General features: G+C 58.9%; 55 protein-coding genes. 37 read left to right on the top strand and 18 right to left on the bottom strand.

Annotation, left to right across the window (positions count from 1 at the left end):
- Both DTF_RS27300 and DTF_RS0114295 read right to left on the bottom strand, forming a co-directional pair.
- On the bottom strand, positions 1-335 hold a 335-nt coding region (locus DTF_RS27300; protein WP_226989352.1), incomplete at its 3' end, for an ACT domain-containing protein.
- A 451-nt stretch (positions 336-786) separates the two neighbouring features.
- Positions 787-1302, bottom strand: coding sequence for a hypothetical protein (locus DTF_RS0114295; RefSeq protein ID WP_155890829.1), 516 nt, complete (start codon positions 1300-1302; stop codon positions 787-789).
- Between the two features lie 365 nt (positions 1303-1667).
- Here DTF_RS0114295 and DTF_RS27805 point away from each other — a divergent pair, with 365 nt between their 5' ends.
- The gene (locus DTF_RS27805) at positions 1668-1835 is read left to right on the top strand and encodes a PEP-CTERM sorting domain-containing protein (protein WP_162148648.1); all 168 of its coding nucleotides are present in this window, start codon (positions 1668-1670) and stop codon (positions 1833-1835) included.
- 95 nt (positions 1836-1930) lie between these two features.
- On the opposite strand, the gene DTF_RS25625 is transcribed toward DTF_RS27805, so the two are convergent.
- On the bottom strand, positions 1931-2170 hold the full coding sequence (locus tag DTF_RS25625; protein WP_051361318.1) for a response regulator: 240 nt from the start codon (positions 2168-2170) through the stop codon (positions 1931-1933).
- A gap of 5 nt (positions 2171-2175) precedes the next feature.
- The gene (locus DTF_RS25620; RefSeq protein WP_155890828.1) at positions 2176-3618 is read right to left on the bottom strand and encodes a PAS domain-containing hybrid sensor histidine kinase/response regulator; all 1443 of its coding nucleotides are present in this window, start codon (positions 3616-3618) and stop codon (positions 2176-2178) included.
- Positions 3619-3815: 197 nt separating this feature from the next.
- Here DTF_RS25620 and DTF_RS27800 point away from each other — a divergent pair, with 197 nt between their 5' ends.
- Together DTF_RS27800 and DTF_RS26960 are read left to right on the top strand one after the other, a co-directional pair.
- Positions 3816-3926: a hypothetical protein gene (locus DTF_RS27800; protein ID WP_369798593.1), complete on the top strand. Its 111-nt coding sequence runs from the start codon at positions 3816-3818 to the stop codon at positions 3924-3926.
- A 25-nt stretch (positions 3927-3951) separates the two neighbouring features.
- Complete coding sequence (locus tag DTF_RS26960) at positions 3952-4176, top strand: hypothetical protein (protein ID WP_027715862.1); 225 nt, start codon at positions 3952-3954, stop codon at positions 4174-4176.
- On the opposite strand, the gene DTF_RS0114270 is transcribed toward DTF_RS26960, so the two are convergent.
- The 4 genes from DTF_RS0114270 to DTF_RS0114250 form a co-directional block, all read right to left on the bottom strand.
- A complete protein-coding gene (locus DTF_RS0114270; protein WP_027715861.1) occupies positions 4149-4448 on the bottom strand; it encodes a hypothetical protein in 300 nt (99 codons plus the stop codon). The two genes, DTF_RS26960 and DTF_RS0114270, sit on opposite strands and share 28 nt — an antisense overlap.
- Before the next feature lie 287 nt (positions 4449-4735).
- On the bottom strand, positions 4736-5602 hold the full coding sequence (locus tag DTF_RS0114260; protein ID WP_027715860.1) for a 4Fe-4S ferredoxin: 867 nt from the start codon (positions 5600-5602) through the stop codon (positions 4736-4738).
- 49 nt (positions 5603-5651) lie between these two features.
- Complete coding sequence (locus DTF_RS0114255; protein WP_027715859.1) at positions 5652-6338, bottom strand: YkgJ family cysteine cluster protein; 687 nt, start codon at positions 6336-6338, stop codon at positions 5652-5654.
- Positions 6339-6376: 38 nt separating this feature from the next.
- Positions 6377-7330: a DUF523 and DUF1722 domain-containing protein gene (locus DTF_RS0114250; protein ID WP_027715858.1), complete on the bottom strand. Its 954-nt coding sequence runs from the start codon at positions 7328-7330 to the stop codon at positions 6377-6379.
- Positions 7331-7392: 62 nt separating this feature from the next.
- On the opposite strand from DTF_RS0114250, the gene DTF_RS0114245 reads away from it, so the two are divergent.
- Positions 7393-8913 carry an SDR family oxidoreductase gene (locus tag DTF_RS0114245; RefSeq protein WP_027715857.1) on the top strand — a complete coding sequence of 507 codons (1521 nt, stop codon included), beginning with the start codon at positions 7393-7395 and terminating at the stop codon, positions 8911-8913.
- A gap of 45 nt (positions 8914-8958) precedes the next feature.
- Here DTF_RS0114245 and ilvB read toward each other — a convergent pair whose 3' ends face one another.
- Positions 8959-10644, bottom strand: coding sequence for a biosynthetic-type acetolactate synthase large subunit (ilvB, locus tag DTF_RS23670; protein WP_051361317.1), 1686 nt, complete (start codon positions 10642-10644; stop codon positions 8959-8961).
- Between the two features lie 474 nt (positions 10645-11118).
- On the opposite strand from ilvB, the gene DTF_RS25615 reads away from it, so the two are divergent.
- The 3 genes from DTF_RS25615 to DTF_RS0114220 all read left to right on the top strand — a co-directional run bounded on the left by DTF_RS25615 (position 11119) and on the right by DTF_RS0114220 (position 14113).
- The gene (locus DTF_RS25615; protein ID WP_051361316.1) at positions 11119-12051 is read left to right on the top strand and encodes a response regulator; all 933 of its coding nucleotides are present in this window, start codon (positions 11119-11121) and stop codon (positions 12049-12051) included.
- Between the two features lie 35 nt (positions 12052-12086).
- Positions 12087-12467, top strand: coding sequence for a VOC family protein (locus DTF_RS0114230; RefSeq protein WP_027715856.1), 381 nt, complete (start codon positions 12087-12089; stop codon positions 12465-12467).
- Between the two features lie 338 nt (positions 12468-12805).
- Entirely contained in the window at positions 12806-14113 is a 1308-nt protein-coding gene (locus DTF_RS0114220; RefSeq protein WP_027715855.1) for a DEAD/DEAH box helicase, read from the top strand.
- Positions 14114-14216: 103 nt separating this feature from the next.
- Here the strand turns inward: DTF_RS0114220 and DTF_RS0114215 are convergent, their stop codons facing one another.
- The gene (locus DTF_RS0114215; protein WP_027715854.1) at positions 14217-15401 is read right to left on the bottom strand and encodes an Ig-like domain-containing protein; all 1185 of its coding nucleotides are present in this window, start codon (positions 15399-15401) and stop codon (positions 14217-14219) included.
- 307 nt (positions 15402-15708) lie between these two features.
- Here DTF_RS0114215 and DTF_RS0114210 point away from each other — a divergent pair, with 307 nt between their 5' ends.
- From DTF_RS0114210 to DTF_RS0114195, 4 genes are all read left to right on the top strand, one after another.
- Positions 15709-17097 carry an efflux transporter outer membrane subunit gene (locus DTF_RS0114210; protein WP_226989351.1) on the top strand — a complete coding sequence of 463 codons (1389 nt, stop codon included), beginning with the start codon at positions 15709-15711 and terminating at the stop codon, positions 17095-17097.
- A 169-nt stretch (positions 17098-17266) separates the two neighbouring features.
- Entirely contained in the window at positions 17267-18550 is a 1284-nt protein-coding gene (locus DTF_RS0114205) for an efflux RND transporter periplasmic adaptor subunit (protein ID WP_027715852.1), read from the top strand.
- Positions 18547-21696: an efflux RND transporter permease subunit gene (locus DTF_RS0114200; RefSeq protein WP_027715851.1), complete on the top strand. Its 3150-nt coding sequence runs from the start codon at positions 18547-18549 to the stop codon at positions 21694-21696. Before DTF_RS0114205 ends, DTF_RS0114200 begins: the two co-directional genes overlap by 4 nt.
- Entirely contained in the window at positions 21693-22361 is a 669-nt protein-coding gene (locus tag DTF_RS0114195) for a response regulator (protein ID WP_027715850.1), read from the top strand. The genes DTF_RS0114200 and DTF_RS0114195 overlap by 4 nt, the downstream gene beginning before the upstream one ends.
- 244 nt (positions 22362-22605) lie before the next feature.
- Here the strand turns inward: DTF_RS0114195 and DTF_RS0114190 are convergent, their stop codons facing one another.
- The 7 genes from DTF_RS0114190 to DTF_RS25605 all read right to left on the bottom strand — a co-directional run bounded on the left by DTF_RS0114190 (position 22606) and on the right by DTF_RS25605 (position 28328).
- A complete protein-coding gene (locus DTF_RS0114190; protein WP_027715849.1) occupies positions 22606-24087 on the bottom strand; it encodes a recombinase family protein in 1482 nt (493 codons plus the stop codon).
- 21 nt (positions 24088-24108) lie between these two features.
- Positions 24109-24876 carry a hypothetical protein gene (locus tag DTF_RS25610; protein ID WP_051361315.1) on the bottom strand — a complete coding sequence of 256 codons (768 nt, stop codon included), beginning with the start codon at positions 24874-24876 and terminating at the stop codon, positions 24109-24111.
- A 100-nt stretch (positions 24877-24976) separates the two neighbouring features.
- Positions 24977-25279, bottom strand: coding sequence for a hypothetical protein (locus tag DTF_RS0114180; protein ID WP_027715848.1), 303 nt, complete (start codon positions 25277-25279; stop codon positions 24977-24979).
- 107 nt (positions 25280-25386) lie between these two features.
- Positions 25387-25848, bottom strand: a complete 462-nt coding sequence (locus tag DTF_RS0114175) for a hypothetical protein (protein ID WP_027715847.1) — start codon at positions 25846-25848, stop codon at positions 25387-25389.
- 45 nt (positions 25849-25893) lie between these two features.
- Positions 25894-26442, bottom strand: a complete 549-nt coding sequence (locus DTF_RS0114170; protein WP_027715846.1) for a hypothetical protein — start codon at positions 26440-26442, stop codon at positions 25894-25896.
- Positions 26443-27013: 571 nt separating this feature from the next.
- A complete protein-coding gene (locus DTF_RS0114165) occupies positions 27014-27883 on the bottom strand; it encodes a hypothetical protein (protein ID WP_027715845.1) in 870 nt (289 codons plus the stop codon).
- A gap of 13 nt (positions 27884-27896) precedes the next feature.
- Entirely contained in the window at positions 27897-28328 is a 432-nt protein-coding gene (locus DTF_RS25605) for a helix-turn-helix domain-containing protein (RefSeq protein ID WP_051361314.1), read from the bottom strand.
- 192 nt (positions 28329-28520) lie between these two features.
- Between DTF_RS25605 and DTF_RS0114155 the strand changes: the two genes are divergently transcribed.
- The 13 genes from DTF_RS0114155 (at position 28521) to DTF_RS0114090 (ending at position 39100) form a co-directional block, all read left to right on the top strand.
- Positions 28521-29096: a helix-turn-helix transcriptional regulator gene (locus tag DTF_RS0114155; protein WP_027715844.1), complete on the top strand. Its 576-nt coding sequence runs from the start codon at positions 28521-28523 to the stop codon at positions 29094-29096.
- Between the two features lie 17 nt (positions 29097-29113).
- Entirely contained in the window at positions 29114-29713 is a 600-nt protein-coding gene (locus DTF_RS0114150; RefSeq protein ID WP_155890827.1) for a DUF5906 domain-containing protein, read from the top strand.
- 280 nt (positions 29714-29993) lie between these two features.
- On the top strand, positions 29994-30152 hold the full coding sequence (locus DTF_RS26635; protein WP_155890826.1) for a hypothetical protein: 159 nt from the start codon (positions 29994-29996) through the stop codon (positions 30150-30152).
- Positions 30136-30342 carry a hypothetical protein gene (locus DTF_RS0114135; protein ID WP_027715841.1) on the top strand — a complete coding sequence of 69 codons (207 nt, stop codon included), beginning with the start codon at positions 30136-30138 and terminating at the stop codon, positions 30340-30342. Before DTF_RS26635 ends, DTF_RS0114135 begins: the two co-directional genes overlap by 17 nt.
- Before the next feature lie 254 nt (positions 30343-30596).
- On the top strand, positions 30597-31127 hold the full coding sequence (locus DTF_RS0114130; protein WP_027715840.1) for a hypothetical protein: 531 nt from the start codon (positions 30597-30599) through the stop codon (positions 31125-31127).
- Positions 31120-31548 (top strand): hypothetical protein, encoded by a 429-nt coding sequence (locus DTF_RS0114125; RefSeq protein WP_027715839.1) that lies wholly within the window; start codon positions 31120-31122, stop codon positions 31546-31548. Before DTF_RS0114130 ends, DTF_RS0114125 begins: the two co-directional genes overlap by 8 nt.
- Before the next feature lie 36 nt (positions 31549-31584).
- Positions 31585-34176 carry a phage/plasmid primase, P4 family gene (locus DTF_RS23650; protein WP_051361313.1) on the top strand — a complete coding sequence of 864 codons (2592 nt, stop codon included), beginning with the start codon at positions 31585-31587 and terminating at the stop codon, positions 34174-34176.
- A gap of 321 nt (positions 34177-34497) precedes the next feature.
- The gene (locus DTF_RS0114115; RefSeq protein ID WP_027715838.1) at positions 34498-35118 is read left to right on the top strand and encodes a phage tail protein; all 621 of its coding nucleotides are present in this window, start codon (positions 34498-34500) and stop codon (positions 35116-35118) included.
- A gap of 71 nt (positions 35119-35189) precedes the next feature.
- Positions 35190-35627 carry a hypothetical protein gene (locus DTF_RS0114110; protein ID WP_027715837.1) on the top strand — a complete coding sequence of 146 codons (438 nt, stop codon included), beginning with the start codon at positions 35190-35192 and terminating at the stop codon, positions 35625-35627.
- Complete coding sequence (locus tag DTF_RS0114105; protein WP_027715836.1) at positions 35624-36331, top strand: hypothetical protein; 708 nt, start codon at positions 35624-35626, stop codon at positions 36329-36331. Before DTF_RS0114110 ends, DTF_RS0114105 begins: the two co-directional genes overlap by 4 nt.
- A complete protein-coding gene (locus DTF_RS0114100; RefSeq protein WP_027715835.1) occupies positions 36324-38396 on the top strand; it encodes a phage terminase large subunit family protein in 2073 nt (690 codons plus the stop codon). The genes DTF_RS0114105 and DTF_RS0114100 overlap by 8 nt, the downstream gene beginning before the upstream one ends.
- 12 nt (positions 38397-38408) lie before the next feature.
- The gene (locus DTF_RS0114095; protein ID WP_027715834.1) at positions 38409-38630 is read left to right on the top strand and encodes a helix-turn-helix domain-containing protein; all 222 of its coding nucleotides are present in this window, start codon (positions 38409-38411) and stop codon (positions 38628-38630) included.
- Positions 38627-39100: a hypothetical protein gene (locus tag DTF_RS0114090; protein WP_027715833.1), complete on the top strand. Its 474-nt coding sequence runs from the start codon at positions 38627-38629 to the stop codon at positions 39098-39100. Before DTF_RS0114095 ends, DTF_RS0114090 begins: the two co-directional genes overlap by 4 nt.
- A gap of 16 nt (positions 39101-39116) precedes the next feature.
- On the opposite strand, the gene DTF_RS26630 is transcribed toward DTF_RS0114090, so the two are convergent.
- A complete protein-coding gene (locus DTF_RS26630; RefSeq protein WP_155890825.1) occupies positions 39117-39620 on the bottom strand; it encodes a hypothetical protein in 504 nt (167 codons plus the stop codon).
- A gap of 206 nt (positions 39621-39826) precedes the next feature.
- On the opposite strand from DTF_RS26630, the gene DTF_RS0114080 reads away from it, so the two are divergent.
- The 13 genes from DTF_RS0114080 (at position 39827) to DTF_RS0114015 (ending at position 48787) form a co-directional block, all read left to right on the top strand.
- Positions 39827-40366 (top strand): hypothetical protein, encoded by a 540-nt coding sequence (locus DTF_RS0114080; RefSeq protein WP_027715832.1) that lies wholly within the window; start codon positions 39827-39829, stop codon positions 40364-40366.
- The gene (locus DTF_RS0114075; protein ID WP_027715831.1) at positions 40366-40701 is read left to right on the top strand and encodes a hypothetical protein; all 336 of its coding nucleotides are present in this window, start codon (positions 40366-40368) and stop codon (positions 40699-40701) included. The genes DTF_RS0114080 and DTF_RS0114075 overlap by 1 nt, the downstream gene beginning before the upstream one ends.
- Positions 40701-42176, top strand: coding sequence for a phage portal protein (locus DTF_RS23640; protein WP_051361312.1), 1476 nt, complete (start codon positions 40701-40703; stop codon positions 42174-42176). The genes DTF_RS0114075 and DTF_RS23640 overlap by 1 nt, the downstream gene beginning before the upstream one ends.
- A complete protein-coding gene (locus DTF_RS0114065; protein ID WP_027715830.1) occupies positions 42151-44115 on the top strand; it encodes a phage major capsid protein in 1965 nt (654 codons plus the stop codon). Before DTF_RS23640 ends, DTF_RS0114065 begins: the two co-directional genes overlap by 26 nt.
- 67 nt (positions 44116-44182) lie before the next feature.
- Positions 44183-44566, top strand: coding sequence for a hypothetical protein (locus DTF_RS0114060; RefSeq protein ID WP_027715829.1), 384 nt, complete (start codon positions 44183-44185; stop codon positions 44564-44566).
- Positions 44567-44623: 57 nt separating this feature from the next.
- Entirely contained in the window at positions 44624-44869 is a 246-nt protein-coding gene (locus DTF_RS0114055) for a hypothetical protein (protein ID WP_027715828.1), read from the top strand.
- A complete protein-coding gene (locus DTF_RS25600; RefSeq protein ID WP_051361311.1) occupies positions 44866-45462 on the top strand; it encodes a transglycosylase SLT domain-containing protein in 597 nt (198 codons plus the stop codon). Before DTF_RS0114055 ends, DTF_RS25600 begins: the two co-directional genes overlap by 4 nt.
- A complete protein-coding gene (locus DTF_RS0114045; protein ID WP_027715827.1) occupies positions 45459-45938 on the top strand; it encodes a hypothetical protein in 480 nt (159 codons plus the stop codon). Before DTF_RS25600 ends, DTF_RS0114045 begins: the two co-directional genes overlap by 4 nt.
- A gap of 339 nt (positions 45939-46277) precedes the next feature.
- Positions 46278-46592: a hypothetical protein gene (locus DTF_RS0114035; RefSeq protein ID WP_027715825.1), complete on the top strand. Its 315-nt coding sequence runs from the start codon at positions 46278-46280 to the stop codon at positions 46590-46592.
- A gap of 2 nt (positions 46593-46594) precedes the next feature.
- Positions 46595-47083, top strand: a complete 489-nt coding sequence (locus tag DTF_RS0114030) for a hypothetical protein (protein ID WP_027715824.1) — start codon at positions 46595-46597, stop codon at positions 47081-47083.
- A 2-nt stretch (positions 47084-47085) separates the two neighbouring features.
- Positions 47086-47280 (top strand): hypothetical protein, encoded by a 195-nt coding sequence (locus tag DTF_RS0114025; protein WP_027715823.1) that lies wholly within the window; start codon positions 47086-47088, stop codon positions 47278-47280.
- Between the two features lie 29 nt (positions 47281-47309).
- Complete coding sequence (locus DTF_RS0114020) at positions 47310-48365, top strand: phage tail tube protein (protein WP_027715822.1); 1056 nt, start codon at positions 47310-47312, stop codon at positions 48363-48365.
- Between the two features lie 26 nt (positions 48366-48391).
- The gene (locus DTF_RS0114015; protein ID WP_027715821.1) at positions 48392-48787 is read left to right on the top strand and encodes a hypothetical protein; all 396 of its coding nucleotides are present in this window, start codon (positions 48392-48394) and stop codon (positions 48785-48787) included.
- Positions 48788-48914 lie beyond the last annotated feature (127 nt).

The raw sequence follows: 48914 nt of genomic DNA, 5'->3' as shown, positions 1-48914 counted from the left end.
GCCAGGGCGGCGGCGCTCACCTCCCCTCCCATGATGGTGACTACGTAAGTATTTTGAGCTGTCTTGCGCCGGTACTCGGACTCGTCCAGCACCTGGAAATCGAGGTCGAGTCCGAGTTCCTTGGCCAGGAAGAGAAGATCCTTGATCAGGGGCTTGCGGTCGCTCTCCCCGGTGGGGAAATCGATGAGCACCGAAAGGGAAAGCAGTGTGTGGGTTACGGTCTGCTCGATGTCGCGGATGCGCGCGCCGGCGGCGGCTATCTCCGCAGTGACCGCGGCGATAATGCCTGGAGCGTCCTGACCGGTCATGGTGATGAGAACCATTCGGGTGTCCATGGGGTTACCTCGCAAAAACAGGGGCTTCAACGCAGAGGCGCTGAGGAGCAGAGAGAATCTGAGAATTATCGGCCTCAAAAGCAGGGCATTTTACCCCTAAACCCCTTCCCCTGCAAGTCCGCGCAAGACTCCAGATCGATGACAGGATTGCGGTGTGGCGTGAGCATATAGCTTTTCCGCTGCCTTGCAAGCCGACGACATCATAGCTCAAGCATGTGGTTTGCCCGACAAGTTATCCCAGATTGTTGGGGAGCGAAGAAAACATGGCAATGCACGTTCTCAAAAACCCTGATTTTCCAGACAGGATCTATGCGGTAATCTTCAGATGGGTTCCTATGAAAGAGCCGCCGTGGCAGAATGCCTAACAGGGCTGCTCTATTTTTGGAACGGGAGAGTGGACAGGGATTAAGTATGGCGTCAGCAGAATTCCGGCCCGCTGAACCGACCTTGTTCAGATAAAGTGAACTTCTTCGGTGGCGCCAGTAACAACAAAAATGCGCTCGTTGTTGCTGTCCGGGTCACAGGGGAAAATGAGGAAACCGGGTCGATTGGGGGCGTAGCCCTGGGTGTAGCCGTACTGGACTTCCCCGTCCTTGAAATGAACTCTGATTTTCCTGCCGAAACCGGCACGTTCCACGTCATCTTTCTCGGTGTACCCGGGTTTGCCGTCAAGACTTTTCACAAAATAAACCGCTTTGAGGTCCTGCATGTTGATTTGCCTCATTTCTGCACTGTCTCGCTCCTGAAGGTGAAAGAGATTCTTGTTTGGGAAAAAGTTCCCGGTTTCTCCCTTCAAAAGCATTCCGTCGGAATAGTGGACGACCACCAAATTCATCATTTGAGTGAGACCTCCCTTCGTTTCCCCTTTGGCATCCTCAGCCCGCTTACGAGCCGCAGCCAACTTCTTTTCCCTGCCATCGTCACCATGGACCGAAATACATGCGGCAATCAAAACTGCCGGAACCACTCCCAGGTACACTCTATGTCAAGAGAGCCGAATCCCTCTAGTAGAGCTGACTCAAAAAGTAAAGGATGCCGAGATGAGAGACCTGCCATTTTCATGCCGAATGTAAATTCCATTATCGCGAAAACCCTCCATCGCGCTGTCGTGCCCAAGAATTCATTTTATGCTGCAAGAGATGATGGATTCCTGCCAGGCCTTGTTGGGCACTTCTGGCACCATCTCATTTCCAAGAATGTCTTAGGTTCTGCGTCATAAGGCTGCAACGGGCTTCCCGCAAGAGCCTCTCCGGCTCACTCATTCGGCATCAAAGAAACCCAGGGGCTGCTCGACTTCTGCGGCGAGCACGCCATCACCACCAGACTCTTACGGTGTCGGCGGGCCAGACGCTCGACTTCATCGTGTGGGGAAACAACACTGCAAACAAGACTACCGAGGTATCTGCCACACTAACTCCCGTTCCCGAACCCTCCGCCTTGCTTCTTCTCGGTTCCGGACTTGCAGGTCTTGTGTGGTTTAGAAAGAAAAAGGCTTCTTAGACTTATCAATTTTCGCGCGATCAAGGGGGCAAAGTGGCATTAAGTTCTGCTGAAGGAAGAGGTGACTTCTGAGGGTGTCGGTGGGAGCAATGAATTCAAACCTGACAGCGACGGGTTGGCGCGGACCGGTTTTTTATCAGGGTGTCCAGTTCGTCTGATCGTAATGGTTTTGTCAAAAATCCATCCATTCCCACCTGAAGGCATTCCTCTTTATCTTCGGGGCGAACATGAGCAGTCAAAGCGAAAATGCAGGTTTTTTCTTCTTGGTGATCCTCCAGTTCCCGAATCTGGCGGGTCGCTTCAAGACCGTCCATTATCGGCATCTGAAGATCCATGAGGATCAGGTCCTGATTGCTGGGTCGTCCTCCGCCACCAGAACCCGGATGGGACTGAATTCTCCTTCAATTTTACCAGGGGGCCTAGCTTCTTCCCCTTTTTGCACCGTTTTAAGCGGAAGAGAAAAAGAGAAGGTGCTCCCTAGGCCGAATTCACTTTCCGCCCAGATTTTACCACCCATAAGCTCCACAAGTTCTTTACTGATGGCCAGTCCCAACCCGGTCCCGCTATAGCGGCGTGTGATGGAACCGTCAGCCTGGGTGAAGGGTTCGAAGAGCTTATTCAAATTCGCTGGGACGATGCCGATCCCTGTATCGGCAATAGTAAAGACAATGTCCTTTCCATGTTTTTCAACTGAAACCGTTATCTTCCCCCTCTCAGTAAACTTCACGGCATTTCCCACCAAATTGAGCAGCACTTGTCCGAGTCGATGAGGATCGCCAATGATCCGATCAGGAAGCGCGGAACTGATCGTCGAGTCGATTTCTATTCCTTTCTTCCGCACCGCAGTGCTGAACATCTCCACAGAATTGTTTATGCAGTTTCGGAGGGAAAAAGGTTGCTCTTCTATTTTTAGCCGACAGTTCTCGAGGATCGAGAAATCGAGCAAGTCACTAATGATTCGCAATAATCGATGGGCGGATTCATCGGCAATCTCCAAAAGTCTCTGACGGTCTGAAGATTCAACCTCGGTTTGCATCATTTCCAGCGAACTCATAATCCCTGTTAAGGGGGTGCGAAGTTCGTGGCTCATGTTAGCCAAAAACTGGCTTTTTATGCGGTTAGCCTCTTCGGCGGCTCTGATGGCGGATAAGAGATCGAATTCCAACTGTTTTCGATCAGTAATGTCCTGGACTGTACCGAAGCCTCCGAGAAGATTTCCCTCCCCGTCGAATTCCAGCTCTGCTTTTTCCCGGACCCATTTAATCGAGCCATCCACTATGATTCGATGGTCGATATCGTAGGGTTTCCCTTTGAGGGCGGCTTTCCATTGGTTATCCACGGAAGACCGGTCTTCTGGATGCACAAAGCCAATAAAATCCTCATATGTAAGAGAAGTGCCCACATCTACCTTGAAGATCCTATAGGCCTCGTCAGACCAAAACAGCTCGTTGCGCATGACATTCAGGCGCCAACTCCCGGTATGCGCAACCGCTTGGGCCTGATCAAGATCTATCTGTTTCAAGCGCAAAGATTCAGTGATCTCCCGAAGCTTTTTATCCTCTTTTCGCAGAATCGAGACATAATGGTTAATCAGCAAATAAAGCATTCCAGCTGATGCAGCAACAAAGAGCCAGCCCTTGGCTGTTTGCATGCGGGTCAGCCATGCGGGATTGTGTACCATCCACAACAAAAACTGATCGGAGAACAGAATCCATGCCCCGGCTACTGCCATATATATTGCGGCCACTTTGATAGCGACCTGTTTCGTGTTGAGGTATGCCATCTTTTTAATATACCAATGCTGTGAGCGGTTGCCATAAAGCGGAATTTTAATACTATACCACTTTTGTCCGCTTTCTGAAGATAGAAACCGGAGCAGGCAGCATACTCGCTGGCACCGGCACTCCCAGGCAGCGACTTCCAGGGGATGGCAAAGGATGACAGTCCTTATGTCCAACGATCCATTCTTTGCTGGTGCATATGTGGGCGAAAAATGTCGACCTCATTGTCATGGACCAAGGGATCGATACCACGACCATGTACGGCCGCCTGCAGTTCAACATTCTCGCCGCCATCGATGAGTTAGTTTGAGCGGGAATTGATCAAGGAGCGCTCCATGGAGGGGCGCCTGAAAGCCATTACTCGCGGGGTGGAATTCGGAGCCAAGCCGAAATTGACCAAAAATGGCCTGGACAGTTTCGGATGGCAACGCCAGGTATGCCACCGGGCTTTTCTCCCTAAGATGGGTCCTCAATTCGGGAAAAACGGCGATGAAGGTTGGGGTACGGTGGATTTTTTTGTATTTGCCGGCCATCACCTCTTCTTCTTGGCCGGGAGATGACCGCTTCTGACCATTTCCTCCCCGATCTTTTTATCCTCCTCGATCATTTCGAGCAGATCATCGATCGGCGCGGAAAGACCTGCCCTGATCTCTCGCATCGCCTGTATGGTCATGAGATCGGCTTTTTGTTCGAGGATTTCCTCGTCGATGAGCCGTTGTGCACCGGCCTTGAAAAAGCCTTGCGGCGTCATGCCGTGGACGCGGCAGTATTCGTTGACATTATGCATATCCGTCTCATCGAGGGTGATGTTGACCTGATTGCGCTTTGACATGGCCATCCTCTCTCTAGTTTTGATAGCAATCCTAAAAACACTGCCGGAGTTGCGCAAGTTTAATCGGCAGGATGATCAGCAGACGCTGTTTCTCATCGCAAGGACTATAAAAGGCGGGAAGGGCGTAGCCAGGGTTTCGGCCTTCTACGCGTTTGGCCCTTTCTCCGAGTCCGAAATGTCTCGGCACTTCAGGACCGGTCATATCTGTTCCGGAGGGACTCCCATTTGGAACAGCCAGGATCTGTTCCACTGCCGGGGACTCAGGTGGCTGATTTGGAGAGCGGATTTCATGGTTTTGGGAGCAACGCTGGTGGCACTTGGGACTCGCAGGGGATCTTAACCTGGCACAGGCCGCAGGGTGTGGCGCCGGTGCCGTAGGTCTTGGTAGCGTATGGTGTGGTTGTCTCGCGGATATAGGTGAAACAGGCCTGTTTGTCGTGCCCCTCGCTGGTGGTGATGGCGTCGGCCGGGCAGCGTTTGGCGCAAGCACCGCAAGTCCCCTTGGCATACCAGAGGCACCACGCGTGATGGTCATCGCCGTAAGCTCGCTCTCTAACCGGCAAATCGATGCGCGACACGACCGAGCCGAAGCGAACCGCCTTGCCCCAACGGGTGATCATTCCATCCGAGAGACCGAAGGTGCCGTGTCCGGCGACGAAGGCGGCATGTCGCTCCGACCAGTTGGAGGCTAGACCGAAGCGCTCCGAATGCTGATATCCGAAGCCGGGCAACCGCTCGGGCGCTACCGAGGGATATCCTGCCCTGGTGAGAGTCTCTGCCAGGTGCAGGCGCAGGTCGCAGTTGAACTCTTCGCCATGGAACCGCGAGCGCGCCCAGCGTTCGGCTGGCATTCTATCCTCCAGGCGCTGGTCGGCACGCGTTTTAGGAGTCTGGGGCAACACATAGCTGATGACTCGCAGCTCGCAGGCAGGCACCGGGGAGTCGGGAAATGCAAGGGCATAGGCCTCTTCAGGCGTCCAGAGGAAGGGGCCGATCATCTCTTTGTTGCGGAGAAACAGGGGATCATCGCCCCGCGCTATCGCTACATGCGGCTCTGCCCAAGCCTTCTCTCCGGTTTCGAGATGCAGGCTGTTGCTTGGAGCGGATTCCCAGAATTCGTTGACAATCCTTTCAACCTCACAGATGGTGCCCATCACCCACTTCCCTCCCGAACTCTGTACAATCCCGTTAGAAGTCAAAGTCTCATCCTGGCGCCAGGGTGTCTTGTTGGCAAAGATTTTCAATCTTCCAGTCTATCCCGCCAAAGTCGATGAGCAGCGCGGTGGGGATGAAGGTGTCGAGCTCGTTGACGGGAGCGCCGAGGAGGCGGGCGGCGAAGGTGCGGAAGAGTAGGATTTCCTCCTCGAAGGACCGGCGGAACTCCCAGCGCAGCTCCGGCATGGCCAGAGGGTCGACGCCGGGGAAGTTCTTCGTGCACCATTCGTCGGAGAAGCTCTCTCCCGAGAGGTCGATGTTCGGCAGGCCGTGGAGGCGGCAGGTCATCGGCCGCCAGGGATAGACCAGGCAGGCGCCGTCGGCGCCGAGGAGGGGACAGGGGGTCTCGTCGTCCTCGGGCATCTCGGTCCATTCTTCATCGGGCATGGCGTTGAGAAGGTAGGGGGCGGCAAAGCCCGGCCATCGGCCCCTGAGTTCGTCCAGACGGTGCCGGGACTTTTCAAGGGAAGCTTTCCGGACCTTTTCCGGAAGGGTCCCGAGCCCTTGCTGCAGAAGGAGGGCGTCGAGGAGGGTGATGTCGAACAGCCCGCGGCAGCAGGCGCTGCAGCCACGGGCGCAGGCGATCTGCCCGGGGGCTGCTGCCGCCAGAGAGCGGTCGAACCAGCCGTCGATGCGGGCGAGGAGATTCTTATACTCTACGAGGAGATCGTCCATGGAGAGCATGCTACCCTTTTATCCCTTCCAGAGGCAAGTCAGACGTGATTGCGCAGCTGCAGCTCCAGCGGATGGGGATTCAGGTAGTGCTGCCGCTTGAGGTAGGGCTCGTCGTACTTGCGCACGTAGTGGTTCACCAGGGTGACGGGGACGAGGAGGGGCGCATGCTCCCGCTGGTAATTTCCGATCACCTCCAGCAGCTCCTGCTTCTCGTCCGGACTCAGGTCTTTCTTGAAGTATCCCATGGCGTGCATCAGGACGTTGGCGTTCTTGCTGACCGTGGCCTTGAGCCGCATCGCCTCCATCAGCAGCCGCTGGTATTCCTCAAAGAGTTCTGAGAGGGGCCGTTTTCCGGCCTCCGCCACCAGCTTTCCCATCCGGCGATAGTGTTCGACGCTGTGCGCCATAAGGAGCAGCTTGTGCCGGGTGTGGAAGTCGACCAGGCGGCCCGCATCCAACCCGTCTTTCCGGCAATCGCGCCAGCGCCTGAAAGTGAAGACGGCCTCGATGAAATTTTCGCGCAGCCGGGGATCGTGCAGCCTGCCCTCCTCCTCCACCGGCAGCAGGGGAAAGTGCTCCATGAAGACGCGGGCGAAGATCCCCACCCCTTCCTTCTTCGGCACCCCGTTCCTGTCGTAGAGCTTGACCCGCTCCATGCCGCTGCTCGGCGACTTCGCCTTGAAGATGAACCCGCAGAGCCCCTCCCCCTCCAGGTCCCGCACCCGCCGCCGCGCCCAGTCGGTCATCCTGGCCGTGATGTCCCCGCCGCTTCGGGAAAAGACCAGGCGCGCCTCCCCTGCCTCCCCCCTCACCAGACGCAGGGCTTCCCGGGGAGTGGGAAGGCCGACCTCCACCTCGGGACAGACCGGCACGTAGTCGACGTACTCGCCCAGGGTATACGCCAGAAAGCGGTCGAGCTTGTGCCCGCCGTCGAAGCGGACCTTTTCCCCGAGCAGACAGGCGCTGATTCCGATCCTTATTTTGTCTTCCATACGTTCTCCATTGTCATGATCCCACAATCTGGGATAATAATAATTAAAAAATGGAGACTTTCATGCCCGACGTGCAACTTTCCGAAATCAGCAGACCGGTCCTGGTCGCCGGCGCCACAGGATATATCGGCGGTCGCCTGGTCCCCCGCCTATTGGAAGCCGGGCACCGTGTGCGGGCGGTGGTGCGTACTCCGGCCAAGCTCGACGACCGCCCCTGGTCGCATCACCCGGCCCTGGAGGTGGTCCGGGGCGATCTCCTCGACCGCGAATCGATGATGGAGGCGGCCCGGGGCTGCCGGGCGGCCTATTACCTGGTGCATTCGATGCAGAGCCAGGTCTCCGATTTTGCCGACACGGACCGCCGGGCCGCCCGAAACATGGCCGACGCCGCGGCCGCCGGAGGCGTTGAGCGGATCATCTACCTGAGCGGCCTCGGCGAGGAGGACAATGGGTTGAGCCGCCATCTGCGCTCTCGAACCGAAGTGGCTCGGATCCTGGGCGAGGGCCCGGTTCCCGTCACCGTCTTCCGCGCCGCCATGATCATCGGATCGGGAAGCGCCTCTTTCGAGATCCTGCGCTACCTGATGGACCGCCTGCCGGTCATGATCACTCCGCGCTGGGTCTCCACCCTCTGCCAGCCCATCGGCGTTAGAAACGTGCTGCACTACCTGATTGCCTGTCTCGACGTCCCCGAGACGATCGGACAGACCTTCGACATAGGGCAGGAAGAAGTGATCACCTATCGGCGCCTGATGGAGATCTACGCCGAGGAGGCCGGCCTCCCCCGCCGCCTGATCATACCCGTCCCCTTTCTGACTCCCCGGCTGAGCTCCTACTGGATTCACCTGGTGACCCCGTTGCCGGCGGCCCTCGCCCGCCCCCTGGCCGAAGGGCTGAGCAACCCGGTGGTCTGCCGCGACTTTCGCATCCGCGAGCTCATCCCCCAGCAGCTCCTCGACTGCCGCGAGGCCATACGCCGGGCCATGGACCGCATGCGCCAGCAGCAGGTGGAAACCTCCTGGACCGATTCGGGACTGGTGCCGCAGGCTGAATGGAGCATCTCCGGCGACCCGGGGTGGGCGGGCGGCACCATCTACGACGACTCGCGGCGGGTGGTCCTGAGAGCGTCGCCGGAGGAGATCTGGCCGGCCGTGGCAGGGATCGGCGGCAGCACCGGCTGGTACTACGCTGACTGGCTCTGGGTCCTGCGGGGCAAGATCGACCGGGTGGCGGGGGGAGTGGGCCTGCGCCGGGGACGGCGAAGCAAACTGGAGATCCGTCCCGGCGACGCTCTCGACTTCTGGCGGGTGGTGCAGGTCCAACGGCCAACGCGCCTGCTTCTGGCCGCCGAGATGAAGCTGCCCGGCCAGGCGGTCCTCGCCTTCCATCTGAACCGGACCGATCAGGGGACGGAGCTTCTTCAGATCGCCCGCTTCATGCCCCGCGGCCTCTTCGGCATCCTCTACTGGTATGCCGTCTACCCTTTTCACAACTATGTCTTCAACGGAATGCTGCGGGGAATCGCGGCGTCGGTCGGAGCAACGGTCGTCACAGGCCCCGAACGCCTGCGACCCGCAGATTAGCCTTTCTGGTTATTAACCGCCGTTACCCGTCGCCCTTCCGCCCTCTCACCCTTCCCACTCCTCGGGAGAGAAAATCGCCTCGATCGCCTTCTTCCCCGGGGGCACCATGGGAAAGCTGTAGCAGTCGGGGTGGATATCCACATCGACCACCACGGGTCCGGGCGTCGCTACCGCCTTGGCCAGGGTCGGGACCAGGTCCTCCTTGCGGGTGACCTTGAAGGCCGCGACGCCGAAGCCCCGGGCCACCATGCAGAAGTCGACTCCCCGGCCGAGGCAGGTGGCGGCGAAGCGCTCCTTGAGGAAGACCTTCTGGAACTGGCGCACCATGCCGAGCTTGCCGTTGTTGAGGATGATGGTCTTGACCGGAATCATGTAGTGGGAGCAGGTGGCCAGCTCCTGCACGTTCATCTGGAAGGCGCCGTCGCCGTTGATGGCGAAGACGGGACGGCCGGGATTTCCGATGGCCGCCCCGAGAGCCGCCGGCAGGGCAAACCCCATGGTGCCGAGTCCGCCGCTGGTGATGTACTGGCGCGGAGCCGGGAAACCGAAATAGTTGGCCGTCCACATCTGCGACAGACCGACGTCGGAGGCGACCACCGGGGTCTCGCCGGCCACGGCGGAGATGGCCTCGATGATCTCGTGGGGGACCGGCGTATCGCTCTGCGGACGGGGAAGCGGCGCCTCCTGTTTCCATGCGCGGATCTCGCCCATCCATCCTTCGTGCCTTTTTTCCTCGATCATTTCCACCAGTCCCTCCAGAGCCTGCCGGGCGTCGGCGACGATGGGGACTTCCACCTGAACATTCTTGCGGATGCTCGACGGGTCGATGTCGATGTGGATGATGCGGGCGTTGGGGGCGAAGGAGTCGAGCCGGCCCGTCACCCGGTCGTCGAAGCGGGCGCCGACCGCAATGAGACAGTCGCATTCATCGACGGCCTTGTTGGCGTACCAGGCTCCGTACATCCCGAGCATGCCGATGGACAGTGGGGATGAGGTATCCATGGCCCCGATGGCCATCAGGGTGTGGGTCACCGGAATCCCTCCCTTCTCCGCCAGGTTTCGCAGGTCGGAAACCGCCTCGGCCATGATGACGCCCCCTCCGGCGTAGATCAGCGGGCGCCTGGCCGCGTTGATGACCTCCGCCGCTCTCACGAGCTGTCTTTTGTTCAGCATGGGAGCCTCCTGGTAACCCCGTCGGCCGACCCGATCGGGAATCTTACCGTCCGCCATTGCCGCGAGCACGTCACTGGGCAGGTCGACCAGCACCGGCCCAGGGCGGCGGGTGCTGGCGACGTGGAATGCCTCGCGGATGATGCGGGCCAGGTCCTTGACGTCGGTCACCAGGTAGCTGTGCTTGGTGATTGGACGGGTAATCCCCACCATGTCCGCCTCCTGGAAAGCGTCGTTGCCGATGTCGGCCGTGGTCACCTGGCAGGTCAGGGCCACCATCGGGACCGAGTCCATGTAGGCGGTGGCTATGCCGGTCACCAGGTTCGTCGCCCCAGGGCCGGAGGTGGTCAGGCAGACGCCGACCTTCCCCGTGCTGCGGGCGTAGCCGTCGGCGGCATGGGCCGCCCCCTGCTCGTGCCGCACCAGGATGTGTCGGAAATCGGGGTTACCGTGCAGGGCGTCGTGCACCAGCAGGGTTCGGGCGCCGGGATATCCGAAAATGGTATCCACCCCTTCGCGCTTGAGGCATTCCAGCAGGATTTGAGCTCCGGTTTTCATCATTGAAATCCTCCTCTTTCGGGTTGTAAAAGCAAAGGCCGCGAGGATCAGATCCCGCGGCCCTTTTTTACGATTAAAAAAAGGAGCGCGGGATTTTGCCCGCGCTCCTTGTCGTGTTTGGTCAGACGTCGGTAGCGGCGAGCCGTCAGGTTACGACGACTACGACTACCGGAAGAAGACTGATCTTTATTGTTTGATGAAACATCGCTTTATCTCTCCTGTGTGGTCTTCATAGTAAAACAACAGAAAAAAAGCTGTCAAGATTTTATTGCCGCAGGTGCCGCAAGTCATCCGTGAATCCTGGATTCCTTCTCGGCCGTAAAAACTTCGCTACTTGGCACATTTGGACGTTTGTCAGGATTGACAATGCATTTCTTGACGTTAGTATTTCTTAGCGTCCGTGAATAATGAAATAAATGGAGGGTGAGCAACTGATGCACTCGGCTTTGCCGAATTCGTATGAATGGGGGATATTTCATGTCGGATGGTGAATCCAGTTGTAAACAAGCCTACATTCCAGCCACTTTTCATGGCACTTCGGCAGGGGAAAAGATCTTCGATCAGATCGAATTTTCCACCCAGACCGCCCGCCGACTCGTGGATAGCATCATCGACACCGTACGCACCCCCATGCTGATATTGGATAAAAAGCTGCGGATCGTCTCGGCCAACAGATCCTTTTACAAGTTCTATTATGCCAAGGCCTCGGAGACGGAAGACCAATTGCTCGACGATCAGGGGAGGCGCCAATGGAATCTCCCGGGACTGCAGGAGATGCTTGAAAATATGCTGTCTAAAAAACAAGAGATCCGGGATTTCGAGCTTCTTTATGAGTTTCCGCTCCTGGGCCAGCGAAGCCTTCTGTTGAATGCCCGGGAGATCACGGTATGCGACGGATCGGAGGAAATCCTTCTCTCCTTCGAGGACGTTACCGACCGCATCCAAGTGGAGACATTTCGCCGGGCCAAGGAAGAGGCAGAACAGGCGACGCAGAACCCGTCAGGGGAAAAGCTTGATAAACAGGAACAGGCTCTTCGTATTCTCCTGCTCGAGGACGAGCCGGATATCCGCGAACTGATCAGCATTATGCTCGAAAACAAAGGGTGGGAGGTCGTCACGGCGACTTCCGGGGAAGAGGGGCTGGCCGCCTGGGAATCGGAACGGTTCGATCTCATCCTCATGGACCTGCGGATGCCGCTGATGGACGGATTCGAGGCGACCCGGCGCATCAGGGAAAAGGAAGAAGGCGGATCCCGGCATGTCCCGATCATTGCACTGACCGCCCATGCCATGAAGAATGAACCGGAAAAGTGTCTACAGACAGGAATGGACGCCTTTCTGGCCAAACCCTTCAAGTGTGAGGAATTCCTGGCCCTGGTTGAACGATTCCTCGGCAGAGAGCCCGTTTAAAAGCAGCGGTTTCAAACTCAACAGGAGCACTTCTCATGACCTATCAGATGATTCACACCTGCATCCGGGTGCTGGACCTGGAAACGTCGGAAACGTTCTATCAGAAGGCCTTCGGCTTCGAGATCGCGCGGCGCCGGGACTTTCCCGAGCACAAGTTCACCCTCAGCTACCTGCGCGCTCCGGGAGGAGACTTCGAGCTGGAACTGACCCACAACCATGACCGGAGCGAACCCTACACGATGGGGGACGGCTATTCACACTTGGCGGTCGGGGTTGAAGACCTGGAGGCCTCGCACCGGAAACACCAGGAGCTGGGCCTCGAACCCAAGCCGCTCAAGGGACTCCCTGGCGCACCGGCGCAATTCTATTTCATTGCCGACCCCGACGGCTATCTTGTCGAGGTGGTAAGAAAATAAACTTGTCTTTTCCGCAGAAGGGTGTATCATTCGCAGTTCAGCGTTAACGACAGGCGTTACCATTCAATTTTTCACCGGTGCCGGCATATCCGGCTACCGACGCCGCTTCATCGATCCCTGACCCTTCTGCAATTCAGTTCCCTTCTGAAACAGGCAGCACTCCAGGTTGGCGACGATGCGTTCATGCCAGACCTGTTGCGCCATGCCGTCCTTCCTTTCAGGTACAGCCGTTTGTCCCTGCGGTCGCGCACGCCCACTTCACCGTTCGTTTCGTTTCAAAGCGCCCGACCCCGGTCGATCCGCGCCTGCGGCGTTACGAGAAGGATTGATTCATGTCTTTGTCTTTTACCGAACTCGAACTTGCAGCTCCCATTCTCCAGGCTATCACCGCCTGCGGCTACACCGAGCCGACGCCCATTCAGGCCCAGGCCATTCCCCTGGCTCTGGCCGGAAAAGACCTGGTCGCCAGCGCCCGCACCGGCACCGGGAAAACCGCCGCCTTCATGCTGCCGGCCCTGCAGCTCCTGTCCGTCTTCAAGAAAGGCGGCCGCGGCGCCCCTCGGGTCCTGGTTCTGACCCCGACGCGCGAACTGGCCAGCCAGGTCACCGATGCCACCCGCAATTACGGCAAGTTCCTGCGCCTCAAAAGCGCCGTGATCCTCGGCGGCACTCCTTACAGGGAACAGTTCCGCTCCCTGGCCCAGCCTCTCGACCTCGTGGTCGCCACTCCGGGCCGACTGGTCGACCATCTGCAGCGCGGCAGCATCGATCTGTCGAGGGTGGAAATTCTGGTCCTGGACGAAGCGGATCGCATGCTCGACATGGGTTTTCAGGATGATATGGAAAAGATCACCGCCGCGACCCCGGCCGAGCGCCAGACTCTGATGTTCACCGCCACCATGGACCGGACCATGGCCGCGCTTGCCTCGCGACTGCTCAAGGAGCCGGTGCGCCTCGACCTTTCAGAGCCCCAACCGACCGACACCAAGATCGAGCAGCGTCTGCATCTGGCGGACGACATGGCGCACAAGCAGCGCATCCTCGAGCATGTGATCACCGACAGCACCCTGAACCAGGCCATTATCTTCTCCGCCACCAAGCGCGATGCCGACCGCCTGGCGCGGGAACTGACCGCTGGAGGGCACCGGGCCGCGGCCCTGCACGGCGACATGAACCAGGTCGCCCGCAACCGCACGGTGCGCGACCTGCGCCAGGGTAAAATCCGGCTGCTGGTGGCTACCGACGTCGCCGCCCGGGGGATCGACGTCAGCGGCATCAGCCACGTCATCAATTTCGACCTTCCTCTCTTCGCCGAGGACTACGTCCACCGCATCGGCCGCACCGGCCGGGCCGGCGCCAACGGGACGGCTATTTCCCTGGCCTCGCGCGGAGATATCGGCGCCCTGCAGCGGATTCAGCGCTACCTCGGGCGCGACCTCGCTCAGCATGTGATCCCCGGCCTCGAGCCGAAACGTCCTCTCATGACCAAACCGGCGAAGAAAGCCGGAAGGCCCTCTCCTGGGCGCAGCGGCAAAAGCGCCGGTCCGGGAGAATGGAAACGCGGCACGAAAGGCCGCCCCTCGGAGAAGAGAGCGCCGGCGGGGAAGACCAGGAGGGAACCGATCATCGAGTACCGGAGCCGGTAACGTTTCAGACTACAGCTATAAGTCAAAGGCCCACCCCTGTTTCAGGGTGGGCCTTTCTGTTTTTACTCCCAGGCGTTTTTTTTCGGGAATTTTCCCGGTGCCTTTACTGGACGACGACAGTGAAATTCCAGGGGTGATTGATGAGATTACCGTTCGGGTCCTTTATGCCGCTGATGGTGGCGGTATAGGGGCCGGGAGCCAGAGGAGCGGCCGGGGTGAAGGTGGCGGATGTATCGGCGGCGCTGTAGGCGACCTCTCCCGCAACCGCACCGCCCGCGTTCGCAAGCAGGAAGGTGGCTGCATTGACCGAGGAGGCGACCACGGCTTCGCTGAAGGTGGCCTTCAAGACGGTGTCGGGAAGGACATTTTCGGCGAGATTCGCCGGCTCCGTTGTGAGCACCGTCGGCGTTGGATCGGCAACAACCACCCGAGTCCAGGCCGATGCGGTCGTTTTCTCTGCCTGCGCAGCGGTTACGGTAATAATATTGTCTCGTTCCTCCAGATCGTCAATGGTGACCTGCCAGGAGGTTGTCGTTGGGTATGCAACAGTCCCCACGGTCGCCTGAGGCTCCACCGAAACGGCGACCTCCCCGCCCTCACCCACTGTTCCCGTCAAAACCAGGCTGTGCTCCTCGATGGGGATAACAGGTTTGTCGATGGCCAGGGAAACCGCATTTTCATCGCTGACAATGGTGAAGGAGATTGTCTGGGTGTCGGTCTCGGTGTCCTGAGCGGTGATCTTTACCGCATTGTTGCCCGGGACAAGACCCACGAGGAACAGACTGAAGGCATCGTTTTCTGGTACCGGCGATGGCACCGGGTCCCCGTTGAGGGTGACCGAGGTGATGCTCGCGCCGGGAGCCAGGCGGCCGTGAACCGTCGAGGTGGGCTGCGCGGTGGTTGTGTCGGCCTGGTCGATCTTGATAACTTCGTAGAGCAGCAGGAACTGCAGCGAGCTGGTGTTGCCCTGGCTGTCGTCGGCGCTGACGGTAACCAGGTTGTTCCCCACCGCCAGATCGCTGATCGTGCAGCTCCATGTCCCATCCTCGATATTGATCTCCCCAACCTTTGCGCTGCTGCTGACGAAAACATCGAGCCCGGCGCCGGCCTCGATCGTACCGGAGAGGGTTTTCTCCTTGTCGAACGTCGAGGGGTCGATCGCATCCATGGTGAGCGCCGGCGTCGTAAGATCCTCGTCGGTCTCGCTGCCGCAGGCGCCCAGAAGGGCCAGTCCCATCAAGACGAGGAGAAATTTTTTGTATCCCGAAAACCAGACTGCCATCTTCATCTGTTGCGTCTCCTGAGCGAAAAGCCATCATCCCGTATCCGGGTGCCGTGAACTTGTGTGCCGTCAAGGGCGGTATGGTATCAGTGACGGCCCGGCCCCGCAAGAATATTGTTCCAGGCGGAGTCCGGAATCGACCTTCCCTCCTCTGTGCGTTTTCCCCTGAGAGCCCGGAAATATGCAAGAAATATGGAAATGCAAAAGGGGTGGATGGTTCCTGTGGAATTCCTGACCGCATTCGTGCTAGTAAGATGAATAGCATCTCAAGCGGGGTCCCGGATCAAATCGAATGGCGACAAGAAGGACCGACATGAAGGGCAAGATTCTGATACTGGCCGCAGCCTCGGTGCTGATGGCGGCCTGCGCACCGGCGCTCCCCGATCGTCCCGCGCCGGTCGACGCTTCAATGCCCTTTTCAATCTCCGGCGCAGCGCCGCTGCCGGAGCGCTGGTGGCAGGCCTTCGCCGACGACACCCTCGCCGGGCTCATCGACCGGGCGCTGGAAGGCAATCTGAGCCTGCAGAGCGCCTGGGACCGGCTGGAGCAGGCGCGGGCCGCTGCCCGCCGGGCCGGAGCCGATCTTTATCCCTCTCTGGACGCCGAAGCCCGCGTGGCCGAGACCCGCGGCCGGGAAGACGGGCTGACCGGCACGCGGGAGAACTACAGTCTGGGTGTCGCGGCCGGCTACGAAGCGGACCTGTGGGGGCGCATCCGCTCCAGCCGCGACGCCGCCGACCTCGACGCCCGCGCCAGCGCCGAAGACCTCCAGACGGCAGCCCTTACGCTGTCGTCCCAGGTGGCCGCGACCTGGTACCAGCTGATCGAACAGTACGGCCAGATCCGCCTGCTGCAGGAACAGCTCGACATCAACGACAAGGTTCTGGAGCTGATCACCCTCCGGTTCCGTACCGGCCGGGCCGGCATTGCCGACGTCCTTCAGCAGCGGCAGCTCGTCGAATCGAACCGCGGTGAAATCGCCCTGGTCGAAGGCCGTGCCGAAGTGCTGGAGCATCAGTTGGCGATTCTCCTGGGCGCGCCGCCCCTGCGAAAGGTGGCGCCGGCCGAAGTGGAATTCGGAAAGTTCCCTCCCCTGCCTGAAACGGGTCTGCCGGCGGAACTGGTCCGCAGCCGTCCCGACGTCCGCGGCGCCTGGTACTCCCTGCAGGCCGCCGACCACCGGGTGGCCGCGGCGATCGCCGACCGCTTTCCCCGGCTGAGCCTGGCCGCCGGCCTGGACACCTCGGGGGGAGAGGTGCGGGACCTCTTCGATAACTGGCTGGCCTCGCTGGCGGCCAATCTGGTCGGCCCCATCGTCGACGGCGGCCGGCGCCGGGCGGAGGTCGAGCGGACCCGAGCCGTGGCCGCCGAAGCGCTGCACACTTACGGCCAGACCGTGCTCGATTCCCTCGGCGAAGTCGAAGACGCCCTCTCCCGGGAGCAGTGGCAGAAGGTTTACATCGCCAGCCTCGATCAGCAGCTGGAGTTGGCCAAGCGGGCCATCGAAAGGGTGCGCGACCGCTACCTGAACGGCGCCGTCGATTACCAGCGGGTGCTGGACGCCCTCCTCTCCTACCAGCGCCTCCAGCGCACCCGCCTCACCGCCCTGCGCGAGCTCTTCGAGTTCCGTATCGATCTCTACCGGGCCCTCGGCGGCGGATGGGAGATGAAGCGGTCGAATGCCGAAGTTGCAGCGGGGTAGGACATTCCCGTAGAGATTTGTTCCCTCTCCCTGAGGGAGAGGGCCAGGGTGAGGGGGAACCGCACCCAAAAAGCAGCCCTCACCCGCCCTTCGGGCACCCTCTCCCACAGAGAGAGGGGAACCTCGTTTCATTTTCCGTGTGATAAGAAGTTGCACAAGGTGAATAAACATGTCGCAGCAACCTGATTCCGACAAACGAACCGCAGACCGCCGGACCCGACGCCGCCCCGCGCTGGCGCTTCGGATCATTCTGCCGCTCGCCGTGCTGGCCGTCAGCGTGGCTCTGAGCCTCTGGCTGATGGAGACAAGTCCCCAGGCACGACCGAAGCCAAAGACGCGCAATGCCGCCCTGGTCGAGGTCCGGACCATCGAATTCGCCCCGCAGAAGTCCATCGTGTCCGCCATGGGGACGGTCAAGCCGAGCCGGGAGGTGAGCCTCAGGCCCCAGGTAAGCGGGGAGATCATCGAAATGTCCGGCAATTTCCTGCCGGGAGGGCATTTCCGAAAGGGTGAAACCCTTCTCAGGATCGATCCCACCGACTACCGCCTGGCGGTCCGCCAGCTGGCCAGCGAAGTTGCCAGGGCCGAATCGGAGCTTCAGATCGAACAGGGAAATCAACTGGTGGCACAGAAGGAATACGAGCTGCTCGGCGAGACGGTCAGCGAGGAGGAAACCTCCCTGATGCTGCGCCGGCCCCAGCTCGACAACCTGCGTGCGGCTCTCGAGGCGTCGCAGGCCCGGCTCGAACAGGCCAGGATCAATCTCAGGCGCACGGAGATAGCCGCCCCTTTCAACGCCGTGGTTCAGACCCGCGAGATCAACATCGGCACCCGCGTGAGCGAAGGTACGGCCCTGACCACCCTGATCGGCACGGATTCCTACTGGGTGGAGGTTTCCGTGCCGGTGAGCCAGCTTCGCTGGATTCGGATTCCCAACTCGGAAAATGAAGCGGGTTCCAGGGTCCGTATCTACGACCGGGCGGCGTGGGGCGAAGGCGCCTGGCGAACCGGGAAGGTGATCCGCCTCTCGGCGGGTCTGGAGGAGCAGGGGCGTATGGCGCGCCTGCTGGTGGAGGTTGCCGATCCCCTTGCCCTCCTGCAGGAGAACGCCGGCGCTCCGCGAATGCTCATCGACTCCTACTTACAGGTGGAGATCGAGGGACAGGAGCTCCCCTCGGCCACGGCCATCGAACGGGACGTGCTTCGCGACGGCGACACCCTGTGGGTCATGGATGACGAAAACCGCCTGGACGTCCGCAAAATCGAGATCGCCTTCCGAGGCCGGGAGCAGGTGCTGGTGACCGGGGGGATCGAAGCCGGCGAACGCCTGGTGGTTTCCCCCCTTCCGGGGCCGGTGCCGGGAATGGCCCTGCGCCTGGAGGAGAGCCCCGGGGACGCCTCTTCCGTTGGGCGCAGCGCATCGGTGGCTCCGGAAAAGGACGTGCAGCGATGAAATCAACCCGCCTCGAAGCCTGGCAGAGGGGGCCACTCGCCTGGATGGTCCGAAACCGGGTTACTCCCAACCTGCTTATGATCTTTCTGCTGCTGGGAGGCCTCTTCATGACCTCCCGGATCAAGAAGGAAGTCTTTCCCGAATTCGAACTCGACATGGTGACGGTCAGCGTCGCCTATCCCGGCGCCAGCCCCGAAGAGGTGGAAAAGGGGATCATCCTGGTCGTGGAGGAAGCGGTCCGCGGCCTGGAGGGGATCAAGGAACTGACCGCCAACGCCGCCGAGGGGCGCGGGAGCGTCCGGGCCGAGCTGCTCGCCGACGCCGACCAGCAGAAAGCTTACCAGGATATCAAGCAGGAGATCGACCGGATCACCACCTTTCCCGACGATGCCGAAGAGCCGCAGGTCTCCCTCCTCACCCGCCGACGGGAGGTCCTCAACCTGCAGATCTACGGCAACGTTTCGGAAACGGTGCTGCGCGAGACGGTGGAGCAGGTGCGCGACCGCCTGCTGCAGAACCCGGAGATTACCCAGGTCGACCTCTCCGGAGCGCGGGACGTGGAAATCCATGTCGACGTCCCCCAGGCCAACCTGCGGGCCTACGGACTGACCCTCTCCGACATCGCCCGCCGGATCGACACGGCTTCGGCGGAGGTTCCCGGCGGCAGCGTCGAGACTGTTGGCGGCGATATCCTGCTGCGGGTCAAGGATCGCCGGGACTGGGCCCGGGAATTCGCCAGGATCCCCATCGTCACCAATGCCGGCGGAAGCGTGGTGCGGCTGGAAGACATCGCCGAAGTGCGTGAGACCTTCGAGGACAGCAACCGCTTCGCCACCTATAACGGCCAACGCAGCATCGGCATCGACGTCTACCGGGTGGGCGGCCAGACTCCCGTCGGAGTATCCGCGGCCGCCCGCGGCGCCATGGAGGAGATCGAAGCCGACCTGCCGGAGGGGATCGCCTGGGACGTCAACCGCGACCGCTCCGAGATCTACGAGCAGCGCCTGCAGCTGCTGCTGAAGAACGCCTGCTACGGCCTTATCCTCGTCCTGCTCTTCCTCGGACTCTTCCTCGAATTCAAGCTGGCCTTCTGGGTCACGATGGGGATTCCCATCTCCTTTCTGGGCGGCCTTCTCTTTCTGCCGGGCATGGACGTGTCGATCAACATGATCTCCATGTTCGCCTTCATCGTCGCCCTGGGAATCGTGGTCGACGACGCCATCGTCGCCGGCGAGAATATCTATGAATACCGCCAGCTGGGAATGGGCCTGGAAAAGGCGGCGGTCCTCGGCGCCCGCGATGTTGCGGTTCCCATCACTTATGCCATTCTCACCAACGTGGCGGCCTTCCTTCCCCTCTACTTCGTCCCCGGCACCATGGGCAAGATCTGGAAGGTCATTCCCGTGGTGGTCATCACCGTCTTTTTGATCTCCTGGGTCGAGTCGCTCTTCATTCTCCCCGCCCACCTGGCCCACACTCGCAGCCGTCCCCGCAGCCGCCTGACGGCCCGGCTGCACGAGTGGCAGCAGGTCTTCAGCCGATTGCTTGTGCGCTTCATCGAGAAACGCTACCGCCCCTTTCTGGAGCTGTGCATCCGGTGGCGCGGATTCACCGTCGCCGTCGGCATTGCGGTCATGCTCCTGGTCCTCAGCTTCGTATTCAGCGGCCGTATCGGAATCATTCTGACGCCGCGGGTCGAATCCGACCAGGCCGTGGTGACTGCGGTCCTCCCCGCGGGCAGCCCCCTGGAAAAAAGTGCGGAGGTCCAGAACCGGCTGGTCGGCGCGATGGAAGAACTCGCGGCTGAACATGGCGGGGAGCGGCTCGTCGAGGGGATCTTTTCCCTGGTTGACGAAAACCAGGTCGAGGTGACCGTTTACCTCACTCCGCCGGGGGTTCGGCCCCTGAACACCGCCGAGGTGACCCGCCTCTGGCGCGAACGGACCGGCACCCTGATCGGCCTCGAATCCCTGCGTTTCGAATCGGACCGGGGCGGCCCGGGAGGGGGCGCCGCCCTCACCGTGGAGCTCTCCCACCGCGACACCGCCGTCCTCGACCGGGCCAGTGCGGCCCTGGCGGAGCGGCTGGACGAGTTTGCCAACGTCAAGGACATCAACGACGGCTTCACTCCGGGCAAGGAGCAGCTTGATCTCAGCATCCGCCCCGAAGGGCAGGCTCTGGGGCTGACATCGATCGAAATCGCCCGGCAGGTGCGCCATGCCTTCTCGGGAATCGAGGCCCTGCGCCAGCAGCGGGGCCGCAACGAGGTCACGGTCCGCGTGCGCCTGCCGGAGAGCGAGCGCCGCAGCGAGTTCGATATCGAAAACCTGATGATCCGCACCCCTGCCGGCGCTTTCGTTCCCTTGCTTGAAGTGGCCGAGATCAAGAGGGGCCGGGCCTACAACAGCATTGACCGCCGGGACGCCCGGCGGACCGTCACCGTCTCAGGCGATGTCGAGCCCCTTGGCGAGACCGGGCGCGTGATGGCGGCGCTCAACGACAGCGTCCTGCCCCAGCTGGCGCGCGATTATCCCGGCCTCTCCTACGGGTACCAGGGGAGACAGGCCAGCATGAAGGAGAGCTCCATGGGCCTCCTCGGCGGCTTCGGCCTGGCGCTGATCGGCATCTACTTTCTCCTGGCCATCCCCTTCCGAAGCTATATTCAGCCGATGATCGTGATGATCGCCATCCCCTTCGGCCTGGTCGGCGCGATTCTCGGCCACCTGTTCATGGGCTACAACCTGAGCCTGATGAGCATGATGGGGATCGTCGCCCTCTCGGGGGTGGTGGTCAACGACTCGCTGGTGCTCATCGATTATGCCAACCGCCGGCGCCGGGAGGGCGACACCCCCTTCGAGGCGATCAGCGCCGCCGGCACCCGTCGTTTCCGGCCGATCATCCTGACCACCCTGACCACTTTCGGCGGCCTGGCCCCGATGATTTTCGAAACCTCCCGCCAGGCCCGGTTCATGATCCCCATGGCCCTCTCCCTCGGTTTCGGTATCCTTTTCGCCACCGTGATCGCCTTGCTGCTGGTCCCCTGCCTGTATCTGCTCATCGACGATCTGCGGATCTGGATCAGCCGTTTCGGAGATGAAACTTCCCACGCAGAAAATGCGTTGCCGCAGAAGGAGCCTGGCCTGTGAACGGAACCATCCTGATCGTCGAGGACGAGAAAAAGCTGGCCGAGGTGCTGGGCGACTACCTGAGGCAGGCCGGCTTCGAGACCTTCCATGTCGACGACGGCCTGGAAGCAGCCCCCGCCGTCCGGGAGCATTCACCCGATCTGATCCTGCTCGACCTCATGCTCCCCGGCAGGGACGGCATGGAGATCTGCAGAGAGGTCCGCTCCTTCTCCGAGGTGCCGATCATCATGGTCACCGCCCGGGTGGAGGAGATCGACCGCCTCCTCGGCCTGGAGCTGGGGGCCGACGACTACGTCTGCAAGCCCTTCAGCCCCCGCGAGGTGGTGGCGCGGGTCAAGGCCGTGCTGCGCCGCTCCCACAGCGCGGGGCAGAACGAGGGGCTGATTCTCGACCCCTCCCGCCTCAAGGCCACCCTGCACGGCCGCGATCTCGACCTCACCGCGGTGGAGTTCAAGCTCCTCGATTTTCTCGCCGCGCATCCCGGGCGCATCTACTCGCGCACCCAGCTCATGGACCGGATCTACCCCGACCAGCGCATCGTCAGCGACCGCACCATCGACAGCCACATCAAGAAGCTGCGCCGGAAGATCGAAGTCGCCTCGCCCGATGCGGAGCTGATCCACTCCGTGTACAGTGTGGGGTATAAGTTTGAGGTGGTCAGGTAGAGTGGACGAACGCCAGATCCAGGGGACAATCTCTTGTGATAATCTCTTGTTGACACTCTCGGCGGGATAGGTTAATAAATATCCCCTGCAAGCGCACACACGCCGCCCTAGCTCAGCTGGTAGAGCGAGTGAGCCCGATTATAACCACAAAGGCTGTAAGGTATTTACCTTGCGGCCTTTTCTTTTTGTTTGTTTCTACAGGGACATTTTTGACAAAACCACAAAGCTATTATTTTTCAACAACTTAAGCTTTGTAGACCTGGCGGGTTCCGGCGGGTTTTGGTGGGGGCGGAAGGTGGATTCGGGCCTCTTTTCGGCCGTCTGAGGCTCGGGGGAAGTTGTATTCGATTATCAGATAGGAGGAGAAAAGGCGGATGTTTTGTATTGCCAGGGAGAGGAATTCGCGTTGCTCTTCGAAGCCTAGAAAGTCGAAGGTTTCCCTGGAAATGGCGAGGGCTTTCCAGTTTGGCTCGGGGCGTTGCGCGCCTGCGAGCTCGGATCGGCGGGCTCGGATCTCGCCGAGTCGGGTTTCGATCTCGGTTCGTTTTTGCCGGGCGTCGGCGAAGTCGATGACGCCTTCGGCGATCGCGGCGATGAGGCGGCGTTTTTGGGTGGTGAGAGTGGTTTCCTCGGCCTCGAGGTCGGCGAGCCGGTCGAGGGCCTGGCCGGTCTTGTCGTTGTCCTTCCACCAGACTTTAAGCTCCTCGACGCGCTCCAGGGTGCCGAAGAAGTTTGTAAGGATTCTTTCGTCGATGATGGTCTGGGGGAACATCCGGCTTTTTTCGCATTTGCGGCGGGTGTCCTTGGCGGTGCAGCCGTAATAATCGATTCGGGATCCGTCCTTGCGGGTGCGGTGATTCTTCCAGGCGCGGACGGTGCGGCCGCAATAGCCGCACGTGAAGATGGACAGGTTTGAGAAGAGGCCGGCGGCGACGCGTTTCGGGGCGCGACGGCGGGTGCGGCGACCTTGGCGGATGCGTTCGGTCTGGTCAGCCTTCATGACGGGCTCCCATTCGCAGGGGATGAGCTCGCCGGTTTGGGGATCTTCGCGCAAGGCCTGATAGAAGAGGAGCCGCTCCTCGGAGATCGCTCGCCGGGCGGCGATCACCGGCATATCGAAGGCCTCGGCAATATCGCGGGTGCTCTTCGTCTCGGCCATCTTCCAGAGGCGGCGCATTTTGGCGAGCTGGTCGGGGTCGACCTGGGGACAGCCGGTCGCCTTGTCGTAGACATAGGGAGGCGGCGGAGATCCTCCGAGCCATTTCCCCTTGCGAAAGGCTTCCGCCCTCCCCTCTTTCATGCGCGCCTGGAGGACCTTCATTTCGACGGAGGAGAATCCTCCCTCCATGAGGAGGAGCATCCAGTCGGAGTGCTGGCTGGGGTCGAGGATGCGGGAGGGGGTGGCGAGCTTGACGCCGTGCGAGGAGCAGAGGTTCAGCCAGGCGAGATAGTCCTCGAGGGTTTCATCCCTGGAGAGGCGGGAGAGCTCGATCGTGAGGATAACGTCGATCTTGCCGGCGCGGACGTCGGCCTCGAGGCGCGCGCGTTCTTTAAGGTCCTCGGCCTTCCCTCTGGCGGCCGAGGCGTGGCCGTCGTCGTAAACCTCGACGCTCCAGCCTTGCGCGCGGGCATGGGCGGGGAGCTGTTCGCGCTGGACGGTGAGGCGGTGGGAGGGTTTATCGCGGTCCTCGCGGGATTTGCGGATGTAAATGGCACTTCGAGTCATTATTAAAAGGCGGAAATTTGCTTAAGCAAGGGATGATGTTTTAACTTGAAAATTATCTACCAGATCGACTTCGATATATTCCTGACCATGCATATCCATTATTATATCGAACAATCTTTGCCTATAAAAATCTGTGAGATAATATTTACCGGACAAGGAATCGAATATGTTCAAATAAAAGGATAGCTCTCTCAGCCTCATGATAAAATCATTCAAATTATCTTTATTAACATTAAAATAATCGGCCTCCTGAACATGAAATCTTGGACTTAATAACCGAATTGACTCGTTTAAAATTTCTTTCCTTCTTCCAAATATATCCTCTATTTTCATCTTTCTCTGATCAATCGTCTCATTTATAATGAGGTTGAAATTTATTCTACGCGATAAAATTAATTTAATTTCTTCGTAAATGAAGTTGATTACTCGGTAAATATCCTCCTTTTGATCTTGAGTATTTAAAAGGTCCTTTTGCTGTTGGGCAATTTCTCTTGAACCTTCAAGCGCAATAGAGGAATTCCTCAGTTCCTGTCTTGTATATTCAAGTTCCCTAGATTGGAGAACGATTGTAAGGAGAAGTGCTATTAAACCGAGAAGAGCGAAAAAGGGATTTAAAACTCCTCCGATATAATCACCAAACTGGCCCCATATCTCTGGATTGCTTGAGAGGCCGGCGTCAAACTTGAGGACGTATGCACCGATTGCAATACATGCGGCTAAAACAGCAACTGTAAAAATAGCGGTGAGCCTATTTACTATCCGATTTCTTGAGTTTTTATTCTCTGGCATGCTGATTTTTACCTTGAGGAGATAAAGAGCGCCGGCCGGGCACGGGGAGGGGGACCCTGGCCGGAGGGTTGTGGCCGCCCGGCCGGCGCAACTGTAAATATTATTTGAAGTTGTCTTGCGAGGTGTAGCCGGTGATTGGCGATTTATAGGGGATAAAGACCAGCACTTTGGGGAACATGTTGGGCTCCAGGATCTGGGCCTTTATGTCTGGTTCGACGAAGACACATCTGCCGTCCACGACCATTTCCGTCATTTTCTCAATGTCGCTGAACACCTTTGCCTGAGCGAAATCCATGATGTCCTGCTGTGTCTTGCAGATAGGATATTCGCCGTTGATATTTTGGGCGAAAGCGGGCAGTGCGAAGAGGTACAAGGCGATAATGGCGATTGCAGCTTTCTTCATGATTCCCTCCTGAGTGCGGCCGCGTTCTGGCGCGACTGAATTCTATTTGAGGCCCTCCGAATTATCCTCATGAGGATATAGATGCTGTCTGATCCTTAGTCGCTTCCTTATTGCAGCAGTTCTAATACATAAGTACTAGAGAGTGCCTCGGGTGGTGCCGCCCAATCCATTGTCGTAATATTTGAAATGTGAAAAGCCCAGATATTATCTCTCTCTCTTTTGGTAGTAAAAGAGAACTGGGTTGCACCTACAGTTATGAGCAAAGGTGCATTTTGAGTGAATTCTTTCATCCCGATTAGAATTTTTCTATCCTTTTTGTCAACGTGAATGGTTTTGACAGCTTGTGCTGCGCCATGATCGTAAGTGACGGTGCCATTGTCGTCAAAAATAAGAAAAGGCCTTAGCTCTTTTGAAATTTTGGAAATGTAAGCAGGATCATTGATCCTTGTTTCCACTTTTGTATCCATATATTGATCGAATGTTACAAACGCGGCCAAGGCCGATAAGATCAGGATAAACAGCTTTATTACATGCCAGTTGTCGGAGACAATTTGATTTAACTTGGACAATTTAAGGCTCCCCAAAAACGTATAAAGCAGCCGAATATCTGAGAATCATTCCCCATAAACCCTGATCTTTACCATCGAAACAAGCGCATAACTCCGCAGCTCCTGCGTCCCGATTGCTTTCTGGATATTGCCGTTCTGCATAGCGGCTTGAGGGGTGACGTCCTGGAGGCCGAAGCCGGCGATGCCGAGGCCTTGGGCTTCGCCGACCTTGATCTTGTCGGATTGGATGCCGAGGGCGACCAGGTCGAGGGGCTGGTCGTTCATCATGAGTCCGGCGCAGCCGGCGACCTGGGAGACGAGAGCGACGGCGAGAGCGGCGGTTTTCCATCCGGAGAAATTGAAGCGCCGGCCGGATCTCCACCAGAGGTGAAACCAGACCAGGCCGCTTGTGATTGCGGCGATGGAGAAGAAGGTGTTGAGGTTTGCGTGGGGGATTGTGGTGCCGAGGAGGCAGAGGGTAAATATCAGGAAACAGACTAGCGCCGATCGCGGCCGATCGGCCGGTGTATCGACTTGCGGCTTAGGTGCAGCCGAGTCCTTGATGAGACGAATGATTTCGTCTTTTTTTTTCTGATAGGTGCTGCCGTGCGGCATTCGCTCCCCCTCCAAAGGTAATCAAGCCTTGTGTTTTCTTTTTTTATAATATGTTGTCTTAACGGTTAATAGCTTTGATAGATGCCAAAGGAGACTTATCGTATAAAAGAAAGACCATACTGTAAAAAATATACTACTTGAATAAAAAAGACTTAATATGTGCTTAATTACGTTAAGATTTAAATGATAATTATCGACAATCAAATTAGCAATTTCCGATTTAAATATAAAAAAATTTTGCAATATTATGTTACTAAAAAGGGCATATAAATATATGAAAAATCCTACAAAATGGTAGTTTTTAAGAGAAGTAAATACTTGTCCAGAACTTTCTAAATATTCAATAAAATCATCAGGTGTAGATGTAACCAATATGGTCATAGAAAGTGTGAACAAAGTTATAAAGATGCTAAGTAATGGTATGTATAATTGGAAATTGTTTTTTACATCTTTATAGAGAAGGTTATGGTTGTCATTGCTAAATATAAGAATCAAAAACAGTCCAGACAAAAAAAATGACAACAAAAAGTCCCAAGAAAATATAAATAAATATAAATTTTGGAAAAACCTTTTATTCATTATCGTGATTTATCCTGAATCTATCTCGTATATAACTAACTTTTAGAAGTAATCTTGTAATAAGGTCATTTTCTTTTTTGTCGTTAACCGTTATTTTTTCAACAAGATCTTTTGAATGTATTCTAACCAATTCGCCTGTATCGCTTATGCCTCTAATTGATCCTTCCCCATATCCATCCTCAATCATATTTAACATTTGATAAGACTTTGTCCCCTGCCCATAATTGAGAGTTCCTTTGGGCGGAGCCTTGTCTTTTATTATTCTTTTCTCTGTATTGGTTTCTTTAAGGTCTTTATCAATTTCGTCCCAAATTCTGGCAGATGGATTAGACGGAAACAGGACCATGTTTGAGGACAAAATTCTAGTTAGCCCTAATACCTCGTTCTTAAACTTTCTTTCTTCTCCCAAAAAAGTAATATCGACATCTGCCGGATTGTTTTTGCTTCCTGTGGCTTTGCCAATTAATTTTTGAATTAAAAATTTTACTTTTTTTCTGTCGAGACCGTAACCCGTTTTTTCTTCGAAGAATAGCAGCATGTCTGATTTATTGTAATACATTTTTACATTTTCGACGACATTTTGAACAACCTGCTGCTCTATCTCCTTTGTTTCGTTATCGATGATAATGTTATGTTTGATATCATGTTTTCTAATAAAATCACAGCATATCAAATCATCAGCCAATCTTCTCGCGTTTGTAATTGTATATTTTAATTTTTCTTCTTCTATTTCTGGATACCATATAGGGTTTGAGCTTAGATAAAAAAACAAATCCTCTATATATGTTTTTTTATCTTCAACTTGATGTGAAAACAGACCCATATCGAAGTGAAGTCTTGTTATAATCAATTCAAATTTCATTGCCCCTCCTACTCTAAGCTGCCAATTTAATCAACCTCAATATCGTCGGTTTATCGATCTGCTTCTCTTCCTCGAACATCTCGCAAAGAGTGATAACGAGCTGGGCCTTTTTGTCGGGCTTTAGCTCCAGGTGCAGATCCCCGAGTCCCTCCTCGACCGCCTCGATCACAATGCGGACAAGATCCTTTTCCAATCCCTCGGCAAGCCTTGCCGGCTCCTGAGTCCTTACCCTTTCCTTGCCCGTGATTAGCCAATCCAGGCTTACGTCTCCTATTTCAGCGATCCTTGCAAGGGTCAAGGTCTCGGGGTCTGACTGTCCTTTCTCGTATTTAAAGACAGCGCCTTTACCTTTGCCAAGAATGCTGCCTAGAGCCTCCATGCTCAGCCCGGCTTTCTCCCTGACTTCCCGAATTCTCTCGCCAACCGCCTCTCTTAAATCGCTCATGGGGCACATTTAACAACTTTTTTCACAAAAAGTAAATAGATTCACAAAAAGCAAACAAACTAGCATTTTCGGCTATTTAAAATAGATGATATGCCTATTCAAGCGCCTCTATGTTGTCCTTTAGCAAACTTTTCTATTGACAGTTTTCTTTTTGAGAACTAATTTGTTTACTAAACGAGAACGGAGCCGAAAATGTCGATGGGAAAAAGAATCGTAGAGGCCAGAAAAAATAAAGGAATGACTGCTGAAACCCTCGGGGTAATGATCGGACTATCCAAAGGTGCCATCTGGAAAATCGAAAACGACCAGCTCAAGGGTGGCCCTGATCCCGAGACGGTCGTCCGGATCTCCGAGGCCCTGAACGATACCTCCATCCTCCTGCACTACCTGGAGGAAAATCCCGTCTACAAATCGATCATCCCGAAGATCTTCCCCGACCTGAACAACATCCGTCGGGACCCGGCAATCATTTTCGGCAAATTCCGGCGCGAGGCGTCGGAGGCCATCGATGCCGCCGAGGTCCTGGAGGAGATATTCAGCCGCACCGATCCGCGCAGCGTCCCGAATTTTGATGAGACCTTTAAGGCCAAGCTGGAGCAGATCGTCGACGTGGAGCGCTGTTCTCAGGAAATGTTTTTCGCCCTGATCGCCGCCGGGATCATGACGGAGGAGGATCGCAAGGAGATCCACCGGCGCCAGCAGGAGAAATGCGAGCGCAATGGACACCATAAGCCGCCTACGCGCGAGGCTTCGGCGGCCAAGGCCTAGAGCAGAGGGAGGGAAGAATGGAAACGAGTTGTCCGAATTGGTTGAAGTTTCTGGAGGAGGTCGTCGGTAACGAGGAGGAGATCCGGCTCTTACAGGAGTTTTTCGGGAGCTGTCTCGCGCCTGAAACCTATGGCCGGATGTTGTTGATGGTGGGGTCGGCCGCGAGCGGGAAAAGCGTGCTGGTCTCGGTGGTCGCGTCCGTCCTGGGGAGTGAGAGAGTCGGATATCATCCGCTCTTTCATCTCAAGGACCCTTTTGTCCGCGCGGATCTCTCGGAGAAGCGCCTGAATGTTTCTTGCGAGGACGTGGCCAAGGGGATCGATCAATCTTACCTCAAGGCTTTTATCGCCGGCGATCTTCTTAATGCCTCTTTCAAGTACAAGCCGTATTTTTCTTTCCGTCCGGAGACGAAATTCGTCTCGATGCTGAACTACCTCCCCGAGAACCCTCCGGCGATTGCGCGCCGGCTCCTGGTCGTTCACTGTCCGCGCCAGTTCAGGCGGGAAGATATGAGCGTCGACCTGGACCGGAAGCTGGCCGAGGAGCGGGAGGGAATTCTGGCCTGGCTGGAGGAGGGACTGGAGCGGCTTCGGAAGCGCGGCGGGTTTGGAGGCTAGCCTTTGTCCTCGAGGTGGAAGAGAAACTCTCTCGTTGCGGACTCTGCCTTTAGTGCGGCTTTCCCGATCTCGGAGGATTTGCCGTAGGCATTCATGGAGAGCATGGAAAGTTTAAAAATTCGATCAAAGAGCGATTTCAGCTCTTCGACCGAGGCTTGATGTTCTTCGGGCGTCAGACCGGACTTTCTTGGGTGCATCCAATGATTTCCCATAGTTAGAGGTGAAGGTGCATTCTGACAGAAGGCAGGCCAATAGGCAAACAAAAAAACGGAGCCGGTCAATGGGCAAGCCCTACCAGGTAAAGCTTGAGCAACTCACGGAGAAGGAGCGGGACTATATGTTCAACGTCTTCTTTCCCCGGATGGAGGAGCTCGCGCGGATCGCTTACGAGCGGCGCCAGGCGGCGGAGGAGGCGAAGCGCAATGAATCGAAACTGTGAATTCTGCGGCCGAGAGCTCCCCGAGGCGAAGAAGACCGGCCGTCCTCGGGCCTTTTGCGGGGACAACTGCCGAAAGCTGGTTTACCTCCTCGGCAAGATCGAGGACCGGCTCGTCCTGGTAAATCCGACTCCGGAGAAGAAAAAGCTTTTGCGCCGGCGGCTCTGGTCGGCGGCGAATATTATGAATTGAGGTTGTCTTTTAATTCCTTGTTGTTTTTGTGATTTTGGAGGTTTGCAGTTGAATTGCGGTGGTAAAGGCAGGAAAGAGGATCTCGGCTCGCTCCTTTGGGCGGCTCTGTTCTTTTCTCTCGTTCTCCTCCTGGCGGGGATAGCGGGGGATCTGGACCGGCGCTCGGAGGTTCGAGCCGTTTTTGTGTCTGGTGACACCTGGGCCGCTTGGACGGGAGTCGATCACAGCCGGCCGTAAGGAGAAAGGGGTCGAAAATGTTTGTCTCTATCGAGGACGCGAGGAGCCGGATTCTTTGCCCGATTTATGGGGCGCTTTATCACTTTTTAACCTCTGGAGCCTTGCCGGCCTGGTCGCCGGGAATCCCCTCGCCTCCGCCAGGCGCGCAAAGGCCGGAGCCGATCAACGGGCTCGAGCTCTCTCCCTGTTGCCGCGCCGATCGGTGCGGGTTCTGGCGATGGAGAGGGGAGAACGACCGGAGCGCGACGGAGGAGCGGTTCGAGTATCTCGAGGCGGACTATCCCGATCAGCCGGATTATCTCGGCGCGGGAACTTGGTCGCCTGAGGAGCTCGCGGCGGAGGCCGAGGCGGAGTCTCGCTATCTGCGAGGGATCGGCGCGCTCATGGAGGCCTGGACGCCTCCGGTCCTGGAAGGGTGGCGGATCGTCGCCACGGATTACGACGAGGACGAGGGGCGGATCTATGCCCGGTACGAGCGGGAGAGGCCGGCCGGGAATCGGTTCGGCTTCTGCGGTCTGGCCGGCCGGCCGGGAGGACCTCATGGTTAAGGCGGCTCTCGATCGGTTCAAGGAGGACCTCGGGACGGAGGGACGGCGGTTTCATTACGAGCTCGCCTATCGGGATCTCGGCCGGACGCTCGACCGGATCCAGTCTTTTTATGAGGCCGGCGCGATGGAGTGGGCGCGCGAGGAGCGGCCGGACCTGGTCGACCGCCTCCGGACGGCGTTCCGCGCTGTCGATACGGCTTTCGATCGGGAGGATCACCGGGCCGTTGATGCCGCTCTGAGGAATTGGGCGGCGGCCGCGCGGGAGATCGTCTTGATGTTTCGCGGCTCGCCTCAATTCCAGGCCTCGGACGAGGCGCTCCCCGAGATCCAGGTCGACCAGGTCGAGCCTGAGACGGAGAGCCTTTTCCCCGAGGAGGACCGGGCTCGGGAGACGACCTCGTCGCACAGGGGGGCGCTATGACTCTGAGCAGGAAAGATAAGGACGAATGGGGCGAGGATGGGAATCGCTAAAGATCATCTAAGCGAGGAGCGCCGAGAGGCGATCGCGCGCGCTCTCTTTGTCGTCAAGTCGGCCAGGCGGGGAAAGAAGGGGCCGGAGCTTGTCGGCCTCTGTCCGTTACACGACGACCAGGAGCCCTCGTTTTCCTATAATCCGGAGTTGGACGCTTTCAACTGCCTGGGGTGCGGAGCGTCCGGCGACCTGGCGGATCTCTGGTGTCGCGATCGCGGCCTCGATGCGCGATCGGGCGGCCTGGTCGAGTTTCGGCGCGAGTTCGGGATCGAGAGCACTCTCCCCCCTTGGTCGGGCGAATACCAAGACAAGGGCCGATCGAAAAAGGCCGCTCCTGGGGCAAATACGGAGGCCAAAAAAGGCGCGAAATCCGCACAAAACGCGGGATCGGGCGATTTCATCGAGGAGCGGCTCCTGGCGGCGCTCCCCCCCCTCCCCCTTGAGAAGGTCCGCCAGATGGAAGCGGGTCGAGGGTGGACTCGCGCCGGGATCGAGCGCGCGGATCTCCGGCTCTGGAAGTCGCACAGGGACGAGGAGCGGATCGCGATCCCGGTCCGCGACGAGGAGGGGCGCCTGGTCAATATCCGGCTCTATATGCCGGGAGCGAAGAATTACAAGGTCATTTCCTGGAGCGATCCGGAGTGTCCGAAATGCGGCGCGGGCTGGAAATGGAAGAAGGAGGAGGAAAAAAAGGGGGTCCGGTTCTGTTTCGAGTGCGGGGTCGAGCCTCGGACCTTTGGCGAGTCGCGCCTCCTCCCCCCTCCCCCCTCCTGGAGCTCCGGGCCGATATGGATAGTCGAGGGGGAGCCGGACCTGGTCGCGGGGATCTCGCGCGGCCTGAACGTCACGACGCAGACGGCCGGGGCGGGGACCTGGAAAAAGGCCTTTACGGAGAAGTTCAAGGACCGTGACGTCATTATCGCTTACGACGCGGACAAGGCGGGACTTGCCGGCGCGGAGAAGGCGGCGAGAGAGCTCGCCAAGGTCGCGCGCTCGGTCCGGATCTTTCTCTGGCCGGCGCGCATGTACGAGGGGACGACTCAGCCGCTCGAGGATCCGAAAAAGGAGTTTAGCGACTTCGTCCTAGAGCACGGCTCGAAATATCCCGTCGACAAGGGCGAGGACCTGACGGACTTTTTCCACAAGCACGGCCAGGGGATCAAGGAGCTCCAGGACCTGCTCCCCTCGGCCGTCACGATCGAGAAGCCGGCGCCGGAGCGGGAGATCGCTCCAGGGCCTCGGCGGTTCTATCGCGGCCGATCCTTCCGGCCGGCGCTCCTGGCCGACGCTTTGCTCTCGGATATGCAGTTTATCGCCGAGCCGCTGACCGGCCGGCTCTTTCGATGGTCGGGCAAAAACTGGCAGGAGTTCCATATCGACCGGCTCCAGGCGCTCGCTCTGGCGATGCTCGGCGAGGAGGGGGAGTCGAAGCACGCGGCAAACGCGGCGCGCCAGGTTTATCTCCGCTCGCTTCTGCCGGAGGAGCGGGAGCTCGACGATCATCATGCTCTTATCTGCCTGGCTAACGGGATGCTGAATATCGAGACGGGGGATTTCCTTGAGCACGATCCGCGCTATTTCGCGACGCAGATCCTCGACTTTGTTTACGAGGAGTCGGCGGAGTGTCCCCGCTGGCTCCAGTTCCTCGAGGAGGTTATCCCGGACAAGCGGGTCCGGACTCAGCTTCAACAGTTTTTCGGGTATTGCCTGACCAGGGAAACCCGCTATGGGAAATGCCTCCTCCTGCACGGGCCGGGATCGGATGGGAAATCGACGATCCTGAAGGTCCTCCAGGCGATGATCGGCTCTCACAACTGCTCGGCCGTCCAGATGTCGCGCTTGGAGGATCCTTTCGAGCGAGCGACGCTGTACGGGAAGCTCCTCAATATCGGGACGGAGACGGAAAAGGCCGCCTTCGGCTCGGCTCTGTTCAAGGCGATCGTGACCGGCGATTTCGTCAACGCCAGTTTCAAGCATAAGGACTTCTTCACCTATCGGCCTTACGCCAAACTGGCCTTTGCCTCGAATTTCTATCCGAATGTCTCGGACAATACGGACGGCTATTATCGGCGGATCCTGGGAATTCAATTTACAAAGCAGTTCGGGCCGGGCCTGGACGCCGAGGAGGACAAGTTTCTCGAGGACAAGCTCCTCTCCGAGCTGCCGGGAATCTTCCTCTGGTCGCTTGCCGGCCTGGAGCTCCTGCGGGAGCACGACGGCTTTATCGACGCGGAGAGGTCGCGGGAGTTCCTCCAGGCGTACAAGCGACATAATAATCCGGTCCAAGCGTTTTTCGAGGAGGATCTCCGCCTGGCGGAGCCGGGGGAGGACCTCCGAGTCCCCGTCGATCGGGTCTATAACCTTTACAAGGCCTATTGCTCCAGGAACGGACACAAGCCCTTGGCGAAACCGAATTTCGGCGCGACGCTCCGGACCGTCGTCAAGGTTAGCGAGGGGCGAATGAAGGACGCCGACCGGGCGCGCGCTTATCTTGGGATCGGGCTCCAGGAGCGCGCCGAGCTCGCCGCCGGCGGCTCCCCCCCTCCCCCCCCTCCGGAGGAGCGCGAGGCTGTCTAAAAAGGGAATGTCCGGGCTCTGTCCGGGCCGTGTCCGGGCAACCCGGACGGAAAAAACGCCGACCAGATAAGGATTTAGGGGAATGTCCGGGCTGTCCGGGCGAATTGGAAGGTATGACGCATGCGCGCACGCGCGCGAAGGGATGGAAAGACGGTAGAGCGGAGGGGTTTTTCTCTCTTATTCCTTTTAAGGTTTTACCCGGACAACCCGGACAAAAGGGATAAAAGGCCGAAACTGCAAATAAAAACCGTGTCCGGGTGAAAGAAAACAACCCGGACAGAGCCCGGACAGAGCCCGGACAAACGAGAGGAGGCGCAAGTAATGAGGATTCAGGTCGGCGATAGGGAGCTCCGCGAGGCGCTCGAGTATCTCTCCGAGGACCTCGTCCGTCCGGCGGCGCGCCTGGCGCTTAACGACTCCGGCCGCCAGGGCAACACGGCCGCGAGGAAAGAGATCCGCGCGAGGTGGAATCTCAAGGCCGGCTTTATCAATGAGCGGGTGAGGATCTCGAGCTTTGCTGACGAGTGGGATCTCTCCGTCGTTCTCCAGGCGAAGGGCCGGCCGATCGACTTGACGCATTTCGGGGCGCGGTGGGTCCGGGGGAATCAGGTCGTAAGCCGCGCGGGGGTTAAGGTCCTCAAGAGATCGAAAGGACAAGGCGGGGTCTTCTATGAGGCCGAGCGCGGGAAAAAAGAGAGAATCCCCTCCGGCTTTATCGCCACGGTCGCGGCCGGGACAAAGGGCGCGACGCATATGGGGGTGTTCGTCCGCGCGGGAAAGGGCCGGCTCCCGATCATCAAGAAGCGGGTTATCTCGGTCCCGAGTATGTTCGAGCAAGAGCCGGTGTTCCGCGCGATCGTCCAGGTCGTCGAGGAGAAGTTTCCGCAACGGTTCGAGCATCACATCGACCGCGCGGTCGCGAGGCGGTTCGGGTCCTCCTGACGACCTGGAGCCATACGGGCAGCAAGCGCCCGATAAACGTCTACTTTTGGACTTTTTTGAAGGCTGGAAAAATGGAATCTCTCGAAACGACCGCAATATCTGACCGGGCCAGACCGACGGGGATTTCCTTCCCGGCCGAGGTCGCGAAGGCGTTCGGTGCGGACTTCTTGGATCCGGAGCGATGCGGCGAGATCGTCCTCGCCTGGATCCATCCAGGGCCGGCCGTCTGTCCCCGGTGCGGCCTCGTCCTCGAGGGGCGGAGCCTGGCGCGGTTCCAATCCTTCGGCCGCGTCCATTGCCGGGAGTGCGGGAAGTTCTTCACGGCGACGGCCGGGACCGCTCTCCATAAGGTCCAGATCTCGCCGAGTCAGATCGTCCTGATCGCCTATCTCCTGGCGCTCGAGGTCGACCTGGTCGAGATCTCCAGGGCGGCCTCCGTCGATCCCGAGACGGTCCGACTCTGGCGGCTTAAGTTCGCGGCGCTCGCGCGGGGGGGGCGGGGGAAATGACCGGAACGCCTATCGAGATTTTACGAAAAGCCGTCGCGGTCAACCTGGAGAAGGTCCAGGAGTCGCCGACCGCCGAGAATCTCAAAAACTGGCGCGAGTCGACCAAGGCTCTCGAGGAGGCCGAGGCCGATCTCGCCGGCGCGGTCGAGCCGGGAGCGCGCCGGATCAAGGGGATCGCCGGCGCGGCCGATTATTTAACAGATGCCGGATGGAAGGTGTCGACCTCGACGCTCTACGCGCACAGGGACCGCGAGGTCCTCCCTCGCGCGGACGGCTCCGGCTATTACCTGGCGGCCGACCTCGACGAATACGCTCGCGGCAATCTGCGCCGGCTCGACGGAAGCGACGGAGACGAGGAGGGCGCCGAGGCGCAACGTAAAAAACAGGTCGCCGACACGGCGGTTAAAGAGGAGCAAGCGGAAAACTGGCGGATCCGAAACGCGATCCTCCGGGGGGATTACGTCGAAAAGTCCTTTATGGAGCGCGAGTTTTCCTCAAGGGCCGCTTTTCTTAAATCCGACCTCGAGACGTTCTGGTCGGTTCATGCCTTGACGATCGTCGAGCTCGTCGCCGGCGATCCGAAAAAGGTCCCTGCTCTGATAGAGCGCGGCGAGGAGTTCGTCCTGGAGTGGCTCGATCGCTATTCTCGGCCGATCGACTACCCGAAACCGAAATTGACCGGAGGTGCTCCTGGCGATGAGTAACGCCGCGCTCAAATATACCGAGCCGACCGGCCGGCCGATCTGGACGGAAGGCGAAGGACGCATTTTCAAGCGGCGCGATCCGACCACGCCGAGCCGGTGGAACAGTAAAAACCGGGTCGTCGTCCAGGGGAGCCGGCCGGGGCTCTGGCGGCCGGAGACGGTTCCTTATGCTCCGGAGGTCCTCGACACGATCGGCGAAAAGTCCGTCGAGCGGGTCGTCATGTGCTGGACGCCTCAGACGGCGAAAACCGATATCGCTAACGGGTTCCTCGGCTACGTCACCGATTACGCTCCAGGGCCGGCGCTGGTCGTCATGCCGGATAAAAACCTCTGCAAGAGGGTGAGCAAAAACCGGCTTCTCTCGATGCTCGAAAACTCGCCGCGCCTGGCCGAGCTGATAACCGACAATCCCGACGACAAGCAGACCTACGAGGTCCATCTCAAGAACGGCGCCGACTGGTATCTCTCCTGGGCGAGCTCGCCGGCGATGCTCTCCATGATCTCGATCCGATACCTCTTTCGGGACGAGATCGACAAATGGGCCGAGCAATGCGGCAAGGAAACCGATCCCCTTAAGCTCTCTTTCGTCCGGACGAATGTCTATCGAGGAAAGCGAAAGATCGTCGATAGCTCGACGCCGACTCTGACGACCGGTCCGATCTGGCTCGCGCTTAACGCGTGCTCAGAGATCCGCGACTATTGGGTCGCCTGTCCGCTCTGCGGAGGGTGGCAGAAAATGACCTTTGACCGGATCAAGTGGCCGGCCGAGGAGAAGGATCCCGAGGCGATCAAGGACGGGAATCTCGCCTGGTACGAGTGCGCCGACTGCGGCGAGGCCTGGGACGATCACCGGCGCGACCAGGCGGTCCGCGCGGGGTCCTGGGTCGCTCGGAAAAAAGCGAAGAATCCGAAATCGGTCGGCTTTCACCTTCCGGCCTGGTATTCCCCTTTTGTCTCGCTCTCCGAGTGCGCGGCCGCCTATGTGGAGGCTCGGCCGGTCCGTGAGGGGAAGATCGTCAACCGTCTAGCCTGGATCAACTTCCTCAATCAGTACGCGGCCGAGGCCTACAAGGAGGAGGAGGGCGAGGTCCCTGAGTGGGAAAAGATCCAGGCCAGGGCGGAGAATTACGGTCCGGCCGTCCCGATGCGCGCCGGCGTCCTGACCGCCTTCGCCGACGTCCAAGACGACCGCCTCGAGGTCGAGGTCGTCGCCTGGGGGCGCGGCGAGGAGGCCTGGTCGATCGACCGGCATATTATCCCCGGTGTCCCCGTTCTCCCGAGTGTCTGGCAAGAGCTCGACCGATATCTCCGTCGCGAGTGGCGGCACGAAAGCGGGGCGAAAATGCGGATCGCCTCGGCCGGAGTCGACACCGGGGGACATTACACGAAACAGGCTTACGCCTTTGTCAAAAAACGCTATCACCGGAGGATCTACGGGACAAAGGGCTCGAGCGTCCCTGGCAAGGGGATCGTCGGCCGGCCGACAAAGAGCAACCTTGGGAAGATCCCGCTTTTCATCGTCGGGACCGAGACGGCAAAGGAGACGATTTTCTCGCGCCTGAATCTCGACCAGGGCGAGGAGGGTTTTATCCATTTTCCGCAGAAGTACGACGAGGAATATTACAAACAGCTTATCAGCGAAAAGCCGTCGGTTAAGCACTATCGCGGCCGGCCGGTGCGGGTCTTTGTCCAGACAAGGGAGAGAAACGAGACGCTCGACCTCTGGGTCGGAAACCTGGCGATCCTCTCGATCCTCAATCCGAATCTCGAAAAGCTCGTCCGCGACCTGGAGCGCCAAGCGCAAGAAAACGCACAGGGCGCCCTCGATCTCGGCCTCGAGGAGGATCCGGCCGACCAGGTCGACCAGGAGGAAATCGAGGAGGTCGCGGAGGGGGGGAGCGACTTCGCAAAGACGGTCGCCGAGACGGCCGTAAAGATGGTTAAGGCCTTGAACGACCTGAAAGAGGAAAGCGACCAGGCCGGCGAGTCCCATTCAAAGACGCGGACGGCGCGAGGTCGACGGCGATCGCGGAGCGGGTCTTTTGTCGGTGGATTTAAGAAATAAAGGAGGTGTGTTGTGGTCTGGAAGTCAAAGAAAGTCCTTTACCGTGTCTCGGAAGTGGCCGACCTTTTGAGCGTTCACGTCGACACGGTTTACACCCTCGTCCAAATCAAGGAGCTCCAGGCCCACAACCGCGCGCCGGGGCAAAAGGGGATGAGGATAACGGGGAAATCGATCGAGGGATATATCGAGCGGCACCTGGTCGACGTTGACGATTATTTCGAGGTGCAAGCGTGAAGATGGGCGGGGAAGCTCTGAATGACGAGCGGTTTCGCCGGCTCGCCTTTTCCATCGCTCCCGATCGGGACGGCCGGACGCTCCAGGTCGACGGTTTACTCCTCCTGACCGGCGAGGCGGAGCGGCCTTTCCGGTTTCAGGTGTCCAGGGGGCCGGGGGCGGATTTCATGGCGGCGGCTCAGGTCTTCCGATACGTGGGCGCGGCACTCGGGCGGCCCTCCGTCTGGCTGGCCGAGGCCGGTGCGGGGAGTGACTGTCTGGGAGATCCCCGCTTTCAGTCACTTAAGGTCGAGATGGAACCATCTTTCGACGAGGTTGTCCTGGAGGTCGAGGTTATCCTCGAATCCGAGGGAGAGGCGGCGGCCTCGTTTGGATTCCCCTGGCTTCGCCGAGCTCAGTCGGATTTTGCTGTTTCAAGTGTGGTGTTTCAGAAGGTGGGGCGAAGCCTTGAGCGGAGCCGGGCGGGATGAACTCGGGGCGGTTTTGTCATACAAAATTGATATCGTTTTTGAGATCCAAGCCTTTTAATTTTTCCGATACAGAACCTATTGCAGTAAGTTGACCCAATACATAAACAATTGAATATCTTACTTGCTGAGGAAGTGTTAGATCTTTATTGCGCTGTGGATCGCATAGATTGACAAATTCTTTTGCCAGTTTAATAGCTTTATCAGGAGTGATGTTATGGGCCAAATTATTTCTTAATTTATTTAATTTATCAATTGCAGGAAATACACAATCATGAATGGGAACATTAATCATTGCCTTCGTAAGGCTAGACAATTGTGAAAAAGACAATCTGGCTTCTGCAATATACTTAGGAAATTGGCAATGTTTAATTACAATGAAATATAATATCTCCTCAATTATCAAATGCCCTTTAAGTGTAATTAGAGTTAAATCTTCTGTGTCAGGAATAAGTTCTAAAAACTTAAAGCCATGTTCTCTAATAGAATTTGTTGTTATTTGCAACTTCTTTGAAGCTTCCATATGTCCTCTGAAATTGAATTAATATACTCGTTCAACTCGAATCATTGCTGCACTTGTTTGGAAACTGGATTTGGTTGCAAATCAAAATGTAGCTTGAGTTGAATTACCGGTCAAGCATTCGGATGCAATTCGTTTTCTTCGGAATGCCCGGAAATGCCGGGAAAAGCCCGGTTTACGGATAATCGTCCCCGTCCGAAAATCGGGCTATGGAAAACGAGCCCTCCCAAATCATCGCCGGCGACGCGATCTCCTGGAAACGCTCCCTCCCCGACTATCCGGCCTCGGCCGGATGGTCCCTCTCCTACGCCCTTCGCGGACCTAAACAAATCGACATAGCCACGGCAGCCGATGACGACGACCACCTGGTCGACGTCGACTCGGGCACTTCGGCAAGCTGGCTGGCCGGCGTTTATCGGATGTTCCTCCAGGTCGCAAAGGACGGCAAGCGGTACACGATCGACCAGGTCGAGCTCGAGATCCTCCCCGATCCGACACATATCGCAGACGGGACCGATCTCCGGCCGCACGTCAAGAAGGTCCTCGACGCGATCGAGGCGGTCCTCGAGGGCAAGGCGACGCGGGACCAGCTCGCCTATACGATCGACGGCGTCCGGATCGACCGGATCCCTCCCCTCGATCTCCTGGAGTGGCGGCGGCGGTACCGGGTCGAGTGGAATAACCACCTCAAGAGCGAGGGCCGTAAAAAGGGCCGGCGCTCCGGAAACAAGATAAGGGTTTCTTTCTGATGGACGTCTCTTTTCATCTTCCGACCTGGCTCCCCTGGTTCGCGCTCAACCTGGCCGGCCTGGCGATCGTCTTTTTCCTCTTGCGCGGGACGCTCCGCCGGATCCTGGCCGTCCGCGCCGGCCGGCTCTACCTGGTCGGGCGCGTCGTCGGCCGCGCGATGGCCTGGGACGTCCAAGGCGTTTTCACCTCGAAAGAGGCCGCGATCGAGGCCTGTCGCAAGCCGAATTATTTTTATTTCGCACTGCCTCTCGACCAGGAGCTCCCCGAGGAGCCGGTCGAGGGCGGCGAGTTCTGTTTTCCTCTCAAGCCTGAAATCTCGAAAGGCGGCAACTGATGGGAATTTCTCCCCGCGCAATGATCCGCAAGCGACACGCCGGCGCGCGCGCCTATGAGGCGGGCAAGGGCGGCCGGCTCGGCTCCTGGGGAATGACCTCGCTCTCGGCCGACGCCGAGCTAAGGGGTTCGCTCCGTGTCTTGCGTTCCAAGTCGCGGCACCTGGCGGAGAATAACGACTATTTCAAGCACTTCCTCCGGCTCCTGAAGATCCATGTCGTCGGACCGCAGGGGATCCGCCTCCAGTCGAAGGCGGTCGACGCGGCCGGCAAGCCGAGCCGGCAGGACCGGCGGAAAATTCAAGGAGCCTGGAAACGCTTCAACAAAAAAGGCGTTTTCGACGTAACGGGGAAGCTCTCCGGCCGCGACGCCTCAAAGCTCTATGTCGAGACGCTCGCCAAGGACGGCGAGGTTCTCGTCCACCTGGTCGAAGGGTTTGATAACGATTTCGGTTTCGCGGTCCGGTTCCTCCAGGCCGACCACCTGGATGAAAGGCTTAACGGCAAGGCGCCAAACGGAAACCAGATCCGCCTCGGCGTCGAATACGACAAGCTCGACCGGCCGGTCGCTTACTGGCTGTTTCGGGATCATCCGGGGGACATGGGGCTCTCCGGCTATTCGATCACGCAGAAATACCAGCGGATCCCGGCCGAGGAGATCATTCACGAATACCTGGTCGAGTCCCCTCGCCAGGGGCGCGGGGTTCCTACCGCTCACACGGCCTGTCAACGGATGGAGAGCCTCGACAAGTTCGAGGAGGCCGCTCTGGTCAACGCGCGGACGGCCGCCTCGAAGATGGGTTTCTATATCCATCGGTCCGGCGTCGTCGAGCCTGGGGAGGGGGAGTTCCTCGGCGATTTCGAGGACGAGGAGGGGGACTTTATCGACGAGGTCGAGCCGGGGGTCCTCCAGCAGCTCCCGGCCGGATGGGATTTCAAGGAATGGAATCCTCAGTTTCCCAACGGCGATCTCGATCCGTTCATCAAGGCGCTTATTCGAGGGACGGCCTCCGGCCTCGGCGTTTCTTATCACAGTCTCGCAAACGACCTTGAGGGCGTCTCGTTCAGCTCAATCCGCCAGGGGACGCTCGAGGCGCGCGACGTCTGGCGCGATCTCCAGGGTTTCGTTATCGAGAGTTTCCTCGATCGGGTCTTTTCCGTCTGGCTGCGAAACGCGCTTATCCGCGACCGCGTCGAGGGGCTCCAGATTTGGGAGATCGAGCGTCTCCTGGCGGCGCTCTGGCGCGCTCGCGGGTGGGATTGGGTCGATCCGCTCAAGGACCAGATGGCAAACGAGCGAGCCCTTAAGGCGCGGACAAAATCCTTTACAAAGGTTCTCGCCGAGCAGGGCGAGGATCTCGAGGAGCACCTGGAGACTCTCCAGGAGGAGGAGCGGCTTTTCGATTCTTACGGTCTGGACTTAAAGACAATTTTGGAAGGAGGCGCAAAAAATGCCAGCAAACAGCCCGCGACTTAAAACCGGAAAGCTCTTTCGGAGTCTTTCCCTCAACCGCGAGGCGGTCGACCTGGAGGGAAGGACGGTCGAGTTTTCGTTCTCCTCCGAGGCTCCCGTCGAGCGATGGTTCGGCGTCGAGATCCTCGATCACGGTCCCAAGGCGGTGAGGTGGGACCGGGTCCGCGCCGGCGGTCCTTTTCTGATGGACCACAGGGCGAGCGACCAGCGAGGAGTAATCGAAAAAGTCTGGATCGACAACCGGACCGGCCGGACGGTCGTCCGTCTCAGCCGGAGCGATCGCGGCGAGGAGCTCCTCCAGGATATCGCGGACGGGATCCGGCCGAATATCTCGGTTGGCTACCTGATTCACGAAATGATTCTCGAGAAAGAGGAAAACGGGCTTTGCACCTATCGGGCGACCGATTGGGAGCCCTATGAAATTTCAAGCGTATCCATGCCGGCCGACATTACGGTCGGAGTCGGCCGCTCGGAGGATACAAGTTTCGACCACGAGACGGTTATTTTTTCAACCCGAGAAGAGGAGGAAAGAAAAATGAAATGCAAACACTGTCAAAGGGAGCTCCAGGACGGCCAGGCCTGCACCTGTCCGGAGGCCAGGGCGGCCACCGGGAATGGCGATCCCTCCGGCGGGGACCGTCGGATCGAGGTCAACCGCGAGGAAGTCGTCGCGGGAGAGAGGAAGCGGATCGCCGCGATTGAAACGATCGCGGGGCAGTTCCGCAAGGTCCCCGGAATCGGCGATCTCGCGCGCCAGTTCCGCGAAAACGGAAAGAGCGTCGAGGAGTTTCGCGGGGCGGTCCTGGCGCGCCTGGCGCCGACCGAGACGGCCGACGTCCCCGATCCCGTCCGTCTCAGCCTCAATGAGGGCGAGGATCGCCAGTTCTCGCTCCAGCGCGCGATCCATTACGCGGCCTTTGGCGGCGACGGCGGTTTCGAGCGCGAGCTCTCCGACGAGATCGGGAAGAAGCTCGGCCGCGAGACGGAGGGGATTTTCGTCCCGACCTCGATCCGGGTCGGCGTCCGCGCTCCCATGACCGCCGGCGACGCCGGCCAGGGCGCCGAGCTCGTCACGGTCGGCGGCGGGGCGATGACCCTGATCGAGTACCTCTATGCGCGCTCCCTGGTCAAGCAGCTCGGCGCGACGGTCCTCGACAACCTTGTCGGAGAGGTCCCCCTCCCGCGCCAGCTCAAGACGGCGGCGCTCAACTGGACGGGCGAGAATCCCGGTGCCGACGCGGCCGATACGGATGCAACCGGCATGTGGGGGAAAACCACGCTCAGGCCGCGCCAGGCGATCGCGACCGTCCCTTTCTCGAAACAGCTTATCGCTCAGACTTCCCTCGCGATCGAGAACCATGTCCGCCAGATGCTCGGAAAGGTCAACGCCGGCGGTCTGGATAAGGCCGCGATTAACGGACCGGGAGGAAACGAGCCGCTCGGGATCCTCAACACGACCGGGATCGGCGCGGTCGTTATCGGCGCGGACGGTGGCGCGCTGTCTTGGCCGGTCGTTGTCGGGCTCGAGACAGAGGTCGAGATCGACAACGCCGATTTCGGAAAACTCGCCTATCTGACCGCTCCGCAGGTCAAGGGGCGCGCGAAGGAGCTCGAGAAGTTCTCCGGCTCCGGTCAGCCGATTTGGCCGGACAAGGCGATGAAAGATGGAATCGGAGAGCTCAACGGCTACCGAGCCGGCGTCTCGACCAACGTCCCGACCGACCTCTCGAAAGGCGGATCTAACGGGATCCTGGCGGCGATGATCTTCGGCAACTGGGAGGAGCTCTATATCGGGGAGTGGGGCGTCCTAGAGATCCTGGCCGATCCCTACGCGCTCAAGAAGCAGGGGATGATCGAGATTACCTCGACGCTCCTCGCCGATACGGCTCTCGGCCATCCTCAAGGGTTCGCCTCCTGCGAGGAGATCAATCCGGCTCTGTAAGCAATGAAACCGGCGAGGCGGCGAAAGTCGCCTCGCTCTCTCTCTTTCCTGACAAGGAGTTTCCACGATGAAAAAAATCAATGCGATCGTCATTTCCCGGCCGACGAAGATCCGGGGAAAACTCGCCGAGCCGGGGAGGGTTATCGAGCTCCCCTCGGAAAAGACGGAAAAGGAGGCTCGCGACGAGCTCTTATCCCTGGTCGGCATGGGTAAGGCTCTGCCGGCGACCGAGGAGAATATCGCCTTCGTCAAGAACCAGGTTGCGGCCAGGGCGGCCACCAAGGACCAGGACGCCGGCAAGTCCGGCGGATCCGCCGGCGGCGGAAAGAAGGGCGACAAGGCGCTCGCCGATCTCGAGAAGCGCCTTGCCGTGCTCGAGGATCGCGCCGACGCGCTCGACAAGAGGGAGGCCGCTCTCGAAAAGCGCGAGAAGGCTCTCGAGCAGAAATAAGGAAGGCTCTAGCCGGCGGGGACCGTCCAGGTCCTCGCCGCCTTTCTGGAGAATGGTATGCCCGTCGAAATAGTCCTCGCTTCTGTCTTTAGCGCCTGTGCCGGATGGGCGGTTCCTCGATTGCTCAATCGGAGCACGGTCGGCACTCGCTACCGGACGGAAAAGGACTGTGCCAACTGCGAAACCCGCCGGGCGGTGGGAGAGATCCGCTCAATGGTTCGGGAGCTCGCCATTAAGGCCGGGGTGCCGGTGCATGAGGCGCTCAAGGTCGGCGAGGCTCTGGACAAGGGAGGCAAACCATGAAACCCGAGGACCGTTTCGACCTGGTGATTTATGGAGAGATCGAGGCTCATTTTCCGGAGCTCTTGCGAGATTTGGGGCCTTTTGCCTGGCTCTGGATCAAGGCGCAAGTCTGGCAGGAATCCCGGATGCGTCCCGACGCCGTCTCTCCGGTCGGAGCGGCGGGCCTCCTCCAGCTCATGCCGGCGACCGATCTCGAGATCGACGGGGATCTCGACGGCGCGGACGTGGTCGGCAATATCGACAACGGGGTTAAGTACCTCGCTTTCCTTTACGGCCGTTTTGGCGAGATCCCGACTTTCGAGGAGCGGCTTAAGTTCGCTCTGGCCTCTTACAACGGAGGCCGAGGTTATATCAATAAGGCGCTCGAGCTTTCGCGGAGCGCCTCCGGCCTTCTCGGTTCCTATTCGGAATGGGTTCGCTCCGGCCGGCCGGCCGGGGAGTGGCAACTCTGGAAGGTCGCGCGCGAGGCGCTCGTCCGGCCGGAGTGCCGGGTCAAAGGCAAGAATCCCGATTGGGTCCAGATCTTCGACTATGTCGAGAAGATCGAGGGCCGGTTCCATTACTACACACAAGGAAAGGAGCTCAACAAATGAAAAGGTTTTTCTCTGTCCTGGTTCTGTGTCTGGTCCTCGCTCTGGCCGCGTTCCCCCTCCTGGTCGCGCCGTGCTATGCAATGGAGGAGGGCGGCGACCTGGTCGTCGCGGGTGTTCTCTCCTTCGTCCGCGACGTCCTTGCTCCCCTGGCCGTCGCTCTCCTCTCCTTTTTGCTTTCATGGCTCGCGAAGAAGGCCGGCGACAAGTTCAAGCTCGATTTTTTGAAAAACCAGGAGGACCTGATCCTCGCGACCGCGAAAAACGCGGTCGGGTTCGTCGAGGAGTACGCCGCGAAACGACTCAAGGAAAAGGGGGAGAGTTTCCGGCTTACCGGGTCGGACAAGCTCGATCTTGCGGCCTCGCGCGTCATGGCCGCCTTCCCGAAAATCGATCCGGTCGAGGTCCGCGAGCGGATCGAGGCGGTCCTCGGCCGATCCGAGGGCGCCGGCGCGACCGGCCGCCAGGCGATCAAATAGGGGCGCGCCGTGCTTTCCCTGGCCGGCGGGATCCTGGAGCTTTTGCTCTTTGCCTTGAAAGCGTTCTTTTCTCCCGGCGCCGTCGAGCGCCGGGAGGAGAGCGCGAGGAGAAAAACGACAAATGAAAACATCGAGCTCTTTCGGGAAATGCTGTATGAGGACGACGCTCGTCGTCTTAGCGTTCTTGCTTCTGTCCAGTCTGACCGGGTGCGCGCGCTCTTACGTTCCGATCCCCGAGGGCGAGACGATCGAGGTCCCGAAAGGGACGCTCGACGAGTTGTATCGAAATAACGAGCTCCTCCTCCAGGAGCTCGAGGCCTGTCGGGAGGCGCATCCGCGATGATGGAGTTTTTGGAGCAAGACGCGCGCGACCTGGTCGAGAGTGAGCTCTCCGTCGCGGGGGCTCTGCAACCGGCCGGAGGCGGAGCGGCCGTCGAGATCCGGGGGATCTTTCGCTCCCCCTATAATGCCGAGAAGCTCGGGGACCTGAGCGCCGGAGGGGGCGCTTATCGTTTTCACTGTCTCTCCGAGGACCTGGCCGGCGTCAACGCCAGGCGGGGGACTCTGACGATTACCGGCAAAATTTACCGCGTCCAGGAGCCCAAAGCCGACGAGCTCGCGCCAGGGTGGACGACTCTTTATCTCGGGGCCTGATTATGACGATCCGCGAGCAACTTAGAAAAAAGATCGAGGCGCGCCTCGGCGAGATCCGCGTCGGGGGCCAGGTCGTCCTGGCTCACTCCGGCAAGGTCCACGCCTTCGCCTCCGACCTGGGGGTCCGCATCTATCCCTTCCGATCCGACGACGTTCCCGACGAGGAGATCCCTTGCGTCGGGTTTCTCGACCAGGAGTCGCCGGCCGACGAGTCGGACGAGGGGGCCGGCCTCCAGCGATACAAGCTCGCCGTCGGGATAACCGGCCTCGTCAAGGTCGCGGATCCGGCGCTCGAGAAGCCGGAGGACCTGGCGACGGCCGCTCTCGCCGATATCCTGGCGGCGATCGGCAAGGATCCGGAGTTCGACGGCCTGGCCGAGGCCTGGGCTCGGCTCGGGTCGGTTTCGATCGAGGTCGATCCGAATGGATTTCGGGCGGCGGCTAACGTCGAGCTCGAGATCGAATATCAATCGAAATTATGGGAGGTCTGACAATGGCAGAAACGAAACAGGAAAAACCGAAAATCATCGAGGCGATCGCGAAAGCGGACGCCGGTTATCATCCCGATTTCGGCCGGATCGTTAAGGGGAGGGCTTACCAGGTCCCCGAGCGGCCTTTCCCCGATCAACTCTTTACCAGGCCGGCCGCGCCGGAGCAGGTCCGCGACGGCTCCAGGGTCAAAAAGTAAACACCATTTTTTAAAGGAGGTTTTTCGTTATGAATGGAATTTCAGGAGCCGAAATTAGGGCCGCTTTTGTTCGGGCGGTCGCATGGGGCCAGGCGGTCGCCTGTGGGGCCGGTCACGGCCTTTTGATCCTCCCGACCTCGATCCGCAAGGATAGCGGGGTCGAGAGCGACGACTCCCTCGGGACCTATCACTCGAGCGACGGGGATCCCGGCGCGATCACGGTCGAGGGGGATCTCCCTCTTTATCTGCGCTATGACGGCCTCGATCCGCTCCTCGCTCTGGTCTGCGGGATCGCCGGCGCGCCGGTCCAGCAGGGGGCGGATCCGGCCTATGCGTACAAATACCGGCCGGCGAAAGATATCAAGGGATATTTCGGGACCTTCGCCAAGGATATGAAAAACTATGTCGAGGAGATCCCGAGCGCCAAGCTCGCCGGCTTTACCCTTCGCGGCGACGCGGGGGGAAAGCTCCAGCTCGTCCTTAAGGTTATCGGGATAAACAAGATCACGGTCTCCGGAGTCAACACGCCGGCGACCTTCGTCAACGTCACGATCCCCGAGGTCGCGAATCCGGTCCGCTTCGCTCACGGCGTTTTTAGGATGAACGATCGCGACGCCGTCGCTCTCGCGGCCGGGGACAAGATCTATCCGTCGAGCTTCGAGTTTTCCTATATGCGAAAGCTCGCCGGCGTCCATACCGGCGAATATCGGACGGCCGAGCCAAACGTCCAGGAGTTAATCGACGAGCCGCTAAACGACGGCGCTCCCGAGGTCCGGCTTAAGCTCCAGTTTCCGCGCCATTCGTCAAACGCCTTTCTCCTCGACCTGGCAAACGACAAGAGAAAGAAGTTTGACGCCGTCTTTACCGGCGCGACGATCGGCGCGACGGCGCACAAGCGGACGTTTTCCCTCTCCCTCCCGCACCTCCAGCCGTTAAACGACGATCCGGCCGACGAGCGCGGGATCATCAAGGAGCCTCTCGAGTACCTGGTCCACGCGGCCGAAGTCGCTCCGGCCGGCTTTGATTTTACCGAGCCTTTCGAGATCGGCGGGATCAATCAAAACGCGGCCGATCCTCTGGCTTAAACCAAACGAGAAAAGGAGTTTTTGTTATGGCGCGATTAGGTCTTTTTATCAATCAGAAGCCGGAGAAGGCGATCCAGTTCGACGAGGACACGGAGGTCTTGATCGCCTTCGTCGGAAAACAGGAGCTCCAGGAGATCCAGCGCAAGGCCGACAAGGCGGCGCGGCTCGGCGGCGCGGATCCCAAGGATTTCTTTAACCTCAAGCTCGCCGAGCGCGCCGTTAAGGGGTGGCGCAAGATCGGCGCGCCGGATCATCCCGGCCTTATCGTCGGCGGCGAGCCTTTTCCCTTTACCGAGGAAAACCGCGCGCTCCTGATGAAACACAGCCTCGACTTTTGCGCTTTCGTCAACGCTCACGCGGTCGAGGCGAAAGAGTTTCTCGACGACGACCAGGAGGAGCTCGAGGCGGGAAAAAACGGCTAACCGCGTTCCTCCTGGCGAGCGCGGATTTTCAAGGGGTCGACTGCGGCAACTGCGCCGAGGCTCTCCGCGAGGAGGGCCTCGAGCCGGACTGTTTCGAGGGGAAATGTCTCGCCGGGATCGACGAGCT

This window comes from Desulfuromonas sp. TF (assembly GCF_000472285.1).
GTDB lineage: Bacteria > Desulfobacterota > Desulfuromonadia > Desulfuromonadales > ATBO01 > ATBO01.
Note: the sequence above shows the minus strand (reverse complement) of the source record. Positions and strands in the feature narration are given on the sequence as shown.

What these genes read in the sequence shown, in the direction of transcription:
- DTF_RS0114015 (WP_027715821.1), top strand. Translation starts at nt 48,392, where the DNA reads ATGGCGCGATTAGGTCTTTTTATCAATCAGAAGCCGGAGAAGGCGATC.
- DTF_RS0114230 (WP_027715856.1), top strand. Translation starts at nt 12,087, where the DNA reads ATGACCTATCAGATGATTCACACCTGCATCCGGGTGCTGGACCTGGAA.
- DTF_RS0114115 (WP_027715838.1), top strand. Translation starts at nt 34,498, where the DNA reads ATGAGGATTCAGGTCGGCGATAGGGAGCTCCGCGAGGCGCTCGAGTAT.
- DTF_RS0114045 (WP_027715827.1), top strand. Translation starts at nt 45,459, where the DNA reads ATGAAAAGGTTTTTCTCTGTCCTGGTTCTGTGTCTGGTCCTCGCTCTG.
- DTF_RS0114150 (WP_155890827.1), top strand. Translation starts at nt 29,114, where the DNA reads ATGGAAACGAGTTGTCCGAATTGGTTGAAGTTTCTGGAGGAGGTCGTC.
- DTF_RS25615 (WP_051361316.1), top strand. Translation starts at nt 11,119, where the DNA reads ATGTCGGATGGTGAATCCAGTTGTAAACAAGCCTACATTCCAGCCACT.
- DTF_RS23650 (WP_051361313.1), top strand. Translation starts at nt 31,585, where the DNA reads ATGGGAATCGCTAAAGATCATCTAAGCGAGGAGCGCCGAGAGGCGATC.
- DTF_RS25600 (WP_051361311.1), top strand. Translation starts at nt 44,866, where the DNA reads ATGAAACCCGAGGACCGTTTCGACCTGGTGATTTATGGAGAGATCGAG.
- DTF_RS0114065 (WP_027715830.1), top strand. Translation starts at nt 42,151, where the DNA reads ATGCCAGCAAACAGCCCGCGACTTAAAACCGGAAAGCTCTTTCGGAGT.
- DTF_RS0114030 (WP_027715824.1), top strand. Translation starts at nt 46,595, where the DNA reads ATGACGATCCGCGAGCAACTTAGAAAAAAGATCGAGGCGCGCCTCGGC.
- DTF_RS0114190 (WP_027715849.1), bottom strand. Translation starts at nt 24,087, where the DNA reads ATGACTCGAAGTGCCATTTACATCCGCAAATCCCGCGAGGACCGCGAT.
- DTF_RS25605 (WP_051361314.1), bottom strand. Translation starts at nt 28,328, where the DNA reads ATGAGCGATTTAAGAGAGGCGGTTGGCGAGAGAATTCGGGAAGTCAGG.
- DTF_RS0114205 (WP_027715852.1), top strand. Translation starts at nt 17,267, where the DNA reads ATGTCGCAGCAACCTGATTCCGACAAACGAACCGCAGACCGCCGGACC.
- DTF_RS0114035 (WP_027715825.1), top strand. Translation starts at nt 46,278, where the DNA reads ATGATGGAGTTTTTGGAGCAAGACGCGCGCGACCTGGTCGAGAGTGAG.
- DTF_RS26960 (WP_027715862.1), top strand. Translation starts at nt 3,952, where the DNA reads ATGGAGGGGCGCCTGAAAGCCATTACTCGCGGGGTGGAATTCGGAGCC.
- DTF_RS0114215 (WP_027715854.1), bottom strand. Translation starts at nt 15,401, where the DNA reads ATGAAGATGGCAGTCTGGTTTTCGGGATACAAAAAATTTCTCCTCGTC.
- DTF_RS26630 (WP_155890825.1), bottom strand. Translation starts at nt 39,620, where the DNA reads ATGGAAGCTTCAAAGAAGTTGCAAATAACAACAAATTCTATTAGAGAA.
- DTF_RS0114250 (WP_027715858.1), bottom strand. Translation starts at nt 7,330, where the DNA reads ATGGAAGACAAAATAAGGATCGGAATCAGCGCCTGTCTGCTCGGGGAA.
- DTF_RS0114060 (WP_027715829.1), top strand. Translation starts at nt 44,183, where the DNA reads ATGAAAAAAATCAATGCGATCGTCATTTCCCGGCCGACGAAGATCCGG.
- DTF_RS0114165 (WP_027715845.1), bottom strand. Translation starts at nt 27,883, where the DNA reads ATGAAATTTGAATTGATTATAACAAGACTTCACTTCGATATGGGTCTG.
- DTF_RS0114125 (WP_027715839.1), top strand. Translation starts at nt 31,120, where the DNA reads ATGGTTAAGGCGGCTCTCGATCGGTTCAAGGAGGACCTCGGGACGGAG.
- DTF_RS0114255 (WP_027715859.1), bottom strand. Translation starts at nt 6,338, where the DNA reads ATGGACGATCTCCTCGTAGAGTATAAGAATCTCCTCGCCCGCATCGAC.
- DTF_RS0114020 (WP_027715822.1), top strand. Translation starts at nt 47,310, where the DNA reads ATGAATGGAATTTCAGGAGCCGAAATTAGGGCCGCTTTTGTTCGGGCG.
- DTF_RS25620 (WP_155890828.1), bottom strand. Translation starts at nt 3,618, where the DNA reads ATGGCATACCTCAACACGAAACAGGTCGCTATCAAAGTGGCCGCAATA.
- DTF_RS0114135 (WP_027715841.1), top strand. Translation starts at nt 30,136, where the DNA reads ATGAATCGAAACTGTGAATTCTGCGGCCGAGAGCTCCCCGAGGCGAAG.
- DTF_RS0114210 (WP_226989351.1), top strand. Translation starts at nt 15,709, where the DNA reads ATGAAGGGCAAGATTCTGATACTGGCCGCAGCCTCGGTGCTGATGGCG.
- DTF_RS26635 (WP_155890826.1), top strand. Translation starts at nt 29,994, where the DNA reads ATGGGCAAGCCCTACCAGGTAAAGCTTGAGCAACTCACGGAGAAGGAG.
- DTF_RS0114105 (WP_027715836.1), top strand. Translation starts at nt 35,624, where the DNA reads ATGACCGGAACGCCTATCGAGATTTTACGAAAAGCCGTCGCGGTCAAC.
- DTF_RS0114055 (WP_027715828.1), top strand. Translation starts at nt 44,624, where the DNA reads ATGCCCGTCGAAATAGTCCTCGCTTCTGTCTTTAGCGCCTGTGCCGGA.
- DTF_RS25625 (WP_051361318.1), bottom strand. Translation starts at nt 2,170, where the DNA reads ATGGATCTTCAGATGCCGATAATGGACGGTCTTGAAGCGACCCGCCAG.
- DTF_RS0114260 (WP_027715860.1), bottom strand. Translation starts at nt 5,602, where the DNA reads ATGGGCACCATCTGTGAGGTTGAAAGGATTGTCAACGAATTCTGGGAA.
- DTF_RS0114180 (WP_027715848.1), bottom strand. Translation starts at nt 25,279, where the DNA reads ATGAAGAAAGCTGCAATCGCCATTATCGCCTTGTACCTCTTCGCACTG.
- DTF_RS0114110 (WP_027715837.1), top strand. Translation starts at nt 35,190, where the DNA reads ATGGAATCTCTCGAAACGACCGCAATATCTGACCGGGCCAGACCGACG.
- DTF_RS0114245 (WP_027715857.1), top strand. Translation starts at nt 7,393, where the DNA reads ATGCCCGACGTGCAACTTTCCGAAATCAGCAGACCGGTCCTGGTCGCC.
- DTF_RS23640 (WP_051361312.1), top strand. Translation starts at nt 40,701, where the DNA reads ATGGGAATTTCTCCCCGCGCAATGATCCGCAAGCGACACGCCGGCGCG.
- DTF_RS0114130 (WP_027715840.1), top strand. Translation starts at nt 30,597, where the DNA reads ATGTTTGTCTCTATCGAGGACGCGAGGAGCCGGATTCTTTGCCCGATT.
- DTF_RS0114270 (WP_027715861.1), bottom strand. Translation starts at nt 4,448, where the DNA reads ATGTCAAAGCGCAATCAGGTCAACATCACCCTCGATGAGACGGATATG.
- DTF_RS0114025 (WP_027715823.1), top strand. Translation starts at nt 47,086, where the DNA reads ATGGCAGAAACGAAACAGGAAAAACCGAAAATCATCGAGGCGATCGCG.
- DTF_RS0114075 (WP_027715831.1), top strand. Translation starts at nt 40,366, where the DNA reads ATGGACGTCTCTTTTCATCTTCCGACCTGGCTCCCCTGGTTCGCGCTC.
- DTF_RS0114170 (WP_027715846.1), bottom strand. Translation starts at nt 26,442, where the DNA reads ATGCCGCACGGCAGCACCTATCAGAAAAAAAAAGACGAAATCATTCGT.
- DTF_RS0114080 (WP_027715832.1), top strand. Translation starts at nt 39,827, where the DNA reads ATGGAAAACGAGCCCTCCCAAATCATCGCCGGCGACGCGATCTCCTGG.
- DTF_RS0114200 (WP_027715851.1), top strand. Translation starts at nt 18,547, where the DNA reads ATGAAATCAACCCGCCTCGAAGCCTGGCAGAGGGGGCCACTCGCCTGG.
- DTF_RS0114100 (WP_027715835.1), top strand. Translation starts at nt 36,324, where the DNA reads ATGAGTAACGCCGCGCTCAAATATACCGAGCCGACCGGCCGGCCGATC.
- DTF_RS27800 (WP_369798593.1), top strand. Translation starts at nt 3,816, where the DNA reads ATGTGGGCGAAAAATGTCGACCTCATTGTCATGGACCAAGGGATCGAT.
- DTF_RS0114155 (WP_027715844.1), top strand. Translation starts at nt 28,521, where the DNA reads ATGTCGATGGGAAAAAGAATCGTAGAGGCCAGAAAAAATAAAGGAATG.
- DTF_RS25610 (WP_051361315.1), bottom strand. Translation starts at nt 24,876, where the DNA reads ATGCCAGAGAATAAAAACTCAAGAAATCGGATAGTAAATAGGCTCACC.
- ilvB (WP_051361317.1), bottom strand. Translation starts at nt 10,644, where the DNA reads ATGATGAAAACCGGAGCTCAAATCCTGCTGGAATGCCTCAAGCGCGAA.